The organism is Plesiomonas sp. PI-19 (assembly GCF_021368255.1).
GTDB classification, from domain to species: Bacteria; Pseudomonadota; Gammaproteobacteria; order Enterobacterales; family CAMTGL01; genus Plesiomonas; species Plesiomonas shigelloides.
The window spans coordinates 726,030-783,700 of record NZ_JAJNMQ010000001.1 but is presented as its reverse complement, the minus strand read 5'-3'; the positions used below and the strand labels follow the sequence as shown (position 1 = coordinate 783,700).

The 57,671-nt window shown below is 51.7% G+C and carries 50 protein-coding genes, 4 tRNA genes and 1 riboswitch (2 of these 55 cut by a window edge); of the genes, 26 read left to right on the top strand and 28 right to left on the bottom strand.

What is annotated here, in order from left to right; genetic code table 11:
* Nucleotides 1–596, bottom strand: the 5' portion of a protein-coding gene (locus LQ901_RS03620) for a hypothetical protein (RefSeq protein ID WP_039045629.1). Its footprint begins 139 nt before the window's first position; the window shows 596 of its 735 coding nt (coding positions 1–596); its start codon is at nt 594–596; its stop codon lies off the left edge, out of view.
* 339 nt (nt 597–935) lie between these two features.
* Here LQ901_RS03620 and tesB point away from each other — a divergent pair, with 339 nt between their 5' ends.
* The 4 genes from tesB to LQ901_RS03600 all read left to right on the top strand — a co-directional run bounded on the left by tesB (nt 936) and on the right by LQ901_RS03600 (nt 4,655).
* Nucleotides 936–1,805 carry an acyl-CoA thioesterase II gene (gene tesB, locus LQ901_RS03615; RefSeq protein WP_010864117.1) on the top strand — a complete coding sequence of 290 codons (870 nt, stop codon included), beginning with the start codon at nt 936–938 and terminating at the stop codon, nt 1,803–1,805.
* Nucleotides 1,806–1,962: 157 nt separating this feature from the next.
* Complete coding sequence (locus LQ901_RS03610) at nt 1,963–3,615, top strand: FAD-dependent oxidoreductase (protein WP_064978008.1); 1,653 nt, start codon at nt 1,963–1,965, stop codon at nt 3,613–3,615.
* Between the two features lie 167 nt (nt 3,616–3,782).
* The gene (locus LQ901_RS03605; RefSeq protein ID WP_010864119.1) at nt 3,783–4,220 is read left to right on the top strand and encodes a YeeE/YedE family protein; all 438 of its coding nucleotides are present in this window, start codon (nt 3,783–3,785) and stop codon (nt 4,218–4,220) included.
* 24 nt (nt 4,221–4,244) lie between these two features.
* Nucleotides 4,245–4,655 (top strand): DUF6691 family protein, encoded by a 411-nt coding sequence (locus tag LQ901_RS03600; RefSeq protein ID WP_047707790.1) that lies wholly within the window; start codon nt 4,245–4,247, stop codon nt 4,653–4,655.
* Between the two features lie 183 nt (nt 4,656–4,838).
* On the opposite strand, the gene LQ901_RS03595 is transcribed toward LQ901_RS03600, so the two are convergent.
* Nucleotides 4,839–6,593 (bottom strand): SmdB family multidrug efflux ABC transporter permease/ATP-binding protein, encoded by a 1,755-nt coding sequence (locus tag LQ901_RS03595; protein WP_233671974.1) that lies wholly within the window; start codon nt 6,591–6,593, stop codon nt 4,839–4,841.
* Complete coding sequence (locus tag LQ901_RS03590) at nt 6,587–8,356, bottom strand: SmdA family multidrug ABC transporter permease/ATP-binding protein (protein ID WP_047707788.1); 1,770 nt, start codon at nt 8,354–8,356, stop codon at nt 6,587–6,589. Before LQ901_RS03590 ends, LQ901_RS03595 begins: the two co-directional genes overlap by 7 nt.
* A gap of 215 nt (nt 8,357–8,571) precedes the next feature.
* Between LQ901_RS03590 and LQ901_RS03585 the strand changes: the two genes are divergently transcribed.
* Nucleotides 8,572–9,078, top strand: coding sequence for an exonuclease domain-containing protein (locus tag LQ901_RS03585; protein WP_233671973.1), 507 nt, complete (start codon nt 8,572–8,574; stop codon nt 9,076–9,078).
* 140 nt (nt 9,079–9,218) lie between these two features.
* Here LQ901_RS03585 and LQ901_RS03580 read toward each other — a convergent pair whose 3' ends face one another.
* The gene (locus tag LQ901_RS03580) at nt 9,219–9,800 is read right to left on the bottom strand and encodes a thymidine kinase (protein WP_010864124.1); all 582 of its coding nucleotides are present in this window, start codon (nt 9,798–9,800) and stop codon (nt 9,219–9,221) included.
* Between the two features lie 114 nt (nt 9,801–9,914).
* Nucleotides 9,915–11,501: a Na+/H+ antiporter NhaC family protein gene (locus LQ901_RS03575; RefSeq protein WP_010864125.1), complete on the bottom strand. Its 1,587-nt coding sequence runs from the start codon at nt 11,499–11,501 to the stop codon at nt 9,915–9,917.
* An 82-nt stretch (nt 11,502–11,583) separates the two neighbouring features.
* Nucleotides 11,584–11,771: riboswitch (Lysine riboswitch) on the bottom strand.
* 327 nt (nt 11,772–12,098) lie between these two features.
* Between LQ901_RS03575 and LQ901_RS03570 the strand changes: the two genes are divergently transcribed.
* Entirely contained in the window at nt 12,099–12,509 is a 411-nt protein-coding gene (locus LQ901_RS03570) for an H-NS family nucleoid-associated regulatory protein (protein ID WP_010864126.1), read from the top strand.
* Between the two features lie 161 nt (nt 12,510–12,670).
* Here the strand turns inward: LQ901_RS03570 and LQ901_RS03565 are convergent, their stop codons facing one another.
* Genes LQ901_RS03565 through galU form a run of 4 tightly spaced genes read right to left on the bottom strand, consistent with a single transcriptional unit; the run spans nt 12,671 to nt 17,052 of the window.
* Nucleotides 12,671–13,678, bottom strand: a complete 1,008-nt coding sequence (locus tag LQ901_RS03565; protein WP_064978012.1) for an NAD-dependent epimerase — start codon at nt 13,676–13,678, stop codon at nt 12,671–12,673.
* A gap of 47 nt (nt 13,679–13,725) precedes the next feature.
* Nucleotides 13,726–15,075 (bottom strand): UDP-glucose/GDP-mannose dehydrogenase family protein, encoded by a 1,350-nt coding sequence (locus LQ901_RS03560; RefSeq protein WP_010864128.1) that lies wholly within the window; start codon nt 15,073–15,075, stop codon nt 13,726–13,728.
* Between the two features lie 32 nt (nt 15,076–15,107).
* Entirely contained in the window at nt 15,108–16,121 is a 1,014-nt protein-coding gene (galE, locus tag LQ901_RS03555; protein WP_010864129.1) for a UDP-glucose 4-epimerase GalE, read from the bottom strand.
* A gap of 22 nt (nt 16,122–16,143) precedes the next feature.
* Nucleotides 16,144–17,052, bottom strand: coding sequence for a UTP--glucose-1-phosphate uridylyltransferase GalU (gene galU, locus LQ901_RS03550; protein WP_064978013.1), 909 nt, complete (start codon nt 17,050–17,052; stop codon nt 16,144–16,146).
* Between the two features lie 436 nt (nt 17,053–17,488).
* On the opposite strand from galU, the gene LQ901_RS03545 reads away from it, so the two are divergent.
* Complete coding sequence (locus tag LQ901_RS03545) at nt 17,489–18,871, top strand: peptide MFS transporter (RefSeq protein WP_084976929.1); 1,383 nt, start codon at nt 17,489–17,491, stop codon at nt 18,869–18,871.
* Between the two features lie 30 nt (nt 18,872–18,901).
* Here LQ901_RS03545 and LQ901_RS03540 read toward each other — a convergent pair whose 3' ends face one another.
* Complete coding sequence (locus LQ901_RS03540) at nt 18,902–20,131, bottom strand: response regulator (protein WP_064978014.1); 1,230 nt, start codon at nt 20,129–20,131, stop codon at nt 18,902–18,904.
* Nucleotides 20,132–20,236: 105 nt separating this feature from the next.
* The gene (rssA, locus tag LQ901_RS03535; protein ID WP_064978015.1) at nt 20,237–21,151 is read right to left on the bottom strand and encodes a patatin-like phospholipase RssA; all 915 of its coding nucleotides are present in this window, start codon (nt 21,149–21,151) and stop codon (nt 20,237–20,239) included.
* A gap of 100 nt (nt 21,152–21,251) precedes the next feature.
* On the opposite strand from rssA, the gene LQ901_RS03530 reads away from it, so the two are divergent.
* Both LQ901_RS03530 and purU read left to right on the top strand, forming a co-directional pair.
* Complete coding sequence (locus tag LQ901_RS03530; RefSeq protein ID WP_064978016.1) at nt 21,252–21,803, top strand: YchJ family protein; 552 nt, start codon at nt 21,252–21,254, stop codon at nt 21,801–21,803.
* 152 nt (nt 21,804–21,955) lie between these two features.
* Nucleotides 21,956–22,789 carry a formyltetrahydrofolate deformylase gene (gene purU / locus LQ901_RS03525; RefSeq protein ID WP_010864135.1) on the top strand — a complete coding sequence of 278 codons (834 nt, stop codon included), beginning with the start codon at nt 21,956–21,958 and terminating at the stop codon, nt 22,787–22,789.
* 252 nt (nt 22,790–23,041) lie between these two features.
* Here the strand turns inward: purU and LQ901_RS03520 are convergent, their stop codons facing one another.
* Nucleotides 23,042–23,545, bottom strand: a complete 504-nt coding sequence (locus LQ901_RS03520; protein WP_010864136.1) for a VC2046/SO_2500 family protein — start codon at nt 23,543–23,545, stop codon at nt 23,042–23,044.
* A gap of 184 nt (nt 23,546–23,729) precedes the next feature.
* On the opposite strand from LQ901_RS03520, the gene LQ901_RS03515 reads away from it, so the two are divergent.
* From LQ901_RS03515 to xthA, 5 genes are all read left to right on the top strand, one after another.
* A tRNA-Tyr gene (locus tag LQ901_RS03515) sits at nt 23,730–23,814 on the top strand.
* Nucleotides 23,815–23,894: 80 nt separating this feature from the next.
* A tRNA-Tyr gene (locus LQ901_RS03510) sits at nt 23,895–23,979 on the top strand.
* 60 nt (nt 23,980–24,039) lie between these two features.
* Nucleotides 24,040–24,124: transfer RNA gene (locus LQ901_RS03505), tRNA-Tyr, on the top strand.
* A gap of 59 nt (nt 24,125–24,183) precedes the next feature.
* Nucleotides 24,184–24,268 (top strand) — tRNA-Tyr (locus LQ901_RS03500).
* A 260-nt stretch (nt 24,269–24,528) separates the two neighbouring features.
* On the top strand, nt 24,529–25,335 hold the full coding sequence (gene xthA, locus LQ901_RS03495) for an exodeoxyribonuclease III (protein ID WP_152136942.1): 807 nt from the start codon (nt 24,529–24,531) through the stop codon (nt 25,333–25,335).
* Nucleotides 25,336–25,485: 150 nt separating this feature from the next.
* On the opposite strand, the gene LQ901_RS03490 is transcribed toward xthA, so the two are convergent.
* The 4 genes from LQ901_RS03490 to LQ901_RS03475 all read right to left on the bottom strand — a co-directional run bounded on the left by LQ901_RS03490 (nt 25,486) and on the right by LQ901_RS03475 (nt 28,788).
* The gene (locus LQ901_RS03490; RefSeq protein ID WP_064978018.1) at nt 25,486–26,220 is read right to left on the bottom strand and encodes an ABC transporter permease; all 735 of its coding nucleotides are present in this window, start codon (nt 26,218–26,220) and stop codon (nt 25,486–25,488) included.
* A 25-nt stretch (nt 26,221–26,245) separates the two neighbouring features.
* A complete protein-coding gene (locus tag LQ901_RS03485) occupies nt 26,246–26,947 on the bottom strand; it encodes an ABC transporter permease (RefSeq protein ID WP_010864139.1) in 702 nt (233 codons plus the stop codon).
* A 111-nt stretch (nt 26,948–27,058) separates the two neighbouring features.
* A complete protein-coding gene (locus LQ901_RS03480; RefSeq protein WP_064978019.1) occupies nt 27,059–27,853 on the bottom strand; it encodes a transporter substrate-binding domain-containing protein in 795 nt (264 codons plus the stop codon).
* 164 nt (nt 27,854–28,017) lie between these two features.
* Entirely contained in the window at nt 28,018–28,788 is a 771-nt protein-coding gene (locus LQ901_RS03475; protein WP_010864141.1) for an ABC transporter ATP-binding protein, read from the bottom strand.
* A 310-nt stretch (nt 28,789–29,098) separates the two neighbouring features.
* On the opposite strand from LQ901_RS03475, the gene LQ901_RS03470 reads away from it, so the two are divergent.
* A complete protein-coding gene (locus LQ901_RS03470) occupies nt 29,099–29,512 on the top strand; it encodes a (deoxy)nucleoside triphosphate pyrophosphohydrolase (RefSeq protein ID WP_082935545.1) in 414 nt (137 codons plus the stop codon).
* 177 nt (nt 29,513–29,689) lie between these two features.
* Here the strand turns inward: LQ901_RS03470 and LQ901_RS03465 are convergent, their stop codons facing one another.
* Entirely contained in the window at nt 29,690–29,863 is a 174-nt protein-coding gene (locus LQ901_RS03465; protein WP_233671972.1) for a DUF1496 domain-containing protein, read from the bottom strand.
* A gap of 168 nt (nt 29,864–30,031) precedes the next feature.
* Here LQ901_RS03465 and LQ901_RS03460 point away from each other — a divergent pair, with 168 nt between their 5' ends.
* Nucleotides 30,032–30,445 (top strand): (deoxy)nucleoside triphosphate pyrophosphohydrolase, encoded by a 414-nt coding sequence (locus LQ901_RS03460; RefSeq protein ID WP_082935545.1) that lies wholly within the window; start codon nt 30,032–30,034, stop codon nt 30,443–30,445.
* A 177-nt stretch (nt 30,446–30,622) separates the two neighbouring features.
* Here the strand turns inward: LQ901_RS03460 and LQ901_RS03455 are convergent, their stop codons facing one another.
* The 6 genes from LQ901_RS03455 to LQ901_RS03430 form a co-directional block, all read right to left on the bottom strand.
* The gene (locus LQ901_RS03455; RefSeq protein WP_233671971.1) at nt 30,623–31,117 is read right to left on the bottom strand and encodes a DUF1496 domain-containing protein; all 495 of its coding nucleotides are present in this window, start codon (nt 31,115–31,117) and stop codon (nt 30,623–30,625) included.
* A 53-nt stretch (nt 31,118–31,170) separates the two neighbouring features.
* Complete coding sequence (locus LQ901_RS03450; RefSeq protein ID WP_071849699.1) at nt 31,171–33,222, bottom strand: DNA topoisomerase III; 2,052 nt, start codon at nt 33,220–33,222, stop codon at nt 31,171–31,173.
* Nucleotides 33,223–33,256: 34 nt separating this feature from the next.
* Nucleotides 33,257–34,360, bottom strand: a complete 1,104-nt coding sequence (gene mnmH, locus LQ901_RS03445) for a tRNA 2-selenouridine(34) synthase MnmH (RefSeq protein ID WP_039045612.1) — start codon at nt 34,358–34,360, stop codon at nt 33,257–33,259.
* The gene (gene selD / locus LQ901_RS03440) at nt 34,348–35,394 is read right to left on the bottom strand and encodes a selenide, water dikinase SelD (protein ID WP_064978020.1); all 1,047 of its coding nucleotides are present in this window, start codon (nt 35,392–35,394) and stop codon (nt 34,348–34,350) included. The genes mnmH and selD overlap by 13 nt, the downstream gene beginning before the upstream one ends.
* A gap of 105 nt (nt 35,395–35,499) precedes the next feature.
* Complete coding sequence (locus tag LQ901_RS03435; RefSeq protein ID WP_064978021.1) at nt 35,500–36,048, bottom strand: NAD(P)H nitroreductase; 549 nt, start codon at nt 36,046–36,048, stop codon at nt 35,500–35,502.
* A 156-nt stretch (nt 36,049–36,204) separates the two neighbouring features.
* Entirely contained in the window at nt 36,205–38,220 is a 2,016-nt protein-coding gene (locus tag LQ901_RS03430) for an NADPH-dependent 2,4-dienoyl-CoA reductase (RefSeq protein WP_064978022.1), read from the bottom strand.
* Between the two features lie 202 nt (nt 38,221–38,422).
* Here LQ901_RS03430 and sppA point away from each other — a divergent pair, with 202 nt between their 5' ends.
* Both sppA and ansA read left to right on the top strand, forming a co-directional pair.
* The gene (gene sppA, locus LQ901_RS03425; protein ID WP_233671970.1) at nt 38,423–40,273 is read left to right on the top strand and encodes a signal peptide peptidase SppA; all 1,851 of its coding nucleotides are present in this window, start codon (nt 38,423–38,425) and stop codon (nt 40,271–40,273) included.
* 217 nt (nt 40,274–40,490) lie between these two features.
* Nucleotides 40,491–41,504 carry an asparaginase gene (gene ansA / locus LQ901_RS03420; protein ID WP_010864150.1) on the top strand — a complete coding sequence of 338 codons (1,014 nt, stop codon included), beginning with the start codon at nt 40,491–40,493 and terminating at the stop codon, nt 41,502–41,504.
* 154 nt (nt 41,505–41,658) lie between these two features.
* Here the strand turns inward: ansA and LQ901_RS03415 are convergent, their stop codons facing one another.
* Nucleotides 41,659–41,940: a YeaC family protein gene (locus LQ901_RS03415; protein ID WP_010864151.1), complete on the bottom strand. Its 282-nt coding sequence runs from the start codon at nt 41,938–41,940 to the stop codon at nt 41,659–41,661.
* A 107-nt stretch (nt 41,941–42,047) separates the two neighbouring features.
* A complete protein-coding gene (gene msrB, locus LQ901_RS03410) occupies nt 42,048–42,452 on the bottom strand; it encodes a peptide-methionine (R)-S-oxide reductase MsrB (protein ID WP_039045607.1) in 405 nt (134 codons plus the stop codon).
* A 545-nt stretch (nt 42,453–42,997) separates the two neighbouring features.
* On the opposite strand from msrB, the gene gap reads away from it, so the two are divergent.
* The 5 genes from gap to LQ901_RS03385 all read left to right on the top strand — a co-directional run bounded on the left by gap (nt 42,998) and on the right by LQ901_RS03385 (nt 50,226).
* Complete coding sequence (gene gap, locus LQ901_RS03405; protein WP_010864153.1) at nt 42,998–43,993, top strand: type I glyceraldehyde-3-phosphate dehydrogenase; 996 nt, start codon at nt 42,998–43,000, stop codon at nt 43,991–43,993.
* Nucleotides 43,994–44,078: 85 nt separating this feature from the next.
* Nucleotides 44,079–44,957: a D-hexose-6-phosphate mutarotase gene (locus LQ901_RS03400; protein WP_152136378.1), complete on the top strand. Its 879-nt coding sequence runs from the start codon at nt 44,079–44,081 to the stop codon at nt 44,955–44,957.
* A 463-nt stretch (nt 44,958–45,420) separates the two neighbouring features.
* A complete protein-coding gene (locus tag LQ901_RS03395) occupies nt 45,421–47,355 on the top strand; it encodes a PrkA family serine protein kinase (protein WP_010864155.1) in 1,935 nt (644 codons plus the stop codon).
* Nucleotides 47,356–47,415: 60 nt separating this feature from the next.
* The gene (locus LQ901_RS03390; protein ID WP_010864156.1) at nt 47,416–48,687 is read left to right on the top strand and encodes a YeaH/YhbH family protein; all 1,272 of its coding nucleotides are present in this window, start codon (nt 47,416–47,418) and stop codon (nt 48,685–48,687) included.
* A gap of 12 nt (nt 48,688–48,699) precedes the next feature.
* The gene (locus LQ901_RS03385; protein ID WP_152136379.1) at nt 48,700–50,226 is read left to right on the top strand and encodes a SpoVR family protein; all 1,527 of its coding nucleotides are present in this window, start codon (nt 48,700–48,702) and stop codon (nt 50,224–50,226) included.
* Between the two features lie 212 nt (nt 50,227–50,438).
* Here the strand turns inward: LQ901_RS03385 and fadR are convergent, their stop codons facing one another.
* A complete protein-coding gene (fadR, locus tag LQ901_RS03380) occupies nt 50,439–51,158 on the bottom strand; it encodes a fatty acid metabolism transcriptional regulator FadR (protein WP_010864158.1) in 720 nt (239 codons plus the stop codon).
* Nucleotides 51,159–51,504: 346 nt separating this feature from the next.
* On the opposite strand from fadR, the gene nhaB reads away from it, so the two are divergent.
* Nucleotides 51,505–53,103, top strand: a complete 1,599-nt coding sequence (nhaB, locus tag LQ901_RS03375) for a Na(+)/H(+) antiporter NhaB (RefSeq protein WP_010864159.1) — start codon at nt 51,505–51,507, stop codon at nt 53,101–53,103.
* 168 nt (nt 53,104–53,271) lie between these two features.
* Complete coding sequence (dsbB, locus tag LQ901_RS03370) at nt 53,272–53,802, top strand: disulfide bond formation protein DsbB (RefSeq protein WP_039045574.1); 531 nt, start codon at nt 53,272–53,274, stop codon at nt 53,800–53,802.
* A 67-nt stretch (nt 53,803–53,869) separates the two neighbouring features.
* On the opposite strand, the gene dusC is transcribed toward dsbB, so the two are convergent.
* Both dusC and LQ901_RS03360 read right to left on the bottom strand, forming a co-directional pair.
* The gene (gene dusC / locus LQ901_RS03365) at nt 53,870–54,838 is read right to left on the bottom strand and encodes a tRNA dihydrouridine(16) synthase DusC (RefSeq protein WP_152105460.1); all 969 of its coding nucleotides are present in this window, start codon (nt 54,836–54,838) and stop codon (nt 53,870–53,872) included.
* 138 nt (nt 54,839–54,976) lie between these two features.
* Nucleotides 54,977–55,423 (bottom strand): YcgN family cysteine cluster protein, encoded by a 447-nt coding sequence (locus tag LQ901_RS03360; RefSeq protein WP_152136380.1) that lies wholly within the window; start codon nt 55,421–55,423, stop codon nt 54,977–54,979.
* A 217-nt stretch (nt 55,424–55,640) separates the two neighbouring features.
* Between LQ901_RS03360 and LQ901_RS03355 the strand changes: the two genes are divergently transcribed.
* Nucleotides 55,641–57,671 carry the 5' portion of a YgiQ family radical SAM protein gene (locus LQ901_RS03355; protein ID WP_152136941.1) on the top strand. Its footprint extends 438 nt past the window's final position, so only the first 2,031 of its 2,469 coding nucleotides appear in the window; it begins with the start codon at nt 55,641–55,643; the stop codon falls past the right edge of the window.

The following is a 57,671-nucleotide window of genomic DNA, read 5'->3' as shown; positions in this document are numbered from 1 at the left end:
GTCGGCAGTAACCAACCTAAACGGTATAAATGCACCGCATAATGGCCTTTTTGTAGCATTTGTACCGCCGCGATAAGACCGATCAGCGACAACACCGCCAACGTCTGCATCGGCAGCCACAAACTAAATGGGATCGCGACCACCAGCAGCGCCATGAAATTACCGGCCGGCGCACGCCAACCGCGACAAATCAGCCACACCGCCGCCACGGCCAAAAATTGGCACAGCGTGACCCACGGTGAGCCAGGAATGCCACCGGCATTTTGCAACGCCATTATGGCACTCGGCATCGCCACCCAAGGGATAAACAGGCCAAATTTCAAGCTCAGTGGGGCATGGCGCGAAAATAATACAGCCAACATCGGATACGCCATCAAGGTAGCGGCGGTCAGACTAATCGGCTGCTCGGCCAAGGTGCCGGCAAATAAGGTGATCACCGCCACCAGCAACCCACCGCGCAGCCCGGCTTGCGGAAGCAACCAGACCACCAGCAAGATGGCTAACACAGGATTAAACTCAGTAACAGAATGCGTTCCGGCCATTACACAAATAACTGCCAGCGCTAACGCTACCAGTGACAGAATGATTCCGCGCATACTTCACCTCCCGTGTTAAATCCTCAGTACATCGTTCACCTTATCAGTTGATTCTTTTTACTTATGTTAATAAATGCGACTTTTGTCAAACTGCCTAGGCCGCATTCTTGCCCTAATCCTGAAATTGTGCGGTTAAACGACAACAGCCACGGCAAATTGGTCACATTTCGACAGATTCTGATAAAAAATGATGGCCTTTCGGCAGCCGATTGTTCGCTCATTGCATAGCGGTTTACCGGAGTGCGGCCGGTTGATGCTATCCTTTGCTCATCAAATCACATACCACAGCGCAGAGACAAAGAATGCTGTCTGTCTCGCAGTGTTATAAGAGGTAGAGCAATGAGTGATGTTTTAGCAGGGCTGCTTCAGCTGCTGAATCTGGAGAAAATTGAAGAAGGATTATTCCGCGGTCAGAGTCAGGATCTGGGGTTACGCCAAGTATTTGGTGGCCAAGTGATCGGACAAGCCCTGCACGCCGCCAAGCAAACTATTCCGGCCGAACGTTTGGTGCATTCGTTCCATAGTTACTTTTTGCTGCCCGGTGATAGCCATAAACCGATTGTTTACGACGTGGAAAATCTGCGCGATGGCCACAGCTTCAGCACTCGCCGTGTCAGCGCTATCCAAAATGGTCGCCCTATTTTCTATCTGACCGCCTCTTTCCAAACACAAGAAGAAGGCTTTGAGCATCAAGATGTGATGCCTGCCGTACCACAACCGGAAGAGTTGATGTCAGAGCTGGATATTGCGCGCAAGATGGCCCATCTACTACCGGCCAGCGTGCGCGATAAATTCTTGTGTGAACGCCCCATTGAAATGCGCCCCGTGAAATTCCACAACCCTCTGCAAGGCGATGTGGAAGAGCCGGTGCGTTATGTGTGGTTTAAAGCCAACGGGACAATGCCCGATGATCTGCGGGTACACCAATATCTGCTGGCTTACGCCTCTGACTTTAACTTCCTGCCGACAGCGCTACAGCCACACGGCAAAGGCTTTCTTGAAGCGGATATGCAAGTGGCTACGCTGGATCACTCAATGTGGTTCCATCGCCCATTTAGAATGGATGACTGGCTGCTGTACGCCGTGGAAAGCCCATCGGCATCCGGTGCCCGTGGGCTGGTTCGTGGCCGCTTCTTTACCCGCGACGGCAAATTGATCGCCACTACAGTTCAAGAAGGCTTAATTCGTCAACGGCCACAGAAATCCTGAAACCTGACGGGGTTTACCACTCTTTTTCCGCACGAATCATCAAAACCGGACCTTAGGTTCGGTTTTTTATTTTCACCTCGTTATCCTCATAAGTATTGTTATCGGCTTTATTTTAGATAATACTAATTTAAATAAACCTAAATTATGAGGGTAACCCATGACCAAGATTGTGATTGTCGGCGGTGTCGCCGGTGGCGCTTCCGCAGCAGCCAGAGCTCGCCGGGTCAGTGAGCAGGCGCAAATCATCATGCTCGAGCGTGGTGAATATATTTCGTTTGCCAACTGTGGGTTGCCTTACCATATCGGCGGCACCATCCCTGAGCGCCAATCGTTATTGCTGCAAACACCCGAAAGCTTCAAGCGCCGCTTCAATGTGGAAGTGCGCGTGCGCCATGAAGTGATGAGCATTGATCGTGAGGCGAAACAGTTAACTGTACGCAACCTGCAAACGGGCGAAACCTATCAAGAAAGCTACGATAAATTGTTGCTCAGCCCAGGCGCGTCGCCTATTCGTCCGCCGATTCCTGGCTTTAACAACCCTAAAGTGCTGACGCTACGCAATGTTCCGGATATGGACAAAATCATTGCCGCCCTCACCACGCTGTCACGTCAGCATGTGACCGTGGTTGGGGGAGGGTTTATCGGATTGGAAGTGGCCGAAGCGCTGCGTGAACGCCAGATCCCCGTGACACTGCTGGAGCTGGCACCGCAAGTGATGACCAGTCTGGACGAGGACATGGCCGGCTTTCTGCACCAAGATCTGGTCAACCACGGTATTGACCTGCGTCTGCGCACAGGTCTGAGCGCGGTAGAAGAGCAAGGCGATAGCCTGCTGCTGCAATTATCTGATGGGCAGCGTTTGGAAACCGGTCTGGTGATCGCCGCCATCGGTGTGTCACCGGATACCCAATTAGCCCGCCAAGCAGGGCTCGAGCTCGGCGCGCGTGGTGGTATTCAGGTCAGCGACACGATGCAGACTTCCGATCCGGATATTTATGCAGTGGGTGATGCGGTGGAAACCCGTCATCTAGTGACCGGCCAAGCCGGTTTGATCCCTCTGGCCGGTCCGGCCAACCGTCAAGGTCGCATGGCCGCCGACAATATGTTAGGGCACAGCGAGCAATATCGCGGCACCCAAGGCACGGCCATTTGCAAAATCTTTACCCTCGCCGCCGCCAGTACCGGTTTGAGCGAGAGACTGGCACGCAACAATGGCTTTAACATCGAAGCGGTGCATGTGCATACCGGCAGTCATGCCGGCTATTATCCCGGCGCACATCCAGTGAGCCTCAAGCTGATTTATGAAGTGCCAAGTGGACGCCTGTTGGGTGCACAGGCGGTGGGGCGTGATGGGATCGACAAGCGTATCGATGTGCTCGCCGTTGCCTTGCGCGCGGGTATGAGCGTGTATGATTTGCAGCATCTGGAGCTGACCTACGCACCACCGTTTGGCTCAGCCAAAGACGCCATCAACCAAGCAGCTTTTGTCGCTACCAACCAGCTCAAAGGCGATGTACCGGTTTGCCATCCTGCCGATATTCTCAACCCAACGGCCGAGCAGTTCCTGTTGGATGTGCGTAATCCGGCCGAGCTGACTAACATTGGGGCGATCCCAGGTGCGATGAATATTCCGGTTGATGATCTGCGCCAACGCCTGCATGAGCTGCCACAGGACAAAGAGATCTTGGTGATCTGCCAAAGTGGTTTGCGTGGCACCGTTGCTTGCCGCATCTTGCAACATCATGGCTTACGTTGCCGTAACTTAAGCGGTGGCTATATTCAATTTGCAGCCGCTACGCGCCGCTTTTAAGCCGTGTGAAACGTTAAACCACGTAAAGCGTTAAGCCGCGTGAAAAGTATGGTGCCAACCGCACCAGAGGTGCGCCTTACATCCCTTGCCAGTCAGCATAATCCACTGGCGAGGGATAAACGTAACAGCCACCTACGAATAACGACGCTACTAACAAGGATATAAGTATGCTTTCTGAGAGCTTTACTTTTGCTAGTGCCCTGCTAGGACTCGCGGGCGGCGCGATGATCGGCTTATCAGCACTGCTGCTGCTCAAAGGTGCAGGCCGGATCGCGGGGATCAGTGGGATCCTGAACGGCCTTTTGCATCCCGATAAAAACTGGTTGTGGCGCGCCCTGTTTATTGTCGGCATGGTCGCCGGTGGCGGCTACACCGCCAAGCTGATGGGGATCACCTTAGGTGCAACGTTAAGCGCATCGTGGCCACTGCTGATCATCGCCGGTTTTCTGGTCGGTTTTGGTGCACGCTTAGGCAATGGCTGTACCAGCGGCCACGGGATCTGCGGCATGGGACGCCTCTCGGTACGCTCCATCATCGCCACCAGCACCTTTATGCTGACCGGTTTTATCACTGTGTATCTGTTAAAGCATGTATTTGGCGGTTAATCCGACCGGATTTAAGGAGATATCATGCGTTATCTGTTCAGCCTGTTATGTGGCCTGTTATTTGGCAGCGGACTGACTGTTTCCGGAATGAATGAGCCGGCACGGGTACAGGGCTTTTTAGACTTGGCCGGACCGTGGGACCCAACACTGGCCTTCGTGATGGGCGGCGCGTTATTGGTGTTCGGTATCGGTTATTTCCGTTGGGTGAAAAGCTGTCCACAAGCACTGTGCGGCGATCCCATTCCGCCCGTTCCGGCTAAAAAGTTGGATGTAAAATTGATTGGCGGCGCTGCGGTATTCGGTATTGGTTGGGGACTGGCAGGGATCTGCCCAGGGCCTGCCATCACCTTATTGGCCGCGCCCTCGCTTGGCGTATTGTTATTTGTCGCAGCTATGCTGATAGGCTTGTGGGTTGGCGACTGGATGGCGCGTTGATCATCGCCCACAACGCAGGTCAACACCGTCTTTGACTTTAAGCTAACAAGACAAAGAGGCCCAGCTACCCGAACACTGGATATCTGCGCCTCTTTTTATATTGAGCTTTATATTAAGCTATTCTATCGGGCGACTTTATGAGTAATTGAGCACAGCCAAAAATCAGCGCACACCACATACAACTCATGCCAGCGACATTGACGTCCCCGTTTGTTGTAACGTCCACATCTGGGTGTAACGACCATTACGCGCCAACAGCGCCTCATGGGTACCCTGCTCGACAATCCGCCCACGGTGCAACACCACAATCTGACTGGCTTCCACAATAGTCGACAAGCGGTGGGCAATCACCACTAAGGTGGTGTGTTGCCGTACCACGGCCAGCGCGGTTTGAATTGCCTGCTCAGTGCCGGAGTCAATATTGGCCGTCGCCTCATCGAGGATCAAAATTTTCGGTTGCTGCACCAACACCCGCGCCAGTGCCAGCAACTGTTTTTGTCCCACCGATAGGTTGTTACCCTGCTCGCCCAGTAAGGTATCCAGCCCTGCATTCATGGCGCGAACCACGCCATCGAGCTGCACCTTTTCTAATACATCCCAAATCAGGCTATCGCTCACTTCGCGCCCCAAGGTGACGTTATCACGTACCGAGGCGGCCAACACCACCGGATCTTGCTGCACCATCGCGATATCGCGCCGCAGCACGTCATGGGATAACTGAGCAATCGGCTGTCCACCTAAGGCAATTTGCCCCTGCGTGACAGGGTAATAGCCCATCAGCAAGCTGGCTAAGGTGCTTTTACCGCTGCCAGTATGACCGACCAAGGCCACAAAATCGCCATCCGGCACCTGCAACGAGATCTGCTGCAACACCGGTTCATTCGGCTTATAACCGAAAGAGACATCCTCAATGGCGATACGTCCGTCCGGCAGCGGTTGCGCATGCTCACCGTAGTGCTGCGCAGGCGCGTCCATCAACGAGAAAATCCGCTCACCCGCCACAATTGATTGCTGCAGCATGGATTGCTGTGAGGTCAGTTCAATCAGCGGCTCATTCATGCGCCCCAAATAGCTGATAAACGCATACAGTACGCCAACCCCCACACTGCCGGCTGCTGAAAAGCCAAACACCATCAGGAGGCCGCTCAGAATACAGGCAGAAATCAGACTTAACAGTGGGCGCAATAACACCGCATCCAGACGCAAAGCCTGCATACGCGAGCGATAGTGGGCATGACTTTGCGCCGCCAGTTTTTCACCCATGCGCGCTTCTTGTCGCATTTGCTGGATCACATGGATCCCGCTGATGGTTTCGTTAAAGCCATCATTGATCCCCGCTAACCGTTCCCGCACCGCACGCACCACCGGAATACTGCGCTTTTGATACACCGCCATCACGGTCAACACCACAGGAAACATCACCGATGCCACCAACGCCATCTTCCAGTTCAGCGAGAACATAGCCACCAACATGACGCTGATCAGCGCGATATTGCGCAGCAATGTCACCAACACCGTAACGTACAGATCTTTAATCACCTCGGTGTCATTGGTCACTTTCGAGATCAATTGCCCGACCGGCTGAGTATCAAATACGGCCAGCGGCTGCATAACTGCGGCATTAAACACATCACATCGAATATCCTGCACCACCTTCAACGCTACTTTGTTAAAGCGCAGAGATTGAAAATAGTGCAGCGTCCCCGCCGCCACTTGCAGCAATAAAAACGCCACCAATAAGCTTAAAACCGGCCATAGGGGTAAACGTCCAGCCGCCAAAAAATGATCAATGAAATAGCTGACCAACAGCGGCCCACCGACTTCCGCCGCAGACGCTAACCACAGCATCGCGGTCGCCAGAATAAAATCGCGGCGATAAGGCTGGCCATAGCCTAATAAGCGCTTGAGAGTCGGCCACTGTTCGGAACGATTTAACATACCACTTCTTCCTCATCGTCCCGCTCCAGCGCTTGCTCTAGCTGCTGATAACGGTACATCTCCTGATACCATCCTGGCTGCTGACTGAGCGCCGCATGGGTGCCACGCTGCGCAACCTGACCTTGTTGCAACACCACAATCTCGTCGGCTTCTGCCAAGGCGGAAAGACGATGCGCGGTAACCAACAAGGTACGCCCTTGGCGCCATTGCCGCAGATTATGCAAAATACGGTGCTCGGTTTGGCCATCAACGGCAGACAGCGCATCATCCAAAATCAAGATCTCAGCTTCCAGTAACAAGGCGCGCGCAATGGCGATACGCTGCTTCTGTCCGCCCGAGAGCATCACTCCACGCTCCCCCACCGGCGTATCATAGCCCTGTGGTAAACGCTCGATATCTTCTGCCACACAAGCTAATTCGGCGACATAGCGAATTTGCTCCATGCTGGCTTGCGGACGCCCAAACGCGATATTTTCAGCGATCGAAGCAGAAAACAAAAAGGGAGTTTGACTCACCACCGCCAGCCGTTCACGCCACGCATGCAACTTTAGATCGGCTAACGAAAGCTGGTGAAAGCAGATCGTGCCTTGTTCATCAGTCAACGCGAATTGACGCTGGATCAAGGCCAGCAACGTACTTTTGCCCGAGCCGGTCGCGCCACAAATCCCCAGCATTTGGCCCGGTTTGACTTGCAGCTGCACCGCTTGCAGCGCGGGGTGCTTGCCTTCCGGATACGCAAAGCACTGTACGTTAACATCCAGCACACCGCGCTCGGCAGGCAGATCCAGATGGCCATCCGGCACATCCGGCTCTTCGGCCAAAAGCGCCTGAACCCGCACATACGCCGCACTGCCACGCTCAACAATATTGAACATCCACGCCATCGCCAACATCGGCCAAATCATCAAGCCCAGATACATGATGAAGCTGGTCAACTGGCCCAATGTCATGCTGCCATGCACCACCATCCAGCTACCCCCGCCTACCGCCAGCAGGTTGGCCATCGCGATAGCCACATAGATAGTCGGGTCAAACTTCGCATCGACTTTGGCCACCGACATATTGCGCTGATTCGCATCGGCAGCCGCCTGCGCAAAATGCCCTTGCTGGCGTTTTTCTAAGCCAAATGCTTTCACCATCCGAATACTGGTCAGAGTTTCTTGCACCGTGTTATTCAAACTGGAAAACGCGGCTTGCGCATGACGGAATCGATGATGCAGCTGATCGCCATAGCCTTTGATAAACCACGCCATAATCGGCATCGGTAGCAACGCCAGTAACGTTAATTGCCAACTGAGCTGAGTGCTCATGATGAACAGCACCGCCAATCCCTGCACCATGGAATCGACCAGCGTCAGCACCCCTTCCCCTGCGGCAAACACCACGCGATCGATATCATTGGTGGAGCGCGCCATCAGATCGCCGGTGCGGTGGCGCAGATAAAAACGGCTGTGTTGGCGACTGAGCTGCTGATAAATCGACTGACGCAGCTCTACCGCCAACCGGTAAGATGCGCCAAAAAGTAACACCCGCCACACCACCCGCAGGCCGTATACCAACACGGCACAGCCTAGCAGCAGAGCAATCCAACGCAGCAGATGCGCAGCATCCATCTGCTGCTTATCAATACCGTCGACAATCCGCCCGACAATGGTTGGCGGCAATAATTCGAGCAACGCGATAGAAACCAGTAGCCCGATGGCCCCGGCATAACGTCGCCACTGCTGACGAAAAAACCAGCTCAGTTGCCTGAACAATCCCACACGACATCCTTTATTTTTTTCACATCAGAAATCAATACGTTAATATATGTATTGTCGAGAGCCGGATAGCATATAACAGCCACAATGAAATGATAACTATTTTCATTTAAAATCAACGTAGCGAGTTATGTGTTTGCGTAAAAATGCAGCATCCTGCGTCTCCGGCACTTCGGGTTCCGGCCTTCCATTGTATGCAAAACAGAGTGGATCACACCATGAGCGCACCATCAAGTTGCTACCTTGCCATCGCCCTGCAGGTTTCCTGCCACGAGCAGGATTACTCCTGTGAAATTGATAATGAAATCATTGAATTGATGGCAAAGATTGTGACGCCAGCAGGACAATCCACTGCATCTTTCCATGCCCTCATCCAGCCTAAACTGGAGCCGGAGCTTAGCGAAGAGTGTATACAGCACTCCGGCCTGAGTCAGCAGCAGATTGACGATGCAGACACCTTTCCCGATGTCATGCAGCAATTGATGCACTGGCTGGCAGATTATCCGGTGAGTGGCTGGATGAGCTGGGGAAAAACCGATGCTGTGCTACTGAGCGCCGATTGCGCCCGAACCGATGCGCCGTGGCCACTGCCTGATGACTTAGCCTATCTGGATGCGCGCCGCTGGGTGATGGGCAACAACGGCCAGATGCCATCTTCCAATGCGCCAATACAAACGCGTATCGATGCGTTGGTGGCCTTATTGCCGCACATGTTGGCGAACTAACACGCGACCCGCATTAACTATATAAAAATAAAAGCAAAAATGCCGGACATCTTCATGACCGGCATTTTTATCTCAACCTAACATCAACAGCAACAAGGCGACTAACCGCGCACTACATACATGCCGTAGAGCAGAGGCGATTACTTGTTATCGAATGCGGCTTTATAGTGTTTGCGGCACACCGAAACGTAACTTTCATTACCACCGATCTGCACCTGCTCACCGTCACGCATCGCCACGCCATCGGCATTGAGGCGCAGCACCATATTGGCCTTGCGTCCGCAATAACAGATAGTTTTCAGCTCTACCAGCTTATCTGCCCACGCCAAGAGGTATTTACTGCCAAGGAACAGCTCACCTTGGAAGTCAGTACGTAAGCCATAGCACAATACCGGGATGTCCAAACGATCGACCACATCGGTCAACTGCTCGACTTGCTCACGACTGAGGAACTGACATTCGTCAATCAACACGCAATCTATCGGCTGCGTTTGATGCTCGGCACCAATGCAGGCCAACAGATCTGTCTGCGGAGAAAATAGTAACGCATCAGCCGATAAACCAATGCGGGAGCTGATTTTCCCTACACCAAAGCGGTTATCAATTTCGGCGGTGAAAATCAGGGTACGCAGGCCACGCTCCTGATAGTTATAAGACGACTGTAACAACGCGGTCGATTTCCCCGCATTCATCGCTGAATAGTAAAAATAGAGCTGCGCCATGCGCCAAACTACTCCTGTGTAACACTAAAAATTCAAACCCAAAGAACGAACAGCAGCGGAAAATAAAACCACAACACACAGATAAAAAAAGAGGCGGTTACCCGCCCCTTCTTATCATACTGCTTTTATCGCCACAGGTCGTGGCTGCAGGAAATAAAAGATGCCAATCATGGTAGTGAACAGGACACCCGTCACGGCCAACCCGACCCACGCTGACTGCGTCATGCCCAGCGCAATAAAGCCACCTGCCGACACCCCCGCAACCGCTAAGGTGTATGGCAACTGCGTCGTCACGTGATCTAAGTGATTACAATGTGCGCCAGTGGACGACAAGATAGTGGTATCGGAAATCGGTGAACAGTGATCGCCAAACACCGCGCCCGCCATAACCGCAGCCATGGATGGTAACAGCATGGCGATATCCGCCGCAGCCGCCATATCCGCCGCAATCGGCAGCATGATCCCAAATGTCCCCCAGCTAGTGCCGGTGGAAAACGCCATCAGACCCGCCACCATAAACAGCAGCACCGGCAGCAGGCTCAGTGGCAAGTTGCCCTGAATCAACGACGACAGGTACTTACCGGTCGACATATCCTTGATCACCGCACCGATAGTCCAAGCAAACAGCAGGATATAGACCGCTGGCAACATCGAGCGCATACCACTGAGCAGTGCTTGCAGCAGATCGGCCATTGCCACACGCTGACGCACGGTGGTCAACACCGATAACAACAGACCCACACAACCACCGCTCACCAATGACAGGCCAACATTGGTATTTTCAAACGCACCGATAATGCCAAATGGCTGATTATTGGCGGCCAGTACCTGATAACCGGTAAACAGCATCGCCGAAACGGTCACGACAACTAACGCAATAATCGGGATCAGCAGATCGGAAACTCGACCGGACTCCAGCTCACGCACGCTAAAGCCGTGATCGTTGCTCTGCTCTTCCATCTCACGACCAGTCAGGGAGATCCCTTCGCTGGCCATGCGCTCATGACGACGCATCGGACCGATATTCAGTGACAACCAAGACACCACCAGCACCATCACCAGCGCAAAAATGGCGTACAGGTTCATCGGCACCATAGCAACAAACGCGCCCAACGGGGTGTATTCGGTCACACCGTGCGTGGTCAAAATGCCACCAATAATGGTGATAATGTACGCCCCCCAGCTAGACGCCGGCATCATCACGCACACCGGTGCGGCGGTGGAGTCCAGAATATAGGCCAGCTTGGCACGCGAAATATGAGCGCGATCGGTTACTGGACGAGCAATCGAGCCTACGGCCAAACTGTTAAAATAGTCATCAATAAAGATGAAGGCACCTAAGAATACGGTCAGCAACTTAGCGCCACGTTGTGTCTTAATCCGCTGTCTGGCCCACTGCGCAAAAGCGCGGCTACCACCAGAAAGCGTTAACATCGCGGTCATTCCGCCCAGCAGGAATAAAAACAGCAGAATATGAATGTTCCACCAGTTCAGCGCGCCATCATCCCATACCAATGCCGTGGCTTTTTGTTGTAAATAGCCCAGTGCATTTAATGGTGAGAATTGCGTTAATAGCAGCGCACCCAGAACAATCCCCATTCCTAGCGAAAAAAGAACGCGGCGGGTAACAACAGCGAGAACCAGTGCAGTGAAAGGGGGCAAAACCGCCCAAAATGAATTGGAATAATCAACAATATTCATGATCTTTACCTTAAAAGTACGGCGAAGATCTACTGACAGTCAAATGACTAAAGGTACGGAACAACGAACATGTGCACCAAAACCAACCAGTAGCGCTCCATAGTGTAATAAACAAACTTATGACTATGGCAGTGCAAGCCCTGTTCGAGAATTGCACCAGCCAGAAGGCTTCGATAGCGTTTCTGACTTCGGCGCTGGCTCCTTTCGCTGTCAATCTCTGGCATCACCCTCCTGACAGTTACTGATAAACAGCGCACCTCTACTTTTCTGTAGCGAAATCCATAGTAACAATTTATTTCAGTGATGCAATGCAAAAATTCGGTTTTCCGCCAAGAATTTTTCACTTAAAAATCACACAATTAAATAAGAAAGAATGACAGATATTCAGATTCTGTTTGCAATCTACTTATGGATAACAGGGACATTAAATAGATTTTTTGATGACAGATCCGAATATTTGTTATTAATTTTATTTTTCATCTTTTAATGATGTACTTTTAAATCGCATTTATTTATCTTTGATTACTGATCCAATTAGATTTGCTGTGCGCATTTAATACAGCATAAGAAACAATAAATTTCTCCGAGATAAATACGATGAGCGACATGATTAAGCTGTTAACCAATATTCGTAACATGCGAGCTCTGGCCCGCGAGCTTCCTATGGAACAACTGGATGATATGCTGGAAAAGCTGACCACTGTGGTGGAAGAGCGCCGTCATGAAGCCGAACAAAATCGGGCTGAAAATGAAGAGCGTCAGCGTAAATTGCAGCAATACCGCGAAATGCTGATTGCTGACGGCATTGATCCTAACGAACTGCTGAATCTGCTGGCTGATAATGCACCAGCGAAAAAATCTAAGCGCGCAGCTCGCCCAGCCAAATACGAATACCGTGATGAAAATGGTGAGTTAAAAACCTGGACAGGCCAAGGCCGCACGCCAGCGCTGATCAAAAAAGCACTGGAAGAAGGTGCTAGCCTGGAAAGCTTTGCCATCACCGCTTAAGTTTATTTCGGCCCATCACGCTTTTCACTGCGGATGGATTCGAGAGTCATGACTCCAATAAAAAAGCGCCGATAATCGGCGCTTTTTTTTATGTCAGACTGCATTTTTGGCGTTTTCAGTTTCTGTGCTTTCTGTCTGACTCAAACCTACTCTATTTATATTTATTGCTGATAAAACTCACGATACCAGTCAACAAACTGCTGAACGCCATCACGTACCGTCGTTTTCGGCTTAAAGCCGATAGTCTTGTACAACTCAGACGTATCAGAGCTGGTATTTAGCACATCGCCGGGCTGAATTGGTAGCATGTTTTTCTGTGCTTCCATACCCAGTGCCGACTCCAGCGCTTCGATATACTCCATCAACATCACCGGTTCATTATTACCGATGTTGTACACTTTATACGGCGCAGAGCTAGTAGCTGGTGAACCGGTTTCCACCGTCCACTCTGGGTTTGGTTGTGGGATCACATCCTGCAAACGCACAATCGATTCCACGATATCATCGATAAAGGTGAAATCACGCTGCATATTACCGTAGTTATACACATCAATCGGTTCACCGGCCAAAATCGCTTTGGTGAACTTGAACAGCGCCATATCAGGGCGTCCCCACGGACCATACACGGTAAAGAAACGCAGGCCTGTAGTTGGGATCCCATACAGATGGGAATAGGTATGCGCCATCAGCTCATTGGCTTTTTTAGTGGCCGCATACAGCGAGATCGGGTGGTCGACCGAATCATCCGTCGAGAACGGCATCTTACGGTTCAAGCCGTACACGGAGCTGGAGGATGCATACAGCAGATGCTGAACCTTATTGTGTCGGCAACCTTCCAGAATATTGGCAAAGCCCACCAGATTGGAGTCTACGTACTCCATCGGTTTTTCCAGCGAATAACGCACACCGGCTTGCGCCGCTAAGTTAATCACGCGATCAAACTGCTCACGGGCGAACAACGTCGCCATACCATCGCGATCAGCCAAATCCAGTGGATAAAAACTGAACTGTGCATGTGGGGTTAAGCGAGCTAGGCGCGCTTGTTTCAGGCTCACATCGTAATAATCGTTAAGATTATCAATACCGACCACCTGATGACCGAGCGCCAACAGACGCTCACTCAGACTAGCTCCGATAAAACCGGCCGCGCCGGTAACCAGAAATTTCATTGTCTTGCCTTACTGATAAAACTCACTATGTCACCTATCCATCGCCCTTATGCGGATGGACCGGCCTGTACTGACGCCCCACGACCAATGGCGTAGTAGGTGAAACCACGTTTTTGCATACGCTCTGGCTCGTACAGGTTACGCCCATCAAAAATGACTGGATGACGCAGCTTGTCTTTGAGCAAATCAAAATCTGGCGCCCGGAAATTCTGCCATTCGGTACAGATGATCAGTGCATCGGCATTATTCAGCGCAGCATCTTTCGTTCCCAGCAGCAGCAAGTCATCACGCAGACCGTAGATGCGCTGCGTTTCTTCCATCGCTTCTGGATCATAGGCCTGAACCTTGGCGCCGGCTTGCCACAACTCCTCCATCAATACGCGGCTAGAAGCTTCGCGCATATCATCCGTGTTCGGCTTGAAAGACAGCCCCCACAGAGCGAATGTTTTGCCACGCAGATCTTCACCAAAGTGCTGCTTAATCAGAGTTGGTAAACGGTATTTCTGACGATTGTTCACCGCCTCAACCGCTTGCAGCAACTGTGGCTGATAGCCAATTGATTCGGAAGTCCGCACCAGAGCCTGCACATCTTTCGGGAAGCAAGAGCCGCCGTAGCCACAACCAGGATAGATAAAGTGGTAGCCAATACGCGGATCAGAGCCGATCCCTTTACGTACCATTTCGATATCGGCGCCCAGACGCTCTGCCAGATTCGCCATCTCGTTCATGAAGCTGATTTTGGTCGCCAACATGCAGTTGGCTGCATATTTGGTCAGCTCGGCGCTGCGCACATCCATGCAGATCAAACGATCGTGGTTACGGTTAAATGGCGCGTACAGTTCACGCATCATTTCAACCGCATCGGCGTTATCAGAACCAATCACTATGCGATCGGGTTTCATGCAGTCAGAAACCGCTGCGCCCTCTTTGAGAAACTCTGGGTTAGATACCACATCAAAGGCCAGCTCTGAACCGCGCGCTTGCAGAACTTCGGTAATCGCGGCACGCACTTTATCTGCGGTACCGACCGGAACCGTGGATTTATCCACCACAATTTTGTGTGATTGCATGTGAGTGGCGATGGTTTTCGCTACCGCCAACACATATTGCAGATCTGCTGAACCATCTTCATCAGGCGGTGTACCCACAGCAATGAATTGAATCTCGCCATGATCGACACCGGATTTGGCATCGGTAGTAAAGGTCAGGCGACCTGCAGCATAATTACTCTTTACCAGCGGAGTTAGACCCGGCTCATAAATTGGGATAATGCCGTTTTTCAAATTCTCAACTTTGCGGGCATCAACGTCGACACACATCACGTCATGACCGACCTCAGCGAGTACGGCTGCCTGAACCAGCCCCACATACCCGATACCAAATACGGTAACCTTCATTACTGTCTCTCTGTAAATCGAACTACGAAAAATTAATCTTTATAGCCATTAGGGTTCTGGCTTTGCCAGCGCCAGGTATCTGCCATCATCTCTGGCAACCCACGCTCGGCACGCCATCCCAGCTCTTGTGCAGCCAAGTCAGGCTCCGCATAGCACACGGCAATATCACCCGGACGACGAGCAACCACCTGATACGGCACCGCTCGGCCACTTGCCTGTTCAAATGCTTTCACCATCTCCAGAACAGAATAGCCCTGCCCTGTGCCGAGGTTAAAGGTAAACACCCCATGACGATCGGCAATGTATTGCAGCGCTTTCAAATGGCCAAGAGATAAATCCACCACGTGAATATAATCACGCACCCCAGTACCATCCGGCGTTGGATAATCATTCCCAAACACTGACAACTGCTTCAAACGACCTATCGCTACTTGAGCAATGTATGGCAGTAAATTATTCGGAATACCATTCGGATCTTCACCAATCTGGCCACTAATGTGCGCCCCGACTGGGTTGAAGTAACGCAACAAGACCACTGACCAGCGCGGATCCGCGGCAACTATGTCTCGCAACATTTCTTCAACCATCAGTTTAGAGCGGCCATACGGATTGGTCGCACTGGTCGGAAAATGTTCTTGAATCGGTACGGTGTGCGGATCGCCATACACGGTCGCCGATGAGCTGAACACCAAGCGAAACACGCCAGCGCGCTCCATCTCTTCGCACAGCACCAGTGTTGCCGCAATATTATTCTGGTAATACTTGAGCGGAATTTGGGTCGATTCCCCTACCGCTTTCAATCCTGCGAAATGGATCACCGCATCGATCGCGTGCTGCGCAAAAATAGTCTGCAGTGCACTGCGATCGCATACGTCAGCTTCATAGAACGTCACGCTACGGCCAGTTAGCGCTTCCACACGACGTAATGATTCGCGGCTGGAGTTGCACAAGTTATCAATGACTACAACATCATTGCCGCTGTTTAGCAGCTCCAACACGGTATGACTGCCAATATAACCGGCACCACCGGTAACCAGAATGGCCATGCTCTTGGTATCCTTCAATCAATTATTTGGCTGTGGCCAGCAATGCTTTGAGATTACGAGTAAACTCTTCTCCCAGCTCCGAATGACGCATGCCGTATTCAACAAAGGCCTGCATATAGCCGAGCTTGCTACCGCAATCGTGGCTACGCCCGCGAATATGGTAAGCATCCACCGGTTGTTCTTCCATTAAGGCAGCAATCGCATCGGTCAACTGAATCTCATCGCCGGCACCCACAGGGGTTTTTTCCAGCAATGGCCAAATTCGTGCAGGCAGCACGTAACGACCAACAATCGCTAAATTCGATGGCGCCTCTTCACGGGCCGGTTTTTCAACTACGGCGTGCATAGCATGCGATTCGCCCGGCTCTAACTGCGCACCACCACAATCGGCAATCCCGTAGCTCGACACCTCTTCATGCGGTACAGGCTCGACCATGATCTGGCTAACACCGGTATCATCGAAGCGCTGCAACATCTCAGCCAGATTCTCTCGGTGCAGATCAGCGTCATATTCGTCGATGATGACATCTGGCAGCACAACCGCAAACGGCTCGTTGCCAATCAGCGGTTTAGCGCACAGCACCGCATGCCCCAAACCTTTAGCGTGCCCTTGTCGCACGTGCATGATAGTAACGTGTTTTGGGCAAATAGACTGAATATCGGCCAACAACTGACGTTTTACCCGCTTTTCCAAGGTCGCTTCCAGCTCGAAGCTGGTATCAAAATGGTTTTCAATGGAGTTTTTGGAGGAGTGGGTAACCAGCACGATCTCGGTAATCCCTGCCGCAATACATTCATTCACAACGTATTGAATCAACGGCTTATCTACAATTGGCAACATTTCCTTGGGAATGGCTTTCGTCGCAGGAAGCATTCGGGTTCCCAGCCCCGCCACTGGGATTACGGCTTTATGAACTTGGAATTGAGACATGCTGCACCCTCGCATAAAAATGTTGCTTTACCAGCCAAGATGCTGGTTCTCTTGTAATTATATCAGGTAATTAAGCTGAAATCCGAACCACTGCGTCAGCAGCAGCTGCTAGCAGAATATGCTCTACACCACACATGTTAATCCAGATCACATTTAGTCAACATCGCACTTTAGCTGACATTTAAACGGATCGTCTAAACATGACCTGAATAATTAGATAAAAAAACTATAAAAATCCACAGTTTTAATGTTTAACATTGTTTTTATATGTTCGAAAAGCACTAATGGCACCACAACCTATTGCAATAGCCGCTGAAGATACAACAAGTTAGCGTTACAACCAATTGTGTCTGAAATGTTTTAGATTGCAGATGAAATCACTAAAGTGTATATAAAAATTAGCGGGTGCTTATAAAGAACAATATAAAGGTAAGTGATGAACAACACACAACAATCAACTTTCTTGGGTCATCCCAAAGGACTGTTCCTTCTGTTCAGTACTGAACTGTGGGAGCGTTTTTCCTACTATGCGATGCGAGCCATCTTGGTTCTGTATCTCACTGATAAAACAATCAATGGTGGTTTAGGCTGGTCAACCCAAGACGCTCTGAAACTCTACGGTTTGTATACCGGTTTAGTATATATCACTCCACTGATTGGTGGCTGGCTGGCTGACAATATTCTGGGGCAGCGAAAGGCTATCTTGATCGGTGGTACGCTGATGGCGCTGGGGCAATTTACCCTCGCTCTGCCACACGGTTTGCTAAGTGGCTCCGATCTGGTGACATTCTATGCGGGTCTCGGTTTGCTGATCTGTGGTAATGGTCTGTTTAAGCCAAATATTTCTACCATGGTGGGTGATTTATACCATGATGGCGATCATCGCCGTGACGGTGCCTTCACCATCTTCTATATGGGGATCAACTTAGGTGCGCTGATTGCCGGTCTGGTTGCAGGCTCTGTGTCTGCCAGCTTTGGTTGGAAAGCCGGTTTCTTCTGTGCCGGTGTCGGTATGCTGATAGCGCTGGTGGTTCAGCTGACGTTTGCCCGTAAATTGCTGGGTGATATCGGTACAGTGCCGGCAGCTAAACGTGATAAAGCACTCAACACCAACCGTAAAACGCCGCTGACTGCCGAAGAAGCTGACCGCATGAAGGTTATCCTGTTTCTGGGTCTGTTTACCGTGGTGTTCTGGGCAGGCTTTGAACAAGCCGGCGGTCTGATGAACATCTATGCGGCCGAGCACACTAACCGCATGATTGGTAACTTTGAGGTGCCGACCGCTTGGTTCCAATCCCTGAACCCGTTCTTCATTATCACCTTAGCACCACTGATTGCCGCTATCTGGGTGAAGATGGGTCCACGTGAACCGAGTTCACCAGTGAAGTTTGCTATGGCGATGTTTATGCTGGCGCTCGGCTTCCTGTTCATGATTGGTGCTGTATTTGAAGCTAAGCAGACCGGTAAGGCCAGTATGGTTTGGCTGGTTGGGGCTTACCTGTTCCATACCTTAGGTGAGCTGTGCTTGTCACCGATTGGTCTGTCCATGGTGACCAAGCTGGCGCCGATGCGTCTGGTTTCCCTGATGATGGGGGCGTGGTTTGGCTTTAACGCGCTGGCGAACTATACCGCAGGGATCATTGGCTCCTTTGTCGGAGAGGCCGGCCCACTGGCTATCTTTGGTGGTATCGCAATCGCCGCAACTATCGCGGGGATCATCCTGCTGCTGAGCGCCGGTAAACTGCTGACATGGATGCATGGCGCTGAAGGTAAACGTCCAACACTGGAAAAAGTGGATATCAAACCTCAGGCCAACTAATTAAATCGATATCGATTAGTTCAGGCTCTATTAGCTCAAGGTATCCGTACCGCAATGGAACTCAGGAGCAAATAAGTTGACTACTGATGCCGGCAGGTTTTCCCCGCCGGTATTTTTTTCACCTGAACGTTCTTTTCCATTTATGTCTTTTTCGGACACTGAATTGAGCGCTTGGTTTGCCGCAACCGCTGATACCGCGCTTGTTGCTTGCGCTTGCTGCACCTCGGATTGGACATGAAGCACCATCTGCCCTTGACGCTGGGAGGTTACCACCGCATTCCACTGTGCTGTTTCTAGACGAACCGTCTCGACTTGCAAAATGCCTTGCTGCGAACTGCCTTGAGACCCACTTTGCATTCCCAAGGGATATAACGAATGCACTCGCTGGATCCCCGCAGATGTTTCGATTTCCGCACTCAACCCCGCAACCGAAATTTGCAACTGCCGTTGTTCGCTGTCATAAGAGCCAATCAGTAAACGCGGATTGAATGTCAGACCCGCTTGGCGGAACGTTTGGTAGATTTTGCGCAGAATATCTTGATGAGTCAGCACATAGTTAATCTTGTCCGGCTGACTGAGAAATCCATTGAACAAGGTGCGCAGTAGCAGTGCAGCGATCGGCCCATGTCGACCGGCGGCGCCCATATCAAACACATAAAATCCGAAGCGGTGCGAATGCATTGGCGCTAAGTCAAATACCAAGCCTGCTTGGGTGCTACTGCCTAATTGTCGATAGCGGACGCGAGCGTGGCTGATGATCTGCTGCGCTGGCGGCAGTAAAGCGCGAATCAACTGCAGCGCGCCTTCCGGCTCGGCCTGTAGCTGCTGGAAATATTCGCCTAATTCTTCCACTTCCAACGCGTGATTTTTACGGGCCTGCAACACATCGTTAATCGTGCTATGCAATACATACAAATCATCCAGCGGTTTGAGCAAATAATCCGTCGCACCTGCACGCAGCGCTTCGGCAACATCCGAAAAGCGCTCCGAGCCAGAAATAACAATGACTGGGGTCTGATTACCGTGGGCTCGTAAAATGGTCACTAATTCAATGCCACCCATTTGCGGCATATTGAGATCGCACAAGATGATGTCGGGCTGATAATGCGCCAGCTTATCCAGCGCATATTGGCCATTTTGTGCTTCGATGACAGTGCCATCATAGTGAGTCAAAAAGTGAATCAGATGCTGCCTGAATACTGGATCATCGTCCACCAACATAAAACGGTATCCGCTGAAACTGCCCTCTTCCGGCTGCATGCTGTTGTCCTCATCGAAATATCAAGCTCTGCCTCTAGTGTGATGCACAATCGTGATTTATGCCCTTTTTCTCCCCATCTTTACCCCAATTTTTGTGACCGCTTCTTATTTTTCTGCCTGCATTTGCAAAAAAGTAACAATCGGTTCTAATTGGTCCGCCACTCGCTCGACGGCGCGGTAACCTGCTTCAATAGACACCGCTGCTTGATGAAAATCCAGCGTCGAAATTTGCGCCACTGCCGGCTGAATCAAGACATCTGGCGGATCGCCAGCCATCCGGCTTTTTTTCAAACGATGCTCCAAAATCTGCATCGAAGATGTCATCACATCCAGCACCGATGGCACCTGACGGCGGCGTGACGGCCAGAGATTCTCCAGCTTTTGCTTCAATTTGGCCTGCCAACTGTGATCTTCTGGGTGCGGTAAATCGAGCGGATAGGCAGACAACAAATCAATTTGCGCCAGATGATGTTCACGGCCCAAATCCACCGCAATCACAAAATCTGCGCCCATGGCACGCGCAAGAGAGATCGGCACCGGATTGACCACCGCGCCATCAACCATCCATTTACCATCAAGCTGCACCGGCGACAGCAACCCAGGCATGCTGCAAGAAGCGCGCACCGCTTGCTTGAGATCGCCTTTCATCAACCAACGTTCACGACCGGTTTCTAACTCGGTCGCTACCACGGCAAACGGCCGAACACACTCTTCGAGGTTTTTACGCCCAATCATGCCAGCGCCGATATCAAACACTTTTTCGCCGCGGATCAAGCCGCCCTTGCCCCACTCAAAGTCCATCAGTCGCAACACATCCCAATAACTGAACTCTTTGACCCAGTTTTCCAACTCAGCCAAGCGGTTATTGGCATACGCCGCGCCTACAAAGGCGCCGATAGAGGTTCCCACCACGATATCGGCTTCAATGCCTAAATCCGTGAGCGCCCGCAGGACACCAATATGTGCCCAGCCTTTGGCCGCCCCCGCACCGAGTGCTACGCCTACTTTGATCTTCTCCATTTTCTGCTATACACCCTTATTTTGTGTGTCCTACAATCGCGTCAGAGAAATTCGCATTACCGTTATCACTGTACTTATCACTATACGTAGTCTGAATATCATGACCGAACATCAAGCCACGCCGGATCGCTGCCCTTGCGGCAGTCAACGCGCCTTTACTGACTGTTGCCAACCGCTGCTAAGCGGTGCGCAGCAGGCCGCCACCCCCGAAGCGTTGATGCGTTCACGCTACAGCGCGCACGCCACGGGAAATCCTGAGTATGTGATTGCAACTTATCACAGCAGCCGCCACGCTGCAGAGTTTCGTGAGGATATTGAGCAGGCTTGCCATGATGTGTGCTGGCAATCCTTAGAGATTGTCGAGACCACGCCGGCCAGCCGCGCGATCACCGATGATGATCAAGAAGGATGGGTTGAGTTTATTGCCCACTTTAGCGAAGAAGGTCATCCAGGCCAGCTGCACGAACGCTCGCGCTTTGTGCGTGAACAAGGTCTTTGGCGCTATATTGATGGCACGATGAATCAGCATGATACATCGCAAACCACGCAGCCTGCGGAACGGCAAACGCCAGTACGCAACAGTGTCAACGTGGGCCGTAATGATCCTTGCCCATGCGGTTCGGGGAAAAAATACAAGAAGTGCTGCGGCTAACCGCGGCGGCCACACAATCATCACCAGTTGCAATCCCCTACGTGAGCAGTCAGCTCACGTAAATCATAGCCGCTCAAGGATTCACTTTGACGGCTGAAAGGTTTCGGAGTAAAACCGCTTAACCGGCCTCATGTTAACGACACGGATTCAGTATGGAACGCAAAATTCTGTTAACCGACTGCCCTGATGCCAAAGGGCTGATCGCCAAGATCACCAACATTTGTTACAAGCACCAGCTTAATATCATTCAGAACAACGAGTTCGTGGATCATCGCAGCAGTCGCTTCTTTATGCGTACCGAGCTGGAAGGGATTTTTAACGACACCACCTTACTGGCCGATCTGGATGACGCGTTACCGGAAGGCACCAAGCGCCAACTGGTCTCGGCAAGTCGTAAGAAAATCGTTATTTTGGTGACCAAAGAGGCGCACTGCCTCGGCGATCTGTTGATGAAGGCTTATTACGGCGGACTGGAAGTGGATATCGCCGCGGTGATCGGCAACCACGAAACCCTGCGCACCTTGGTGGAACGCTTTGATATTCCTTTCCACTGCGTCAGCCACGAAGGTTTAAGCCGCGCGGAGCACGATGCCAAAATGTGCGAACAAATTGACAGCTATGCGCCAGATTATCTGGTTCTGGCCAAATACATGCGCGTCTTAACACCCGAGTTCGTCGGCCACTATCCAAATCAGATTATCAATATTCACCATTCGTTTTTACCGGCGTTTATCGGTGCCAAGCCGTATCATCAAGCCTATGCGCGTGGGGTAAAAATCATCGGTGCTACCGCGCACTTTGTGAATAACGATCTGGATGAAGGCCCGATTATCGAGCAAAGCGTGATTAACGTGGATCACACCTACTCTGCTGACGACATGATGCTGGCCGGTCGTGATGTGGAAAAAAACGTACTCAGTCGTGCCCTGCGTTTGGTGCTCAATCAGCACGTCTTCGTACACGGCAATCGGACGATTATTTTGTAATCCCGCACCGATGGTCAGTCACTCATACGTATCGCTTGTGGTATCACCGGTATTCGTTCGCCAATCTGTATTCTTCACGGCAGCCTCAGTGGTTGCCGTTTTTTATTGCCAGCAAAAAACAATTCGACAGGGAAAAGCCACAAGACATAAAAAGAAGACGAGATAAAACACAATCGATAGACAGAAGAAAATAGGCAAAAGAAAAATGAAGCAATAAGAGATAAGAAAAAGAGAATCAACGTCAGTGTGACGTTACGCGGCTGCGCGCAGTAACTCAGCTTGAGTGCGTGCCGCTTGCATACAAGAAACAAACAATTGTGTACGGCTATCCAGTGGCGCACGGCTTTTCTTGCCTTGCACTTCATCGCGCTCAGTCAATGACAGGTTGTGATACACCTCTGGTTTCAGACCGGCGGTATTTTGCGGTGGGTAAATCAGTGGATCTGGCTGCAAGCACTCCAGCAACCACGTCGATGCTAATCCGCCCTGATGGAAAGCTTGGGTTCGTTGATCGGCCCACTGCATATCCACGTTATGACCGTACAGACGGCTTTTCGGTGGCACTGGCAGATTTAAACTGGCCGTCTGCGTTTCTGGCGCAGGCATCTGAAATTGGGCTTGATCGCACACGTTAGCAGACAGCATCGCCAGCAGCAGCGCAAAGTCTTTACGCTGTCCCTGCTCGATAGCTGTCGGAAGGCGGCCGTTTAGCTGCAGCTCATCCGTTAGTACGCGGGTATCAATACGATCAATCACAACAAAGAATGTCCTGTGTTATCAACATTGTTTATAACGACATCTGAAGCATTTTCTTTAGCGTTTTGATGTTGATTGCAGCTATTTTCAGCACTCCGCATAAAAAAACATCTCCTAAGTGGTTTTTTCGCAATTTAACCTTTACAGAATGCGGTCATTTGATATGATGCGCCCCGCTTGCTTAGGAGGGGTTCCCGAGCGGCCAAAGGGATCAGACTGTAAATCTGACGGCTCAGCCTTCGAAGGTTCGAATCCTTCCCCCTCCACCATCTTGCTTTACACGGCGCTAAGCGGTGTAGATAATGCAAAAGCAGCATACAATTTAGTAATACTCAGCGACACCCCGTGTGGAGAGATTCCCGAGCGGCCAAAGGGATCAGACTGTAAATCTGACGGCTCAGCCTTCGAAGGTTCGAATCCTTCTCTCTCCACCATTTATTACAACGTATCGTAATGAGTTTTCATTACGCTGCTATATAAGCAATACCCCGTGTGGAGAGATTCCCGAGCGGCCAAAGGGATCAGACTGTAAATCTGACGGCTCAGCCTTCGAAGGTTCGAATCCTTCTCTCTCCACCATTTATTACAATGTATCGTGATGAGTTTTCATTACGCTGCTATATACGCAATACCCGTGTGGAGAGATTCCCGAGCGGCCAAAGGGATCAGACTGTAAATCTGACGGCTCAGCCTTCGAAGGTTCGAATCCTTCTCTCTCCACCATTCTTCCTTCTTTTTCATATCCTCTTCGTATCGCTTTTCTCATCTAGTTTTTTTCATATAGCTTCCTCGATTTTTAAATCCTCTATTGCTTTGTGCGTTTCTGTTTCTCATCCTGATCGGTTTCTGCTATCGCGTAAACCCAATCGAACACCTCACATGCTCATCGCTGATTTTCAGCGAATTCTCGCTTTCAAACTCACCGCTGAGTTGCTAGCATCGAAGCTTCATTTTTTATGCCTGACGATAAGTGACTGCAGAATATGAAGTTCATCTCCTTTAACATCAATGGATTACGGGCTAGACCACATCAGCTGGAAGAAATAGTCACGCTACATCAACCCGATGTAATTGGTCTGCAGGAGATCAAGGTTCACGATGACATGTTTCCGCTGGAAGACGTCGCTAAACTGGGCTATCACGTCTTCCACCATGGCCAAAAAAGCCATTATGGCGTCGCGTTGCTGACCAAAACCAAGCCACTGGCAGTGCGCAAAGGGTTTCCGACCGATGATGAAGACGCCCAGCGCCGCATGATCATGGCAGATCTGGAAACGCCAGCCGGTACATTGACCGTCTTAAACGGCTACTTTCCACAAGGGGAAAGCCGCGATCACCCAACTAAGTTTCCGGCCAAACAAAAATTCTACGCCGATCTGATGAATTATCTCAGCGAGCATCATTCACCGGATCAACCGATTGTGATCATGGGCGATATGAACATCAGTGCCAGCGATTTGGATATCGGCATTGGTGAAGAGAATCGTAAACGCTGGCTGCGTACCGGCAAATGCTCCTTCTTGCCAGAAGAGCGCGAGTGGATGGATACCCTGCTGCAATGGGGTCTGGTGGATACCTTCCGCGCCCTGCATCCAGATACCCATGATCGCTATTCATGGTTTGATTATCGCTCGAAGGGCTTTGATGATAACCGTGGTCTGCGCATCGACCAGATCTTGGCCACCCAGATGCTGGCCGAGCGCTGCAACGAAGCCGGTATTGATTATCAAACGCGTGGGATGGAAAAACCGTCTGATCATGCGCCTATCTGGGCTAATTTTTCGCTCTAATCGCTGCGATCGAGTGATCTCATGTGGACTTTTTCCCTTCGCTGATATGCGAGATCCGCATGAGTACATAATCGCCTTAAATAGCAACGGGTCGCTGATGCGACCCGTTTTGTTGTTAGATGCCAGCTTACTTGCCGATAACGATTGATGTCAGCTCGCCAGTGGCCGTAAATGACGCTGCCAATGATCTTCCCAACGCCGAAATCCCCACACCAACAAAAATGTCAGGCCAAGATATAACAACGCAGCGAAGCTAAACGCTTCAAACGGTGCATAAAACTGCGCATACACATCACGCGCCGCGCCGGTAATATCAATCACGGTCACCACACTTGCTAACGCCGTGGCATGCAGCATATAAATCACTTCATTGGCATAAGCCGGCAGTGCACGGCGAAACGCCGAGGGCAATATAATCCGCCGCGTCATCTGCCAAGGTGACATACCAAAGGCACGCGCCGCCTCACGCTCACCACGCGAAGTGGCTTGCATGGCGCCGCGCAAAATTTCGGTGGTATAGGCCGCGGTATTTAAACCAAAGGCCAGTAAACACGGATAAATCGGATCTTGCAGCCAACGCCACCAAACCGTGTGCTGAATACCCTCAATCATGGTCAGGCCGTAGTAAACCAAATACAGCTGCACCAGTAATGGCGTACCGCGAAACAGATAGGTAAACATCCAGACCAATGATGAGGCGATGCGTGAACGGCTACAACGGATAATCGCCAGTGGAATGGCGAGTAACAACCCGACCCACACCGAGACAATCAGCAACTGCACCGTGGTGACAAATCCATCCCAATAATGCAGCAGCGTTTCTGACGTAAAAATTGTGTTGCCTTGCAACCACTGCTGTATCGTAAGCGACCATTTTTCCATCATGACTGACTCCCGCGCTACTCTCGCACTACTCTCGAACAACGCCAGCACTGTAATAGCGCATCAGATAATACAAGCCGATTTCCGAGACGGTGGTCAGCGCCAGATACACCAAGATCACCGGAATGAAAAAAGTAAACGGCTCATGCACCGCGCCTGCCGCTTCTTTAGCCAGTTTCACCATATCCGTCAAACCAATCACTGACGCCAGCGCGGTGGTCTTGATTAGCACCTGCCAGTTATTGCCGATTCCCGGTAGTGCATGGCGCATCATTTGTGGGAACAATACGCGGCGAAACACCTGTCCACCACTCATGCCAAAGGCCCGCGCAGCTTCTAGCTGTCCGCGCTCAACAGCCAAGAACGCCCCGCGAAACGTCTCCCCCATGTAGGCACCGAAAATAAAACCGATGGTCATCACCGCAGCCGTAAACTCATCAATATTGACGTACCACTCCACGTCATACTGCGCATACAGCCAATCACCGATGCTGTTGGCGATAATCTGGATCCCGAAAAAAATCAGCAACATCAGCACCAGATCCGGCACGCCACGGATTACCGTGGTATAGAGCTGGCCTAGCCAACGCCAACCGCGCTGCCTCGAGAGTTTCGCGCTGGCCGTCAGCAAACCAAGTAACAGTGCAATCACTAAGGAAAGGAACGCTAACTCAAGCGTCAGCCAGGCACCGGCGAAGATAGACGGCCCGTAGCCGTGGAGATCCAACATACTGCGTCTCCCTGTCCTGACGGACGACGTGGAAAGCCGGGCATCCCGCCCGGCTTACGTGGTGTATTACATGAGATACATTTACGTGAAATACTTAACCGCTACCGCGCGTTATTTTTTGACGCTGTAATCAAAGTATTGCTTCATGATCTTGTCGTAGGTGCCGTTATCTTTAACCGCTTGCAAAGCTTGGTTAAATTTCTCGCGCAACTCGTTATCGTTTTTACGAAACGCCGCGCCTACTCCGTCACCTAGCTGCTGTTTTTCGCCAACTTGCGCATACTGATCGCCGTCAGCGGTTTTCAGCAACGTACTTTCCCCCACCGGGAAATCGAGCAGCACGACATCCAAGCGTCCGCCTTTGAGATCCATAACCACTTCGTCACCGGTGTTATAACGGACAATTTGCGCAGTTTTGCCAAATTGTTTGGTCGCCGCGCCGTCTTGAATGGTTCCGCGCTGTACACCAATGCGTTTGCCAGCCAGCGTATCTGGCTTAGCAGGATCAATCGATGAGCCTTTCGCCGCAAACCAAGCGCTTGGGGTGTTGTAATACGGCTCAGAGAACGCCACTTTGGCTTTGCGCTCTTCGTTGATCGACATGGATGAGAAAATCACATCGTATTTACGCGCCAGCAGACCGGGGATAATGCCATCCCACGCTTGCACCACCCACTCACACTTGAGATTGGCTTGCTCACATACCGCATTGCCTAAATCAATTTCAAAACCGGTCAGAGTGCCATCCGGCTTTTTATATTCAAAAGGCTCATACGGTACGTCCACCGCAATGCGCACGTCTTTCCAGTCTTTAGCCAGCGCCGCACCGCTGCTCATTGTGGCGGCGATCGCCAGCGCCATTACCAACCCTTTGGATTGTCGAGTATTGTTATTCAGCCATGCCATCGTGCGTCTCCTTCCCCTTACTCGCGCGGTTTACGCCATACATAAATAGGTAAAACACAGCGCATCGGTGTCATACATGTCAGACGCGTCTTATGCTGCCAACGCGTCTGCTGGTTTTTTGTGTTGCGGATATTTCCTGCGCGCCGTTGTTCTTCGTTCTTGAATCAATACTTAGGCGATAAGAAACGGCGCAGGCGCTCAGAGCGGGTCTGTAAAAAAACCTCTTCTGGCGTGCCTTGCTCTTCAATACGCCCTTGATGCAAAAAGACCACCTGACTGGATACCTCACGCGCGAAAGCCATCTCGTGCGTAACCACCAGCATGGTGCGCCCCTCTTCGGCCAACGAACGCATCACACTGAGCACCTCCCCCACTAACTCAGGGTCTAATGCCGAGGTTGGCTCATCAAACAACAATACCGAAGGCTCCACCGCCAAGGCGCGAGCGATACCCGCACGCTGCTGTTGTCCACCCGATAAGTGGCCTGGGTAGTAATCGCGTCGCTCATACAGACCAACCCGCTGCAACAAGGCTTCAGCGCGGCTGATCGCCTCAGCTCGCGGAACCCCGAGCACATGCACCGGTGCTTCGATGATGTTTTGCAGCACGGTCATGTGCGACCACAGATTAAAACTCTGAAAAACCATGGCCAGTTTGGCGCGTAAACGCTGCACCTGTTTGTCATCGGCGGGGAGTCGTTCGCCTCGGCGATTGGTTCGCATGGCAATCAATTCACCGGCAATGCGCACCTCACCCGCTGAAGGAATTTCCAATAAGTTAATGCAGCGCAAAAACGTCGACTTGCCAGACCCCGATGAGCCGAGAATCGAAATCACATCGCCTTTGTGCGCCGTCAGACTGACTCCTGACAACACCTGATTAGCGCCAAAAGATTTATATAAATCATCAACCTGTAAGGCCGGTACGTCAGACATCCGGAACATCCTTATCATTTACGGGCTTGCAGTGAATCCTAAGGTAACGGGGCGTCTCGCTTCCCGATACCATCGCTATTAAAACTACTGTATGTTTTATCGTTTGTTAATATCAGGTAAAACATTTGGGCTATTTTGGCCGTCGAGTAACAGCATATTGCACTATTAAGCACGCACATCAGGCGTGGGTATTACTGCCCGCTCACCATTAATGTCGACTACGATTTAAGGATGGGAGGAAATTAAGATTTTCTGTCTTAATTTTATCTCTTACCATTACCGCCTCTTTCTGGAGATATAAGGCCGTACGGTGGAGAAAAAGATTATTGAAGTGGTCGCTGCCGCTATCATCGCTCAGAACCAAGTTCTGTTGGCACAGCGCGCTGCAAATGCCCAAGATGGCGGATTGTGGGAGCTACCCGGCGGTAAAGTTGAGGCAGGCGAAAGTCATCAGCAGGCGCTACGTCGTGAGCTGCAAGAAGAGTTGGCGTTAACCTGTGAAATTGGCGTATCACTGGGCTGCGCGGAGGTGGAAAAAGAGCACTGCATTATCCGCCTGCATGGCTATATCGCCACCTTACCAAGCGCTATTACTCCGGTATTGCATTGCCATGATGCGGCGCATTGGGTCAGCTACGCCGAATTAGCGGACTACGCCATGCCGGCAGCAGATATTCCGCTGGTGGCGGCACTGCGCCAGTATATGCAGGCGGATCCCCAATAAAGAACGAATAATAATTCCAGCTGAAAATAAACCAGCCTCGTAGTCGCCATTAACCACGAGGCTGGTTTGTTTTAGCTGATGCTCTAATTTACTGGAGCACTAATGCACTGAGGCGATGCCGGCTCGCTGAAGCACGCAAAGCCAAAAGCCCAATGACCGCTTTTGATAAGCACATAATTAGCGTGCTTTATTCCCCGTAAAAACCTGCCATTCCAGTGGGCTGTTATTAAATTGTGGGTCTTGCGGGATGCAGCGCATCAAAATATTCCCCACCGATAACACCGCCCCTTGCGAGTAACGCTGATCGGCATAGAAACAGGCTTGCCCTTGCATCAAGGCTCCGGCATCCACATCGACTTTCAGCCGAGTGTTGTCATTATTCCAGCTCGGTTGACCGGGATTACTGCCCGCTCACCATTAATGTCGACTACGATTTAAGGATGGGAGGAAATTAAGATTTTCTGTCTTAATTTTATCTCTTACCATTACCGCCTCTTTCTGGAGATATAAGGCCGTACGGTGGAGAAAAAGATTATTGAAGTGGTCGCTGCCGCTATCATCGCTCAGAACCAAGTTCTGTTGGCACAGCGCGCTGCAAATGCCCAAGATGGCGGATTGTGGGAGCTACCCGGCGGTAAAGTTGAGGCAGGCGAAAGTCATCAGCAGGCGCTACGTCGTGAGCTGCAAGAAGAGTTGGCGTTAACCTGTGAAATTGGCGTATCACTGGGCTGCGCGGAGGTGGAAAAAGAGCACTGCATTATCCGCCTGCATGGCTATATCGCCACCTTACCAAGCGCTATTACTCCGGTATTGCATTGCCATGATGCGGCGCATTGGGTCAGCTACGCCGAATTAGCGGACTACGCCATGCCGGCAGCAGATATTCCGCTGGTGGCGGCACTGCGCCAGTATATGCAGGCGGATCCCCAATAAAGAACGAATAATAATTCCAGCTGAAAATAAACCAGCCTCGTAGTCGCCATTAACCACGAGGCTGGTTTGTTTTAGCTGATGCTCTAATTTACTGGAGCACTAATGCACTGAGGCGATGCCGGCTCGCTGAAGCACGCAAAGCCAAAAGCCCAATGACCGCTTTTGATAAGCACATAATTAGCGTGCTTTATTCCCCGTAAAAACCTGCCATTCCAGTGGGCTGTTATTAAATTGTGGGTCTTGCGGGATGCAGCGCATCAAAATATTCCCCACCGATAACACCGCCCCTTGCGAGTAACGCTGATCGGCATAGAAACAGGCTTGCCCTTGCATCAAGGCTCCGGCATCCACATCGACTTTCAGCCGAGTGTTGTCATTATTCCAGCTCGGTTGACCGGGTTTAGTCAACGAACCGGTACTGATCCCCGAGCTAGTGATGCCAGATGTACTGATAGTCGTACCGTCCGAGGAGATGGTGCTATTACCCGACGTGATAATCGTAGTACCCGATGCGCCACTGCTAACCGACACGCCGCCATCGCTCAATGAACCGGAGCTGATCACCGTGCTCTCTGCATGTGCCGAAGCCAGCACACTGCCGCCTAGCATCAACGCTAAGGCCAATCCACGTGACAGCACGTTGTTTCGAGTATTGCTCTGCCGCATTGTCATTCCTAACTCCTTAACGGTTGCTGGCCGACTGAGAATATCGCGCCAACAGCGTGTTATTGTTTGGGCTCCCGACGCTTACGAGGACGCTTAACGCTCTCTTTTTTCGCTGCGGCGCTCGTTATCGCCTTATCACTCTTATCGGTATCGGCCGCCGAGGCAGAATGTTGACTCGTACTCGTGCGACTGGTGCGCCGACTAGCGGTGGTCTGGCGTTTCCCGGCCGATGACGCTGCAGACACCGAGGCCAAGACCCGCATCGCTGCCGGTGGAGAGGCATGACGCACCTGTTCAATCATGGCATACAGTTGCTGCTCAAGTGGCTGCATAAAATCGCTGTAGCGGCACTGTTTCTCACTGATGGCAGTGAGCTTCGATTCCCAGTGCGCCGTCATATCTGGCCGCGTGGCAACATCCGGTAGACTGTGGATCAGCGCCCGTCCGGCAGGGGTGGAGTTGATCACCCGCCCTTTTTTATGCAGAAACTGACGCTTAAACAGCAGCTCGATGATCCCTGCGCGGGTCGCTTCCGTACCCAAGCCATCGGTAGCGCGCAGCACTTTTTTCAGCTCTTTATCCTGCACAAAACGGGCAATCCCGGTCATGGCCGAGAGCAAGGTAGCATCGGTAAACGGACGCGGCGGCTGCGTTTCTTTGCTCAGCACTTCACCACGCTGACACAGTAGCTCATCGTTTTTGCTCACCTGCGGCAATGGCGCGCTGCTCTCTTCATCTCCGTCGTCATCTTGCTTGCCAATCAAGGTCTTCCAACCAGCAATTTGCAAGTTACGCGCCTGCGCTTGAAAGCGGCCGCCATCAATCAATAACCGGATCCGGCATTTGCGATATTCTGCATCGGCGCAAAACTGCATGAGATACTGACGTGCCACCAGCGTGTAGATTTTATGCTCATCCGAGCTTAAGGACGCCGGTTTGTTACGCGAAGTCGGGATAATCGCATGGTGCGCATCCACTTTGCTGTCATCCCAGCAACGCCCTCGGCGCGATGGGTCAAAACCGGCGCCATCGATTTTCAGACTTGGCGCATGCACTTCCATCGCCCCCAATACGCTATGCCGATCGGCAAAATGCTCGGTCGGTAAGTGGCGGCTATCAGAACGTGGATAGGTGATCAGTTTGTGGGTTTCATACAGTTTTTGGCAGACATCCAGCACCTGCTGGGCGCTCATGCCAAACGCTTTGGCCGCATCAATCTGCAACGCCGACAATGAGTATGGTAACGGCGGCAGCTCTTTTTCCCGCTTGTCTTCATACTCATCCACAATCGCCGGTTGGCCACTAATTTTCTGCGCCACATGCTCAGCCAATTTCTGGCTGATGATCCGGCCGTCTTCATCTTGATACGGCTCAGTGGCTTCACTAGGCTGCCACTGCGCGGTAAAAGTTTCCTCGGCCGGCGTAATAATGTGCGCCCGCACTTCATAGTACGGACGCGGGACAAAATGCTCTATCTCTTCATCACGGCGCACCACCAAGCCTAAGATGGGGGTTTGCACTCGACCAACCGACAACACGCCTTGGTAACCGGCGCGCTGGCCCAGCAGGGTATAGGCGCGGGTCATGTTCATGCCGTACAGCCAATCGGCCCGCGCGCGTGCCAGTGCGGAAACGCACAGCGGAATAAACTCGCGGTTAGAGCGCAAACGGCCAATCGCACGCGTCACGGCCGACGGGTTGAGGTCGTTAATCAAGCAGCGTTGGATGCGCTGCATCTGCTCTTGCGGCAACGCCAGATATTCCAGCACCTCATCCACCAGTAGTTGCCCTTCGCGGTCCGGGTCACCAGCATGCACGATATCACTGGCCTTTTTGACCAGAGCCTTAAGCACATTGAGCTGCTTGCGCGACGAGGCTTTCGGCAACAGTTGCCATTTTTGCGGCACAATCGGCAGATGCGCCAGATTCCAGCGCGCGTACTGCTCGCCATAGGCATCTGGCGGAGCTTGCTCCAGCAGGTGACCGATACACCAGCTGACCACATTGCCCTCGCCGCACTCAATGTAACCATCCTGCTTACGGTGCGGCTTGGGCAGCACATCCGCAATTGCCCGACCGAGACTCGGTTTCTCTGCAATGAAAAGACGCATTCACTTCCTTATCGGTATCGGTGTACAAGGCCGCTTACGGAGCGGTATTACTGCGCAGGAAATCTTCTACTTCCTGATAGGTGCCGGTAAAACCGATCCGATCGGCTTTTTTCGACAACTGATACTGGTACATCGGATCGTAATATTCCACCAGCAGAGGCTCCAGCCAACGCAAGTGAACATCGGCGGACTGCCCTTGCTGATGCTCGACCAGCGCCGATTCCAGCAACTCGGTGATCTCTTGGAAACGAGTCATGCCCAGACGTTTACGAATGCCAAACAGACCATGGCGCAAGTAATCGGCAAACTGCATCCAGCCGTGTTGTTCGCCGTAGACTTTACAAAAACCGTCCAGCATGAAATCGACATACTCTTCGCGCAGACGAATCAAACGCACATCCACCGGATCGTGAATAACCGCAATCTTGGCTTCGGTCATCGACTGATACAGCTCCAGCGGCACATGCGCCGAGCCGATAATACGGCCTTCGTCTTCCAGCACCAGCGAGCCCAGACCGCGATCCAGACACTTGAGCAGATCCACCGCCAACTGGTTTTCAAAACCAATTTGCGTGGCTTGCTCGGCCACCATACGACCAAACGACGAACCACGATGGCGTGCCGCCCCTTCCAAATCCACGCCGTTTGGCAGCGCCTTGATCAGTCGGGTTTTACCGCTACCGGTATTACCGCCAATCAGCATCATCGGCAGCTTAGCGGCTTCCACGGTTTGCTCCATCAGAAAGCGGCGCAGCGCCTTGTAACCCCCTTCAATCAGCGGGTAGTCAACGCCGGCTTCTTTGAGCCACGCTTGGGTGATATGCGAACGCTGGCCGCCACGGAAACAGTACATGTAACCGGTCGGGTGGGTATGGCAAAACGCCGTCCACGCCGCCAGACGTGCGGCTTTCACATCATCGCGAACCAGCTTGTGACCTAGGCGCAGGGCCTCATCCGGCCCCTCTTCTTTATAACAAATCCCGACCGCTTCACGTTCGCGATCGTTCATCAGCGGCAAATTGACCGAAGTCGGAAATGCCCCTTGCAAATACTCTACCGGAGCCCGCACATCCATCAGCGGGGTATCGGCTAAAAACAGCGCGCGAAAATCCACTTCGGCTGCATTTAACCGCGGCATGACGTGACCTCAATCAGATGTTCACCTTGACCCGCATGCACTTCACCGATCGCACTCAGCGTCAGGTTATGTTGCGCAGCCACTTTCTGTACCGCTTCCACCGCATCTGGGCGCACCGCCAGCAGCAAACCACCGGAGGTTTGTGGATCGCACAGCAAGCTGCGCTGCATATCGGTCATCGGGGCAATCAGATGGCCATAGCTGTCAAAGTTGCGGGTTGTACCGCCCGGTACACAACCGGCAGTTATGTACTCTTCTACTGCATCCAGCTTAGGTACGGCATCAAACCATACGGTCGCTTGCAGGCCAGAGCCTTGGCAGATTTCGCTTAAATGACCCAACAGACCGAAACCGGTGACGTCGGTCATCGCGGTAACGCCATCAATGTGCGCAAAATCAGCGCCCGGCTTGTTCATCTGGCACATGGTTTCAGTGGCCAAACCCACATGCTCAGGACGCAGCAGACCTTTTTTCTCTGCGGTCGTCAGCACGCCGATGCCCAGCGGTTTAGTTAAGAACAGCTGGCAACCGGCTTCTGCGGCGGAGTTTTTCTTCACCAGCGCCGTATCAACCATACCGGTCACCGCCAGACCAAAAATGGGCTCTGGCGCATCGATAGAGTGACCACCGGCCAAGGCAATACCTGCCTGTTGGCAAGCATGACGACCACCGTCGATCACTTTCTGCGCGACTTCCGCCGGCAGTTTGGCAATTGGCCAGCCAAGAATGGCGATAGCCATGATCGGCTTACCGCCCATGGCATACACGTCACTGATGGCGTTAGTGGCAGCAATGCGGCCAAAATCAAACGGATCATCGACAATCGGCATGAAAAAGTCAGTGGTACTGATAATGCCGACCCCATTACCGATGTCATACACGGCGGCATCGTCTTTGGTTTCGTTACCGACCAGCAGATTAGGGTCAGTGAATTTTTGCAGTTCCGAGTGCAAGATGGTATCCAGCACTTTAGGCGAGATTTTACACCCACAGCCCGCGCCGTGGCTGTACTGGGTTAAACGGATTTTTTCCATGGGAAAGGCGTCCTATCACCAAAAAGACCAATAATGACAGGCGTGTGCAAACACGCAATGCGCCCATTATAAGCGCGCACCGCGTCAGATGCTCAAAAATGATGACTAGAATTGTCTGATAAACGGGCTAATGTCTGGTGATTTGACCTTTTGCGGGGCAATCAGCGGAGTACCGAGATACAAAAAACCGACAATTTCGTCCTGCTCGCGGCAATCAAACGCCGCTTTAATGCGAGCATCTTCACACCACTTGCCGCTCCGCCAGATCCCACCAAAACCTTGCGCAAAGGCGGCCATCTGCATCGCTTGTACCGCGCAACCAGCTGATAAAACCTGCTCCCAATGCGGCACTTTATGGTGTTCGGTACAGTGGGCGACCACGGCAATAATCAGCGGCGCGCGAAACGGCGCATTACGCGATTTATCGATCACCTCGGCAGGCTCGCCATCTTCTTGCGCTATCTGTACCAATAAATCACTGAACCGCTGCAATCCCGCATCTTGAATCAGGGTAAAACGCCACGGCTGCAATGCGCCATGATCCGGCGCGCGCATACCGGCGCGAATAATATTCTCCAGCGCTTCCCCCGACGGTGCCGGCGCTTGCAGGCGTGATGAAGAACGACGGTTAAGCAGCAAATCCAGAGCCAGCATAGAATACTCCCTGCTTCAAAAATGAAAGCGATACATGCTTGATGATAATGATTCGCAGCTTAACACGAATAACCACCAGTACGAATAGTTCTTACTAGCATCAGCCAGCGTCATTTTTACCGCGCCAGCACCCTATCGCCACCGCTGTCCGAACCGTTACAAACGCGACGCCACTTCCGCTCCTTGGCGAATTGCGCGTTTAGCATCCAGCTCAGCCGCTACATCCGCGCCACCAATCACATGTGGTCTACCGCCAAGCATGATCAGCTGATCGGCCAGCTCGCGTAACGGCTCTTGCCCCGTACACAAAATCACATTATCGACCGGCAACACGTGCGCTTGGCCATTCATCACCACATGTAGCCCATCATCATCCACACGCTGATACTCGACACCCGAATGCATGTTGACCTGATACTTTTGCAAGCTAGCGCGGTGGATCCAGCCGGTGGTTTTACCAAGGCTCGCACCGACTTTGCTGCTCTTACGCTGCAAGAGCCAAATTTCGCGCGCAGGATGTGGCGCTTCGGCCGGTAGCAAACCACCGCGCTCGCGCACCTCTTTATCCACCCCCCACTCACGTAGCCAACGATCCGGGCTCAAGGTCACCGAATCTCCGCCCGACACCAAATATTCCGCGACATCAAAGCCAATACCTCCGGCACCGATGATGGCAACTTTCTGTCCGACCGGGCGATGGTGGCGCAGCACATCCAGATAGCTCAGCACTTTCGGATGCGCGATCCCGGCAATTTTCGGAATGCGCGGCACAATACCGGTGGCGATGATCACCTCATCAAAATCACTGAGGGCTTCGGCTAAGACCCGTTGCCCTAAGCGCACATCAATGCCGAGTTCTTGCACGCGCTGGGCAAAGTAGCGCAATGTTTCTTTGAACTCTTCTTTACCGGGGATTTGGCTAGCATAGTTAAATTGCCCGCCAATCACGCTGTCTTGCTCGAACAAGGTCACCGCATGACCACACTCCGCCGCTACACAGGCGGCGGATAATCCCGCCGGACCGGCACCAACCACCGCCACTTTTTTCGGTTTTGCGCTGCGCACATACACCAACTCGGTTTCATAGGCAGCTTGTGGGTTGACCAAACAGGTCGCGCGCTTACCGGCAAAGATATGATCCAAACAGGCCTGATTACAGGCGATACAGGTATTGATACGCTGACTTTCGCCCTGTGCGGCTTTTTTAACAAAATCAGGATCAGCCAAAAACGGTCTGGCCATCGACACCATATCGGCATCGCCGCGCTGCAAAATAGACTCCGCCACTTCCGGCGTGTTAATTCGGTTGGTGGTGATCAGTGGAATAGACACTTCCGATCGCAGACGTGCGGTCACCCAACTGAACGCGCCCCGTGGCACGCTGGTGGCAATGGTTGGGATCCGCGCTTCATGCCAACCAATACCGGTATTCAGCAAGGTCACGCCTGCTTGCTCCAGCATTTTGGCCAGCGCAATCACTTCACTCCAACTGCTGCCTTGCTCGACCAAATCCAGCATCGATAAGCGGAAGATGATGATGAAATCGTGCCCCGCCCGTTCACGGATCGCTTTGACAATCTCTACCGCGAAACGGCTACGACCGGCGAAACTCCCGCCCCACTCATCCTGACGCTGATTGGTGCGCGTGCACAAAAATTGATTGATGAGATAGCCTTCCGACCCCATGACTTCCACCCCATCGTAACCGGCCTCACGAGCCAGCAACGCAGTCATGGCAAAATCACGGATGGTGCCGCGGATTTGTCGCTCCGACATCGCTTTGGGCTTAAACGGCGTAATCGGTGCTTGCAGCGCCGACGGCGCAACCGCAAACGGATGCATCGCATAACGGCCAGCATGCAGAATTTGCAGACAAATTTTCCCTCCGCCCTCATGCACAGCTTGAGTAATGCGGCGGTGTTTACTGATTTGCCACGGGAAGCTCAGCTGCGCCCCGTGCGGCACTAAACGGCCGCGAAAATTAGGTGCCATGCCACCCGTTACAATCAAGCCAACACCCCCTTCTGCGCGCCGCCGGTAAAAGGCAGCCAGTTTGTCAAAACCGCCGCGCATCTCTTCCAGCCCAGTGTGCATGGAGCCCATCAGCACGCGATTACGCAGCTGAGTAAATCCCAAATCAAGGGGAGCAAGCAGATGAGGATAGTGAGACATGATGTCGGGTCCTTTTCGTCATGGTCTGACCAGTCTACGAAAGGCAATGAATAACGGCAAACATTTTGTTTACATTCGTTAAACAAATCACTGTATGACTATGCTTACTTAAAACGTGAGCACTGCCGTGTCAGCTGATCTTTACGTGAGAAAGCGATAGGATAGCCACTTCATACCTCATGTTAACCCTGATGGAGACTCCATGCGCTTATTGTGGCGACTGGTTGCCAACCTGTTTACCTGGACCTGGCGGATTATTAACTTTATCCGTCAGGCCGCACTGAATCTGATGCTGGTCGTAGTGGTACTGATCGGCGTAGCGATTTACGGCTTTCTCAAACCTAGTACTCCAGTAGTCAAGCAAGGTGCGCTGCTGCTGGATTTGTCTGGTGTGATTGTGGAAGAGCCGCGCTTTTCCAATCCCTTCCAACAACTGAGTCGCGAACTGCTGGGTAGCAGCACACCGCTGGCAGAAAATTCGGTCTTTGATATTGTCGATGCAATTCGCCAAGCCAAAGATGACAAAAACATCAAAGGGATTGTGATGTTTTTGAATAACCTTAACGCGGCCAGCGTGCCATCGGTGGAATACATCGGTAAGGCTCTGAAAGAGTTTCGCGAAAGCGGTAAGAAGGTATACGCCTACGCCGATACCTACTCGCAAACTCAATATTATTTAGCCAGTTATGCCAACGAAGTGTATATGTCGCCACAAGGCGGCGTAGCCCTCAATGGCCTTGGCATGAATGCCCTGTACTACAAAGATTTGTTGGATAAGCTCAAAGTCAGCACCCATGTTTTCCGCGTCGGCACCTACAAATCGGCCGTGGAGCCTTTTATCCGTAGCGATATGTCGCCAGAAGCGCGCGAAAATACCAGCCGCTGGTTGAACTTGATGTGGCAAAACATCCGCGGAGACATTGCCGGTAACCGTAATCAACATCCGTCTACATTGGTGCCGGATGCCGATACGCTGATCAAAAATCTGGCCCAATTTGGCGGCGATCAAGCTGAATACGCGTTGCAACACAAGCTGGTGGATAAGCTGGTTACCCGTCAGCAAATGAATCTGCTTCTGACCAAAACCTTTGGCTTGGACAAAACGGCGCAGGACTTCAACTACACCACGCTGAATGATTATCTGGCCGCGAACCCAATGGATCGCACCCCGCGTGACGGTAATATCGCTGTGATCATCGCCAGCGGTGCCATCATGGATGGTATCCAACAGCCGGGGACCATCGGCGGCGACAGTACTGCCGATCTGCTGCGCCAAGCACGCACCGACAGCAAAATCAAAGCTGTGGTTCTGCGCGTTGACAGCCCTGGCGGTAGCGCCTTTGCCTCCGAAATCATCCGTAACGAAGTGGTTGCGCTGAAAAATGCCGGCAAGCCAGTGGTGATCTCCATGGGCTCAATGGCTGCCTCTGGCGGTTACTGGATCTCTGCCGATGCCAACTACATTGTCGCTAACCCGAACACCATTACTGGCTCCATCGGGATTTTCGGGGTGCTCAATACCTTTGAAAACACCCTCGGCAGTATCGGCGTCAATACCGATGGTGTCGCGACCGGCCCGTTAGCTGACCTTTCAGTGACCAAAGCACTCAATCCACAAGTGAGTGAGCTGATCCAGATGTCGATTAACCGTGGCTACAGCCAGTTCCTGAGCTTGGTAGCGCAAGGCCGTAAGATGAGCGTGGCGAATGTCGATAAAATCGCGCAAGGCCAAGTCTGGCTGGGTGTGGATGCCAAGCAAAACGGACTGGTCGATGAGCTCGGTGACTTCGACACCGCGATCGAAAAAGCTGCCGAACTGGCTAAGCTGGATAAAGTGCAGCTGAGCTGGATCCAACAGCAGCCATCGACTCGCGATCTGATTTTGTCGCAATTCACCGCACAACTGCAGGCCGTGCTGCCGTCAGCCAGCGGTGTACCCGCCCCATTGATGCAGACGCTAAAAATGTGGCAAGAGCAAACCCGCATCCTGACCGAGTTTAACGATCCATACGGTCGCTATGCGTTCTGCCTCAACTGCGGTAATTTGACCTAAGTGAGTGCGATTCTTTGGTCTTTTCGCGTGCGTTAATTGACGCACCGCAAGACCCGCACAATAAATGCAAAAGCCCGGACTCTCCGGGCTTTTTTTCACCATAGACTCTTCTATAATCAGGCAGATAATAAGCGTATTCTCCTGAACATTATCAGGTCAGCCCTTAAGGCAGGCAGCAGATGCCTGTTTACCTAGCAGAAGTTAGCAGCGGATTTTTATGCAGAAGAAATCGATTTATGTAGCCTATACCGGCGGAACTATCGGTATGCAGCGTTCTGATCACGGGTATATTCCGGTATCGGGTTACATGCAAAAACAACTGGAACAGATGCCGGAGTTTCACCGCAGTGAAATGCCAGCATTTAGTATCCATGAGTATTGTCCGCTGATTGACTCATCTGACATGACTCCGGCTGACTGGCAGCGGATCGCCGATGATATCTATGCCAATTACGATAACTACGATGGCTTCGTGATCCTGCATGGCACCGATACCATGGCCTACACCGCCTCAGCGCTCTCATTTATGCTGGAAAATCTGAATAAGCCGGTGATCATTACCGGCTCACAGATCCCACTGGCCGAGCTGCGTTCCGATGGCCAAACCAACCTGCTCAACGCCCTGTATCTGGCCGCCAATTACCCAATCAATGAAGTGACGCTGTTTTTCAACAACAAGCTGTTTCGCGGTAATCGCACCACCAAGGCCCACGCCGATGGCTTCGATGCCTTTGCATCACCGAACTTCCCTATCTTAACCGAAGTAGGGATCAACATCCGTCAGATCACCAAAAGTACCCTGACGGTCAGCGGTAGCACCTTAAGTTTGCACCCAATCACGCCGCAGCCGATTGGGGTGGTATCCCTCTATCCGGGAATTTCACATGAAGTGGTGCGCAACTTCCTGCGCCAACCAGTAAAAGCACTGATTCTACGCTCCTACGGTGTCGGTAACGCGCCCCAAAACGCCCAATTGTTAGATGAACTGCATGAAGCGGCGCGACGCGGCATTATTGTGGTCAACCTGACCCAATGCTTCTCCGGCAAAGTGAATATGGAAGGCTACGCAACCGGCAATGCGCTGGCGCAAGCGGGCGTGATCAGTGGCTATGACATGACCATGGAAGCGGCCTTGGCCAAACTGCATTTCCTGCTAAGCCAAGAATTCAGTGCCGATGAGATTCGCCACCTGATGCAACAAGATTTGCGTGGTGAGCTAAGCGCAGATTAATCACCTGACTCGCTAAGCCTTATCTTCCCGCTGCGCGTGTTGAAGTTCTGCGTATTGAAAATGTAAAAGCGCCGCACAAACAAGAAGCCGGTTAAGGACATTAACCGGCTTCTTGCATTAACAACGCGCGGCGACGCAATCGCGCCGTAATCAATTACTCATCAGACACCGAACAGGTCGGGATCACCTGCTCTGGCGTAAATTCGCGCTTTAACTCGGCCTTGGATTTCATCACCAGCAAGCCATCCGGGCCAATGGTCATGTGCTGTGGGTCGGGATTATTGCGCGCCTGCCAAATCAGCACCGCTTGCAAGCTGGTCTCTTTTTGTACCTCGGTCAGCGCCGTACCATCGGCCCACTTTCCGGTTTCCACCGCCTGCCGCAAGCGTTCATACACCTCCGGCGTCATCGCCGAAATCAGACTGTCCACATGCATGTTTTCACTCCTGAAATCACTGATTGTTGTGTTAAATCCTTTACATCCGTCATGGCCGGTATACAGCACTGACATCGCCGGCGCGGTGCTGTCAGCAAAACCTCGGCTTAGCCTTCAGTCACTTCACCGGTATCTTTATCGACAAAACTCAGCGCCACCGAGTTCAAGCAATAGCGCTCACCGCGCGGCGCCGGTCCATCGGTAAACACATGCCCTAAATGGGCATCACAATGCCGGCAACGGATCTCTACCCGCTGCATTCCGTGACTAAAATCATTCACATAGCGCACCGAATCTTCACTGAACGGCGCACTAAAACTTGGCCAGCCACAGCCGGAATCAAACTTAGCATCCGAGGTAAACAAGGGGCGATCACAGCACACACAGTGGTATACGCCGTTTTTGCGATTATGCAGTAAGCGTCCGGAAAACGGCGCTTCAGTCCCCTGCTCGCGACATACCCGATGTTGCTCCGGGGTTAAGCTGCGCAAAGGTGATCTCTTATCTGCCATATTTTCCCTCATACTTTCACTCATCGAATTTTATAGTACATAATGAAGCGTTATCTTTTTTTGACCGTCGGCTCAGCCGCGTAGTGCCCCATCGTAAGATGTAAATTAAGCGCGACATGTGCTCGGCAACGCGAAGCGGCAAATACACGTTAACCGCCACTATCACAGGTGCGCTTTGATGGCTTCTAGTGAAGGCTAAAGAGTAACTCCAACACCGTGGTAGAAAGCGCATGCCCGCTCGCGTTACCCGCGATTACTGGCGGTTAAATTTACTGAAAAATAAGGTGAAAGTGAGTTACATTTGCTTATCACGCCAAGAAACGTGATTGTAATCACAATAAACAAATCAAAACTGACTATACTAGGTAGCTCTATCGATTCAGCATGCTTAAATAAGCAAGGAATGAATGGGATGGAAAAGAAGAAATCTGTCTTTCTTTATGAGTTTCTGCAAAGTTTGACACATTTCCTCTTGACGGTTTGTAGGGTTTTTGTAAGTTTACAACCATCTTTTAATCAACGAACATTTTAGTTGGTGAATGCATATGTCTATCAAAGTAGGTATTAACGGTTTTGGCCGTATCGGTCGTTTCGTATTCCGTCTGGCTTGTGAGCGTTCTGACATCGAAGTTGTTGGTATCAACGACCTGATCGACGTTGAGTACATGGCTTACATGCTGAAGTACGACTCTACCCACGGTCGCTTCAACGGTACCGTTGAAGTTAAAGACGGCAACCTGGTTGTAAACGGCAAAACTGTTCGCGTTACCGCTGAGCGTGATCCTGCTAACCTGCGTTGGGGCGAAATCGGTGTTGACGTTGTTGCCGAAGCAACTGGTCTGTTTCTGACTGACGAAACTGCACGTAAGCACATCGCTGCTGGTGCTAAGAAAGTTGTTCTGACTGGCCCGTCTAAAGACGCTACCCCAATGTTCGTAATGGGTGTTAACCACGACACTTATGCTGGCCAAGACATCGTTTCTAACGCATCTTGCACCACTAACTGCCTGGCACCAATCGCTAAAGTACTGAACGACACCTTCGGTATCGAATCTGGTCTGATGACTACCGTTCACGCGACTACTGCTACTCAGAAGACTGTTGACGGTCCATCTGCGAAAGACTGGCGTGGTGGCCGCGGCGCGGCTCAAAACATCATCCCATCTTCTACCGGTGCGGCTAAAGCAGTAGGCGTAGTAATCCCTGAGCTGAAAGGCCTGCTGACTGGTATGGCGTTCCGTGTTCCAACTCCAGACGTATCTGTAGTTGACCTGACCGTTAACCTGAAGAAAGCTGCTACCTACGCAGAAATCTGTGAAGCAATGAAAGCTGCTTCTCAAGGCGCGATGAAAGGCGTTCTGGGCTACACCGAAGACGAAGTTGTTTCTACTGACTTCCTGGGTGAGCGTCAGACTTCCGTATTCGACGCTAAAGCTGGTATCCAGCTGACCGACAAATTCGTTAAAGTTGTATCTTGGTACGACAACGAAATGGGTTACTCCAGCAAAGTTCTGGATCTGATCGCTCACATCTCCAAGTAATCTATACTTGATTGAGCGAAAAAAAGGCGGCGCTGGCCGCCTTTTTTTATAGGTTTTTCTCACACCCTGTACTGACGGAAATGTGATGATGGATCGTTTCTTATCTTTGCCAGTTATTGAACAACTCTCCCCGTCGTTAAGCCTGCGCCGTAATGCGGAGCTGGATATCCTGGTTATTGATCACCCCAAAGCCCAAGCGGCCGTAAGTCTACAAGGCGCACAGTTGCTGTTGTGGCAACCGACAGGGCAACAACCGGTAATTTGGCTAAGCGAAAAGGCAGCTTTTGTCAGCGGTAAAGCCCTGCGTGGCGGTATTCCTATCTGTTGGCCGTGGTTTGGTCGTGTTGCCCAACCGGCGCATGGTTTTGCCCGTAACTTGCCGTGGCAATTACAACAGCATCAGGAAAACGATGAGACGCTGAGCCTGAGCTTAAACCTGACGGACAGCGCAGAAACCGATGCCTACTGGCCACATGCGTTCTCGCTGACCTTAGAGATCTCTGTGGGCGAGCAACTGACGCTGAGTCTGAACAGTAGCAGTAATGAAGAAGTCCGTCTGACCGGTGCTCTGCACACCTATTTTGCGGTGGGTGATATCGGTAAAACCAGCGTAGAAGCGCTCGGTAGCGAATACACTGATAGCCTGAATAAAGGCCAGAAAGTGGAAGATGCTCCGGTTCTGACCATCGAAGAGGGTGAAGCCATTGACCGCATCTACACGGCCGCCGAAGAAGCCTCTTTCATCCACGATGAAGCCAACCAGCGTGTCATTGTAGTTGAGCACCAAGGCAATAATTGTGTGGTAACGTGGAACCCTGGCAAAGAAGGGGCGCGCGGTATGGCCGATATGGCCGATGACGGTTATCAAACCATGCTGTGTGTGGAAACCGTTCTGGCCGGTACGCCCACCATCATCAATGCTCAGCATAGCCACCAGCTGCTGGCACGTATTCGCATCGCCTAACAGGCCGAATATCGCCTTCTCAGTAACGCTGCTTAACCCACAGGTATCAGCAGCGTTATGTTAGTACTTCCCCTCCTCCGTCTTGTACCACGCCACACATCACCCTCATTTAGCTGCCACGTTTAGCTGTCGCGGTCATCCATAAGCTATTTTCTGTTTTATCGCGGGCTCTGCTCTGTAAGCCGAAGTTTTTATTACTCATCGTCACATAATTTTTATGCTTGGATTTACTGCCAATCTGACATTTTTATGGCAGTTTTCTGACCGCGCCTGCATTTTGTACCAAAGCAACTGATAACGCTGGTTAAAGCACAGTGTTAAAAACGCGTTAAAAAACTTAGTTTTATTTGCATGAAATTCCGGCAGACCCGTCTAAGCTTAGTGAAGGGAACGTAACAATAGTGAATCAGAGCGAGTGAATCAGAGCGTTCCCATCTCGCATCCATCCTTGAGGGGTATCGCCATGAGTATCTTCGATCACTACCGTCAACGCTATGAAGCCGCTAAAGATGAAGAATTCTCCTTACAGGAGTTTCTGGATATCTGCCGTAACGACCACAGTGCGTATGCCAATGCGGCTGAACGGCTGCTGATGGCTATCGGTGAGCCTACCATGATCGACACCTCGGCCGATTCACGCCTGTCGCGCTTATTCTCCAACCGCGTGATCGCGCGTTATCCGGCTTTCGAAGAGTTTTATGGGATGGAAGAGTCGATCGAGCAGATCGTGTCCTATCTCAAACACGCAGCGCAAGGTCTGGAAGAGAAGAAACAGATCCTCTACTTATTGGGCCCTGTCGGTGGTGGTAAATCCTCACTGGCCGAGCGCTTAAAGAGCTTAATGCAGCAAACACCGATTTATGTGCTGACTGCCAACGGGGTGCGCAGCCCTGTCAACGATCACCCATTTTGCCTGTTTGATGTGAACGAAGATGGCCGCATTTTGCAGGAAGAATATGGCATTCCGAAGCGTTACCTGCGCAACATTATGTCGCCATGGGCGGCCAAACGCCTGCATGAGTTCGGCGGAGATATCACCCGTTTCAAAGTGGTCAAAGTGCGCCCTTCCATTTTGGATCAAATCGCCATCGCCAAAACCGAGCCGGGAGATGAGAACAACCAAGATATCTCCTCACTGGTCGGTAAAGTGGATATTCGCCAGTTAGAGCACTTTGCCCAGCACGATCCGGATGCCTACAGCTACTCAGGCGCACTGTGCCGTGCAAACCAAGGGCTGATGGAATTCGTGGAGATGTTCAAAGCGCCGATTAAGGTGCTGCACCCACTGCTGACCGCGACCCAAGAAGGTAACTACAACGGCACCGAAGGTCTGTCAGCACTGCCGTTTGAAGGCATTATTTTGGCGCACTCCAACGAATCGGAATGGGTGCAATTCCGTAACAACAAGAATAACGAAGCGTTCCTTGACCGTGTCTACATCGTCAAGGTGCCGTACTGCTTGCGCGTATCCGATGAAATTCGGATTTATGACAAATTACTGCGTAATAGCGAGCTGACCAGTTCACCTTGCGCTCCGGGCACATTGGAAACCTTGGCGCGCTTTACTGTCCTGTCGCGCTTGAAAGAAACAGAAAACTCCAGTCTGTACTCGAAAATGCGGGTGTATGACGGCGAGAGCCTGAAAGATACCGATCCGAAAGCCAAGTCCTATCAGGAGTACCGCGATTACGCCGGTGTCGATGAAGGGATGAACGGCCTGTCGACCCGCTTCGCGTTCAAGATTTTGTCTCGCGTGTTTAACTTTGACCACAGCGAGGTGGCCGCCAACCCGGTACATCTGTTCTACGTGCTGGAGCAACAAATCGAGCGCGAACAGTTCCCGCAAGAAATTGCTGAGAAATATTTGGAGCACCTCAAAGGCTACCTGATCCCGAAATATGTCGAGTTTATCGGCAAAGAGATCCAGACCGCCTATCTGGAGTCCTACTCTGAATACGGCCAGAACATTTTTGACCGCTATGTGGTGTACGCTGATTTCTGGATTCAAGATCAAGAGTACCGCGATCCTGAAACCGGACAGCTGTTTGACCGCTCATCCTTAAACGCCGAACTGGAGAAGATTGAAAAACCGGCCGGTATCAGCAACCCGAAAGATTTCCGTAACGAGATAGTCAACTTCGTACTGCGGGCGCGCGCGCATAACGGTGGTCGCAACCCGAATTGGACCAGTTACGAAAAACTGCGCACCGTGATTGAGAAGAAAATGTTCTCCAACACTGAAGAGCTGTTGCCGGTGATTTCGTTTAACACCAAAACCTCGACCGAAGAGCAGAAGAAACACGATGACTTTGTGCACCGTATGATGGAGAAAGGCTATACCAAGAAACAGGTACGCCTGCTCTGCGAATGGTATCTGCGGGTACGCAAATCATCCTGATCACCAGCTACGCTTAATAAATCCGCTTAATTCGTATGCGGAATAAGGTTGGGGGAACGTATGGCGCATTTTATTGATCGCCGACTGAACGGCAAAAACAAGAGCATGGTGAACCGCCAGCGCTTCTTGCGCCGTTACAAGTCGCAAATCAAGGAAGCGATTTCAGACGCAGTCAACAAACGTTCGGTCACCGATGTGAATAGCGGAGAATCGATCTCGATTCCGTCGCGTGACATCAGCGAACCGTTTTTACACCAAGGCAAGGGCGGGGTGCACGAGCGCGTGCACCCCGGCAACGACCAATTTATTGCCGGCGACCACATTGACCGTCCACAAGGCGGCGGAGGTGGCGGCGGCGGTGGTGAGGGGCAAGCCAGTCCAGACGGCGAAGGTCAGGACGATTTTGTTTTCCAAATCTCCAAAGATGAGTATTTAGATCTGCTGTTTGAAGATCTGGAGCTGCCGAATTTGCAGAAAAACCAGATCAATCAAATGATCGAATACAAAACGCATCGCGCCGGATTTACTGCCAACGGCGTACCGGCCAATATCAGTATTATCCGCTCGTTGCGTAACTCACTGGCACGGCGCACTGCCATGACTGCAGTAAAACGCCAGCAGCTGCGCGTGCTCGAGCAACAGCTCGACGACATGGAGCGCACTGAACCAGCGCGTCCACTGGAGGAAGAGCAAGTTCGACGCGAGATTAGCGAGCTGCGCGATAAAATTCGCCGCGTTCCTTTTATCGATACCTTTGACCTGCGCTACAAAAACTACGAGCGCCGTCCTGAACCCTCCAGCCAAGCAGTGATGTTCTGCCTGATGGACGTTTCCGGCTCGATGGATCAAGCCACCAAAGACATCGCCAAACGTTTTTATATCCTGCTGTATCTGTTTTTATCGCGGACTTATAAAAATGTGGAGGTGGTGTATATCCGCCATCACACCCAAGCCAAAGAAGTGGACGAACACGAGTTTTTCTATTCGCAAGAAACCGGCGGCACCATTGTTTCGAGTGCCTTGCGCCTGATGCAGGAAATCATGGAGAAACGCTATCCCGCGTCATTGTGGAACATCTATGCCGCCCAAGCCTCTGATGGCGATAACTGGGCCGATGATTCACCGCACTGCCGTGAGCTGTTGCAGCAGAAAATCTTGCCGTTTGTTCGCTACTACAGCTACATCGAAATTACCCGGCGCGCTCACCAAACCTTGTGGCGCGAATACGAACAGTTGCACGCTCAGTTCCCGAACTTTGCACTGCAGCATATCCGGGCAGTTGAAGACATTTATCCGGTATTCCGGGAGCTCTTCCGCAAGCAAGCCGCTTAACAGGGGGTGCGGATGCAAAACTATACAGAACAACCGCTGTCCGACGGGCCGGACTGGACATTCAATCTGCTGGAGCAATATCACCAAGAGATTGATCGGGTGGCTAAGCTGTATCGGCTATCCACCTATCCTAACCAGATTGAGATTATTACGGCCGAACAGATGATGGATGCCTATTCCAGCATCGGTATGCCCATTAACTACAACCATTGGTCATTCGGGCGCAAATTTATCGAAACCGAGCAAAACTACAAGCACGGCTATATGGGGTTAGCGTACGAAATCGTGATTAACTCCAATCCGTGTATTGCCTACTTGATGGAGGAGAACACCATCACTATGCAGGCATTGGTGATTGCTCACGCCTGCTATGGACATAACTCGTTTTTCAAAAACAACTATCTGTTTAAATCTTGGACGGATGCCAGCTCTATCATTGATTATCTGCTGTTTGCCAAACACTATATTTCTGATTGCGAAGAGAAATATGGCGTTGATGAAGTAGAGAAAATCCTCGATTCCTGTCATGCCTTGATGAACTACGGGGTCGACCGCTATAAGCGACCGCAGAAAATCTCTCTGCAAGAGGAAAAGGCGCGCCAGAAAAACCGCGAAGAGTATCTGCAAAGTCAGGTCAATGAGCTGTGGCGCACCATTCCGCGGCGGGAAAAAGACAGTGAACTGACTCAAACACGCTTCCCGCCCGAGCCGGAAGAAAACCTGCTCTACTTCATTGAAAAACACGCCCCACTGCTAGAGCCATGGCAGCGTGAAATCGTGCGCATCGTGCGAAAAGTCAGTCAGTATTTTTACCCGCAAAAGCAGACGCAAGTGATGAACGAAGGCTGGGCCACGTTCTGGCACTACAGCATTTTGAATCATCTATACGATGAGGGAAAACTCACCGATCGCTTCATGTTTGAGTTTTTGCACAGCCACACCAATGTGGTGTATCAACCGCCCTACAACAGCAAGTACTACAGCGGCATCAACCCGTATGCACTCGGTTTTGCCATGTTCCAAGATATCAAACGCATCTGTCAGGAGCCGACTGAAGAAGATCGGCGCTGGTTCCCTGACATTGCCGGCAGTGACTGGTTGGAAACCCTGCACTTTGCCATGAACAACTTTAAGGACGAGAGCTTTATCAGCCAGTTCTTGTCCCCAAAAGTGATGCGTGACTTCAAGTTCTTCGCCGTGCTGGATAACGATCGCAATAACTATCTGGAGATCCCGGCTATCCACAATGATGAAGGTTATCGTCATATTCGCGAGGCATTATCGGCGCAATACAACCTGAGCAATCTGGAGCCGAACGTGCAAATCTGGAATGTGGCGCTGCGCGGCGATCGTTCACTTACCCTGCGCCATGTGATGCACGATCGGATCCCGCTGGCGAAAAGTCGCAAAGAGGTGATGAAGCATATCTACCGTTTATGGGGCTTTGATGTCTATCTGGAAGAAGTTGGGCTAGATGGTAAAGCCGATATTATCGAGCGCTGTCCGCCACGTACCGGTGAAAGCGGTTTTCAGATTTAACTTGAGACCAATGCCAAACCCATAGATCGCGTGCAAGCAACGGTACAAGCAACTTATCGCACCGATTCACGAACATCGTCACTGACCGGCATAAAACGTAAAATATAAAAAAGGTGAGTCTGGGACTCACCTTTTTTTGTTTCGCTTTCTTGTTTAACTTTCTTCTTTATCGGTCTTGCATCTTATTGCGCAGTTTGCAGATTCCGCGTTGTTTAACGGCGCAATTCCGCGATATCTGATGGGATATCAGCGCGCATACCGTGCCAAATCAGGCCACTGTCGATGCCGTACTGACGTACCAGCGTAAAGATGCTTTCCAGCTCTTTGCGCTCACACATGTCCGCCAGCTCACCGTAGAACTTGGCCGCCAGACGACGGGCATCCACATTAGAGAAGTAGTACAAGCCAACACGGGTATACAACCCACGCAGACCGTTGATAATCAGACCATAAATCGGGTTACCGGATGCAAATGCCAAACCTTGGAAAATACGGTAGTCCAAATCGGTATAGGCATCCGCCGTATCGGCAGTCGTATCGGTTTCGCGCAGCAGCTCTAATGCGCGCTCAGGGTTATTGCGCAGTGCGCTGCGGATATAAATGGATGAAATGTTAGTGCGGGCAGACAGCAGATTATCAATCAGTTGCGGGACACTGTCATGGTCAAGCCGAGCCAATGTTTCCAGAATATTCAGGCCGGAGGTTTCCCAGAAGTTATTCACCTTGGTGGGTTTACCATGCTGAATAGTCAGCCAGCCATCACGCGCCAGCCGCTGTAATACCTCACGCAGTGTGGTACGGGTGACCCCGATCAGCTCAGATAACTCGCGCTCTGCCGGTAAAATCGAGCCGGGCGGAAAACGGTTGTTCCAGATGCTTTCAACAATATACTCTTCTGCGAATCCGGCGGGGCTTTGAGCCTTAATTACCATGATATGCGTTATCCATCTATTATATTTTTTGCTTACCATCTCATCATACCAGATGACGGCGAATGTAATAGCTATTCTGCATACGAAAAGTACAAGATTTATGCATTATCCCGCAGGTTCAGTGGTAAATGACTACTTATGCATCATGATGAGTGCAAGTCACTGCCCCTACCTCACCTATCCCGCAAAACACAATGTAACAATTTGTTTTTATTAACCTCCTGTCCAATACACAGCTAGACTGAGCTATGTCAATTTGCCATGCTAATAACGTTATACAATTAACCCTTGTTACATTTTTTCATCTGACCCTTTTTACGCACCGTTTGATTACGAGAAAATATCAATGGAAATCACGTTTTCTCGAGCATTCCTTAAGAACTTCTTAGGCAAAGCTCCTGACTGGTACAAGTTAGCCATTATTTGCTTCCTGATCCTAAATCCGATTTTGTTCTTCTTCGTTAACCCGTTTGTCGCTGGGTGGGCGCTGATTGCCGAATTTATCTTCACCCTAGCAATGGCGCTGAAGTGCTACCCGTTGCAGCCAGGTGGTTTGCTGGCCATTGAAGCGGTAGCCATCGGCATGACCAGTGCTGACAGTGTCAAGCACGAACTGGTTTCCAATATTGAAGTCCTGTTACTGCTGGTCTTCATGGTGGCCGGTATCTACTTCATGAAACAGCTGCTGCTGTTTGTGTTTACTAAGTTGCTGTTGAATATCAGATCAAAAATTACGCTTTCGCTGTCATTTTGCTTTGTAGCGGCATTTTTATCTGCTTTTCTCGATGCACTGACCGTGGTTGCGGTAGTTATCAGTGTGGCGGTCGGCTTCTACTCGATTTATCACCGCGTGGCATCAGGCGACAATTTTTCTGGCGAACACGACACCAGCAATGACAGTCAACTGACTACCGCAGAACGTAAAGCGGACTTGGATCGCTTCCGTGCCTTCCTGCGTAGCCTGATGATGCATGCGGCCATCGGTACCGCCCTTGGCGGCGTGATGACCATGGTCGGTGAACCGCAAAACCTGATTATCGCTGAACGCGCTGGCTGGCACTTCGGTGAGTTTCTGATCCGTATGGCCCCCGTGACCGTACCGGTATTCTTTTGTGGAATGCTGACTTGCTACATGGTCGAGCGCTTTAAGGTGCTGGGCTACGGCGAAGAGCTGCCAGCAAGCGTGCGTCAAATCCTGACCGATTACGCCCACCAGCAAGATGAGCGCCGCACCAAGCAAGACACCATGAAACTGATCGTACAAGGATTGATCGGGGTCTGGTTGATTTTGGGTCTGGCACTACATCTGGCAGCCGTTGGCCTGATTGGTCTGTCGGTGATTATTCTGGCCACTTCACTGTGCGGTATCACCGATGAGCACGCGCTGGGTAAGGCATTCCAAGAGTCCCTGCCGTTTACTGCCCTGCTGACCGTTTTTTTCGCGGTGGTATCGGTGATTATCGAGCAAGATCTCTTCAAGCCGATTATCGACTTCGTACTTCAAGCCTCACCGTCTAACCAGCTGACGTTGTTCTATTTGTTCAACGGTTTGCTGTCATCCGTTTCTGATAACGTGTTTGTGGGCACGGTGTATATCAACGAAGCGAAAGCGGCGCTGCAACACGGTGTAGTGAATCTGGAGCAGTTTGAGCTGCTGGCGGTTGCCATTAACACCGGTACTAACCTGCCGTCAGTAGCCACACCAAACGGACAAGCCGCGTTCTTGTTCCTGCTGACCTCAGCACTGGCGCCACTGATCCAACTGTCATATGGCCGGATGGTAGTCATGGCGCTGCCGTATACCATCGTACTGACACTGGTTGGTTTGTTCTGCGTGGAGTTTGCTCTGCAACCAATGACCGAGCTGTTTTATCATTGGGGATGGCTGTCTAACGAAGCGGCTAGCCTGCTGCTGAATGCCGCGCCGGCTGTCAGCGGTCATTAATGGCGAAAGCTTACCGCGAGGCGCTAACGCATAGCTTGAGTGCCTAGCATCAGGTAGGGAAAACCTGCCCCACAGGCAGATTCGCACAATATTTTATCTAAAGGCTCTGTTTTCAGAGCCTTTTTTATGTGTAAACTGCTGCCATCTCTTCGGACGGAATCAACAACAATGTGGGATAGTTTATACCGCTTTTCTACCGGTCGTCTGGCATGGTTTCTGATGTTTTTAACCACGCTCGGGCTGGAATTGACCGCGCTGTTTTTCCAGCACATCATGCTGCTGGAGCCGTGTGTGATGTGTATTTATGAGCGAGTCGCCCTGTTCGGCATCATGGGTGCGGCGCTGCTGGGGTTGTGTAACCCGAAACAACCGGCTATTCGCTGGTCAGCATTAGTGTTATGGATTTACAGTGCATGGCAGGGATTACTGCTGGCTTGGGAGCACAATCAGCTGCAGGTGAACCCTTCCCCATTCCAGACTTGTGATTTTATGGTGCGTTTCCCGAGCTGGTTACCGCTGAATAAGTGGATGCCGGGGATCTTTGAAGCCTACGGCGATTGCGCGCAAGATCAGTGGCACTGGTTAGGTCTGACGATGCCGGGCTGGCTGATTGTAGTGTTTGCCGCCTACCTGATTGTGGCCATTGTGATTGCGCTGGGCATGGCCATTGGTAAAGAAAAACGCTCCATGTGGCGTTAATCTCTGACTCTGCAATGAAAAAATGCCGCACTAAATGCGGCATTTTTTATGTTCACCAGACGCTGGATTACTGCGCATGCAGTGCATCTTGCAGTAATTGGCTCATCTCACCGACACTTTGCGCGGTGCGGATCTGGCTAAACAGGCTATCGGCTTGTGGATACTGACGGCGTAAATAGCTAAACCACTGCTTAATGCGGGCCGAGTGATAAAAGCCTTTATCGCCCGCTTTCTCCAAGGCGGTATACGCTAGCAGTAGCTGGATCACCTGCACCCAGCGCAGAGCCGGCGCATCATATTTAATGACATTGGCCAGATTAGGCAGATTCAGCGCCCCACGTCCAACCATCAGATCGCGACAACCGCTCACCCGCATACACTGCTGGGCACTGGCGTAATCGGTGATCTCACCGTTAGCAATCACCGGAATCGACAGCCGCTGCCGGATCTGAGCAATCGCCGGCCAATCAATACGATCTGCTTTATAGCCATCCGCTTTGGTGCGGCCATGCACAGCAATCTCGGTTGCACCGGCTTGCTGCACTGCATCGGCGATTTCGAGACTGTGCGCCGTGCTATCCCACCCCAGACGGACTTTTACCGTCACCGGATGAGTCATCGGCACCGCCTCGCGCATCGCTTTGGCCGCGCGATAAATAAGGTCGGGATCTTTGAGCAATGACGCACCGCCATCACTGCCGTTGACCTTTTTCGACGGACAACCGCAGTTCAAATCCACACCCTGTGAGCCCAACGCGACGGCACGCGCCGCGTTTTCCGCCAGCCATTGCGGTGACTGACCGAGTAGCTGCACCCGCACGGGTGTACCCGATGAGGTAAACCCGCCCTGATGCAGCTCGGGGCACAAGCGATAATAGACATGCTCCGGTAGCAACGAATCCACCACGCGCACAAACTCGGTGACACACAAATCGTAATCATTGTGCCGCGTCAGCAAATCACGCAGTTGCGGATCGAGCACCCCTTCCATCGGGGCCAACACCACGCGCCCAACGCTGATAAACTCATCCTGCATCCATGCTGTCTCTTGCGTTGAGGCAATACCCGTGCAAGTTGACGTGAGCGGGCTGTCTGTTAGAGAACTGCCTGTTAGAGAACCGTCTGTTAAAGAGCGTTCTGTTAACGAACGCTCAGTGAGTGAGCCGTGCATAACTTAACGAACCCATTTAGGCTTATTCGTGATGTGCTCTTCCCAATCAATCACATCAATTTCATACACACACTGGTCACGCACCGAAATACCGGCGTCATGCATGCTTTCCGAGGTACCGGAGACCAGTGGATGCCACGCAGGCAGACCTTTCCCCTCATCCAACAGACGATAGGCACAGGTTGCCGGCAGCCACTCAAAAGTATTCATATTTTCACGAGTAAGCTTGATGCAATCCGGCTCCAGCTCAAAACGGGTGGCATAGTTGCGGCACTGGCAGGTATGCAGATCCAGCTGATCGCAGGCCACGTTGGTGTAATACAGCTCATCCGTATCCGCATCAATCAGCTTGTGCAGGCAGCACTGCCCACAGCCGTCACACAGGGCTTCCCACTCTGCGTCGGTCATTTCATCGAGGGTTTTGGTTTGCCAGAACACTTGCTCAGTCATATTTTTAATTACTTATGGTTTATCTTTAATCAGATGAAAAATTACTCAGGCTCAGCCGGGTGGACGTTTATAACGGCTTGGCTGCCAAGTTGCAAGCCATTGCCCGAGATTCCACGCCCAAGGCCAAAAGGTGATTCGCGCCTGTGCAATAAACAGAGTATAATCGCGCGCTTTGCATACGCCGCACGTCTTTGACTAACCGGAGCGATAAGTCACCATGAGTACCAGTTTGATCCAGCCGGAACGTTCTTTATTCTCTTACCCACGTTATTGGGCGGAGTGTTATGGAACCGCACCGTTTCTTCCCATGTCCCGCGAGGAGATGGATCAGCTAGGCTGGGACAGTTGTGACATCATTATCGTCACCGGTGATGCCTATGTGGATCACCCGAGCTTCGGCATGGCCATTATCGGCCGAATGCTGGAAGCGCAAGGTTTCCGCGTCGGTATTATCGCACAACCGGACTGGACCAATAAAAACGATTTCATGAAGCTCGGCAAACCGAACCTCTTTTACGGGGTGACCGCCGGTAACATGGACTCGATGATCAACCGTTACACCGCCGATCGCAAACTGCGTCATGATGATGCCTACACGCCAAATAATGAAGGCGGTAAGCGCCCAGATCGCGCGGTATTGGTGTACAGCCAGCGTTGTAAAGAAGCCTACAAAGATGTGCCGGTAGTGATTGGCGGTATCGAAGCCAGTCTGCGCCGTATCGCGCACTATGATTACTGGTCTGATACCGTGCGCCGCTCCGTGTTGGTCGACTCCAAAGCAGATTTACTGATTTACGGTAACGCCGAGCGCCCACTGATTGATATCGCCCACCGCTTTGCGGCCGGTGAAACCATCGAACAGATGCAGGATATCCGCGGCAGCGCGGTAATGCGCAAAGAAGCGCTGTATGACTGGAAAGGTGTCGACTCAACCCGTATCGACAAACCAGGCCATATCGATCCTATCCCTAATCCATATATGGAAGATGCGCCTTGCAGCGATAACGGCGCGGATAACAGTGTGCAACCCGCGCAGCCTCAGGCCAAAGCCGTAGTCGTACAGCCGCCACGGCCAAAACCGTGGGAAAAAACCTATATCCTGCTGCCATCTTACGAAAAGGTGAAGAGCGACAAAGTGATGTATGCTCACACCTCGCGGATTTTGCACCATGAAACCAACCCGGGCTGCGCCCGTGCGCTGATGCAAAAACATGGCGACCGCTATGTGTGGATCAATCCGCCAGCCATTCCACTCACCACCGAAGAGATGGACTGGGTATTTGCCCTGCCTTACCAGCGGATTCCACATCCGGCGTATGGCAAGGCCAAGATCCCGGCCTATGACATGATCCGTTTCTCGGTCAATATTATGCGCGGTTGCTACGGTGGTTGCTCTTTCTGCTCTATTACCGAGCACGAAGGTCGCATTATTCAAAGCCGCTCGGAAGATTCCATCATTTCCGAGATTGAAGAGATCCGCGATAAAGTGCCGGGCTTTACGGGCGTGATTTCCGATCTGGGTGGCCCAACCGCCAACATGTATATGTTGCGCTGCCAAAGCCCGCGCGCAGAACAAACCTGTCGCCGTGCCTCTTGCGTCTACCCGGATATTTGTCAGCACATGGATACTAACCATGAGCCAACCATTAAGCTGTATCGCCGCGCCCGCGATCTGAAAGGCATCAAGAAAATTCTGATTGCCTCAGGGGTACGTTACGATCTGGCGGTACAAGATCCGCGCTACGTTAAAGAGCTGGCGAAATACCACGTCGGTGGTTATCTGAAGATTGCACCGGAGCATACCGAAGAAGGCCCGCTGTCCAAGATGATGAAACCGGGGATGGGCTCTTATTACCGCTTTAAAGAGCTGTTTGAACAGTACTCTAAAGAAGCCGGTAAAGAGCAATATCTGATCCCGTACTTCATCTCAGCGCACCCAGGTACCCGCGATGAAGACATGGTCAATCTGGCGCTGTGGCTGAAGAAGAACCGTTTCCGTTTGGATCAGGTGCAAAACTTCTATCCCTCACCGCTGGCTAACTCCACCACCATGTATTACTCCGGTAAAAACCCGTTAGGGAAAGTGGATTACAAGAGTGAAGATGTTGCCGTAGCGCGTGGTGAGCGTCAGCGCCGCCTGCACAAAGCGCTGCTGCGCTACCATGACCCTGCCGGCTGGCCGATGATCCGCGAAGCGTTGCGTGAAATGAGCTTGATGCGTTTGATTGGTACCGGTCCACAACATTTG

What these genes read in the sequence shown, in the direction of transcription:
- tesB (WP_010864117.1), top strand. Translation starts at nt 936, where the DNA reads ATGAGTGATGTTTTAGCAGGGCTGCTTCAGCTGCTGAATCTGGAGAAA.
- LQ901_RS03610 (WP_064978008.1), top strand. Translation starts at nt 1,963, where the DNA reads ATGACCAAGATTGTGATTGTCGGCGGTGTCGCCGGTGGCGCTTCCGCA.
- LQ901_RS03605 (WP_010864119.1), top strand. Translation starts at nt 3,783, where the DNA reads ATGCTTTCTGAGAGCTTTACTTTTGCTAGTGCCCTGCTAGGACTCGCG.
- LQ901_RS03600 (WP_047707790.1), top strand. Translation starts at nt 4,245, where the DNA reads ATGCGTTATCTGTTCAGCCTGTTATGTGGCCTGTTATTTGGCAGCGGA.
- LQ901_RS03595 (WP_233671974.1), bottom strand. Translation starts at nt 6,593, where the DNA reads ATGTTAAATCGTTCCGAACAGTGGCCGACTCTCAAGCGCTTATTAGGC.
- LQ901_RS03585 (WP_233671973.1), top strand. Translation starts at nt 8,572, where the DNA reads ATGAGCGCACCATCAAGTTGCTACCTTGCCATCGCCCTGCAGGTTTCC.
- LQ901_RS03580 (WP_010864124.1), bottom strand. Translation starts at nt 9,800, where the DNA reads ATGGCGCAGCTCTATTTTTACTATTCAGCGATGAATGCGGGGAAATCG.
- LQ901_RS03575 (WP_010864125.1), bottom strand. Translation starts at nt 11,501, where the DNA reads ATGAATATTGTTGATTATTCCAATTCATTTTGGGCGGTTTTGCCCCCT.
- LQ901_RS03570 (WP_010864126.1), top strand. Translation starts at nt 12,099, where the DNA reads ATGAGCGACATGATTAAGCTGTTAACCAATATTCGTAACATGCGAGCT.
- LQ901_RS03565 (WP_064978012.1), bottom strand. Translation starts at nt 13,678, where the DNA reads ATGAAATTTCTGGTTACCGGCGCGGCCGGTTTTATCGGAGCTAGTCTG.
- LQ901_RS03560 (WP_010864128.1), bottom strand. Translation starts at nt 15,075, where the DNA reads ATGAAGGTTACCGTATTTGGTATCGGGTATGTGGGGCTGGTTCAGGCA.
- galE (WP_010864129.1), bottom strand. Translation starts at nt 16,121, where the DNA reads ATGGCCATTCTGGTTACCGGTGGTGCCGGTTATATTGGCAGTCATACC.
- galU (WP_064978013.1), bottom strand. Translation starts at nt 17,052, where the DNA reads ATGTCTCAATTCCAAGTTCATAAAGCCGTAATCCCAGTGGCGGGGCTG.
- LQ901_RS03545 (WP_084976929.1), top strand. Translation starts at nt 17,489, where the DNA reads ATGAACAACACACAACAATCAACTTTCTTGGGTCATCCCAAAGGACTG.
- LQ901_RS03540 (WP_064978014.1), bottom strand. Translation starts at nt 20,131, where the DNA reads ATGCAGCCGGAAGAGGGCAGTTTCAGCGGATACCGTTTTATGTTGGTG.
- rssA (WP_064978015.1), bottom strand. Translation starts at nt 21,151, where the DNA reads ATGGAGAAGATCAAAGTAGGCGTAGCACTCGGTGCGGGGGCGGCCAAA.
- LQ901_RS03530 (WP_064978016.1), top strand. Translation starts at nt 21,252, where the DNA reads ATGACCGAACATCAAGCCACGCCGGATCGCTGCCCTTGCGGCAGTCAA.
- purU (WP_010864135.1), top strand. Translation starts at nt 21,956, where the DNA reads ATGGAACGCAAAATTCTGTTAACCGACTGCCCTGATGCCAAAGGGCTG.
- xthA (WP_152136942.1), top strand. Translation starts at nt 24,529, where the DNA reads ATGAAGTTCATCTCCTTTAACATCAATGGATTACGGGCTAGACCACAT.
- LQ901_RS03490 (WP_064978018.1), bottom strand. Translation starts at nt 26,220, where the DNA reads ATGATGGAAAAATGGTCGCTTACGATACAGCAGTGGTTGCAAGGCAAC.
- LQ901_RS03485 (WP_010864139.1), bottom strand. Translation starts at nt 26,947, where the DNA reads ATGTTGGATCTCCACGGCTACGGGCCGTCTATCTTCGCCGGTGCCTGG.
- LQ901_RS03480 (WP_064978019.1), bottom strand. Translation starts at nt 27,853, where the DNA reads ATGGCATGGCTGAATAACAATACTCGACAATCCAAAGGGTTGGTAATG.
- LQ901_RS03475 (WP_010864141.1), bottom strand. Translation starts at nt 28,788, where the DNA reads ATGTCTGACGTACCGGCCTTACAGGTTGATGATTTATATAAATCTTTT.
- LQ901_RS03455 (WP_233671971.1), bottom strand. Translation starts at nt 31,117, where the DNA reads ATGACAATGCGGCAGAGCAATACTCGAAACAACGTGCTGTCACGTGGA.
- LQ901_RS03450 (WP_071849699.1), bottom strand. Translation starts at nt 33,222, where the DNA reads ATGCGTCTTTTCATTGCAGAGAAACCGAGTCTCGGTCGGGCAATTGCG.
- mnmH (WP_039045612.1), bottom strand. Translation starts at nt 34,360, where the DNA reads ATGCCGCGGTTAAATGCAGCCGAAGTGGATTTTCGCGCGCTGTTTTTA.
- selD (WP_064978020.1), bottom strand. Translation starts at nt 35,394, where the DNA reads ATGGAAAAAATCCGTTTAACCCAGTACAGCCACGGCGCGGGCTGTGGG.
- LQ901_RS03435 (WP_064978021.1), bottom strand. Translation starts at nt 36,048, where the DNA reads ATGCTGGCTCTGGATTTGCTGCTTAACCGTCGTTCTTCATCACGCCTG.
- LQ901_RS03430 (WP_064978022.1), bottom strand. Translation starts at nt 38,220, where the DNA reads ATGTCTCACTATCCTCATCTGCTTGCTCCCCTTGATTTGGGATTTACT.
- sppA (WP_233671970.1), top strand. Translation starts at nt 38,423, where the DNA reads ATGCGCTTATTGTGGCGACTGGTTGCCAACCTGTTTACCTGGACCTGG.
- ansA (WP_010864150.1), top strand. Translation starts at nt 40,491, where the DNA reads ATGCAGAAGAAATCGATTTATGTAGCCTATACCGGCGGAACTATCGGT.
- LQ901_RS03415 (WP_010864151.1), bottom strand. Translation starts at nt 41,940, where the DNA reads ATGCATGTGGACAGTCTGATTTCGGCGATGACGCCGGAGGTGTATGAA.
- msrB (WP_039045607.1), bottom strand. Translation starts at nt 42,452, where the DNA reads ATGGCAGATAAGAGATCACCTTTGCGCAGCTTAACCCCGGAGCAACAT.
- gap (WP_010864153.1), top strand. Translation starts at nt 42,998, where the DNA reads ATGTCTATCAAAGTAGGTATTAACGGTTTTGGCCGTATCGGTCGTTTC.
- LQ901_RS03400 (WP_152136378.1), top strand. Translation starts at nt 44,079, where the DNA reads ATGATGGATCGTTTCTTATCTTTGCCAGTTATTGAACAACTCTCCCCG.
- LQ901_RS03395 (WP_010864155.1), top strand. Translation starts at nt 45,421, where the DNA reads ATGAGTATCTTCGATCACTACCGTCAACGCTATGAAGCCGCTAAAGAT.
- LQ901_RS03390 (WP_010864156.1), top strand. Translation starts at nt 47,416, where the DNA reads ATGGCGCATTTTATTGATCGCCGACTGAACGGCAAAAACAAGAGCATG.
- LQ901_RS03385 (WP_152136379.1), top strand. Translation starts at nt 48,700, where the DNA reads ATGCAAAACTATACAGAACAACCGCTGTCCGACGGGCCGGACTGGACA.
- fadR (WP_010864158.1), bottom strand. Translation starts at nt 51,158, where the DNA reads ATGGTAATTAAGGCTCAAAGCCCCGCCGGATTCGCAGAAGAGTATATT.
- nhaB (WP_010864159.1), top strand. Translation starts at nt 51,505, where the DNA reads ATGGAAATCACGTTTTCTCGAGCATTCCTTAAGAACTTCTTAGGCAAA.
- dsbB (WP_039045574.1), top strand. Translation starts at nt 53,272, where the DNA reads ATGTGGGATAGTTTATACCGCTTTTCTACCGGTCGTCTGGCATGGTTT.
- dusC (WP_152105460.1), bottom strand. Translation starts at nt 54,838, where the DNA reads ATGCAGGATGAGTTTATCAGCGTTGGGCGCGTGGTGTTGGCCCCGATG.
- LQ901_RS03360 (WP_152136380.1), bottom strand. Translation starts at nt 55,423, where the DNA reads ATGACTGAGCAAGTGTTCTGGCAAACCAAAACCCTCGATGAAATGACC.